At 37.7% G+C, this 55,172-nt stretch carries 41 protein-coding genes, 1 pseudogene and 1 CRISPR repeat array; of the genes and pseudogenes, 25 read left to right on the top strand and 17 right to left on the bottom strand.

From position 1 onward, the window contains the following. The first annotated feature begins 54 nt into the window (after positions 1 to 54). The 4 genes from rodA (at position 55) to purB (ending at position 3,976) form a co-directional block, all read left to right on the top strand. Entirely contained in the window at positions 55 to 1,368 is a 1,314-nt protein-coding gene (gene rodA, locus IQ226_RS12085; protein WP_193895680.1) for a rod shape-determining protein RodA, read from the top strand. 136 nt (positions 1,369 to 1,504) lie between these two features. Then, positions 1,505 to 1,699 (top strand): NAD(P)H dehydrogenase subunit NdhS, encoded by a 195-nt coding sequence (locus IQ226_RS12080; RefSeq protein WP_027402660.1) that lies wholly within the window; start codon positions 1,505 to 1,507, stop codon positions 1,697 to 1,699. A 257-nt stretch (positions 1,700 to 1,956) separates the two neighbouring features. Beyond that, a complete protein-coding gene (locus IQ226_RS12075) occupies positions 1,957 to 2,613 on the top strand; it encodes a hypothetical protein (protein WP_193895673.1) in 657 nt (218 codons plus the stop codon). Between the two features lie 67 nt (positions 2,614 to 2,680). After that, the gene (purB, locus tag IQ226_RS12070; protein WP_193895678.1) at positions 2,681 to 3,976 is read left to right on the top strand and encodes an adenylosuccinate lyase; all 1,296 of its coding nucleotides are present in this window, start codon (positions 2,681 to 2,683) and stop codon (positions 3,974 to 3,976) included. A 90-nt stretch (positions 3,977 to 4,066) separates the two neighbouring features. Here purB and hemH read toward each other — a convergent pair whose 3' ends face one another. Beyond that, positions 4,067 to 5,233, bottom strand: a complete 1,167-nt coding sequence (gene hemH, locus IQ226_RS12065; protein ID WP_193895671.1) for a ferrochelatase — start codon at positions 5,231 to 5,233, stop codon at positions 4,067 to 4,069. A gap of 93 nt (positions 5,234 to 5,326) precedes the next feature. Between hemH and IQ226_RS12060 the strand changes: the two genes are divergently transcribed. Continuing rightward, on the top strand, positions 5,327 to 5,959 hold the full coding sequence (locus IQ226_RS12060; protein WP_193895669.1) for a class I SAM-dependent methyltransferase: 633 nt from the start codon (positions 5,327 to 5,329) through the stop codon (positions 5,957 to 5,959). Between the two features lie 347 nt (positions 5,960 to 6,306). On the opposite strand, the gene plsY is transcribed toward IQ226_RS12060, so the two are convergent. From plsY to IQ226_RS12040, 4 genes are all read right to left on the bottom strand, one after another. Next, positions 6,307 to 6,987, bottom strand: coding sequence for a glycerol-3-phosphate 1-O-acyltransferase PlsY (gene plsY / locus IQ226_RS12055; RefSeq protein WP_193895667.1), 681 nt, complete (start codon positions 6,985 to 6,987; stop codon positions 6,307 to 6,309). A 170-nt stretch (positions 6,988 to 7,157) separates the two neighbouring features. Continuing rightward, positions 7,158 to 8,378 (bottom strand): DUF3086 domain-containing protein, encoded by a 1,221-nt coding sequence (locus tag IQ226_RS12050; protein ID WP_193895665.1) that lies wholly within the window; start codon positions 8,376 to 8,378, stop codon positions 7,158 to 7,160. A 68-nt stretch (positions 8,379 to 8,446) separates the two neighbouring features. Continuing rightward, the gene (locus IQ226_RS12045; protein ID WP_193895663.1) at positions 8,447 to 8,836 is read right to left on the bottom strand and encodes a DUF3119 family protein; all 390 of its coding nucleotides are present in this window, start codon (positions 8,834 to 8,836) and stop codon (positions 8,447 to 8,449) included. 73 nt (positions 8,837 to 8,909) lie between these two features. Further along, positions 8,910 to 9,695, bottom strand: a complete 786-nt coding sequence (locus IQ226_RS12040; RefSeq protein WP_193895661.1) for an MlaE family lipid ABC transporter permease subunit — start codon at positions 9,693 to 9,695, stop codon at positions 8,910 to 8,912. A 334-nt stretch (positions 9,696 to 10,029) separates the two neighbouring features. Here IQ226_RS12040 and IQ226_RS12035 point away from each other — a divergent pair, with 334 nt between their 5' ends. From IQ226_RS12035 to IQ226_RS12020, 4 genes are all read left to right on the top strand, one after another. Continuing rightward, a complete protein-coding gene (locus IQ226_RS12035) occupies positions 10,030 to 10,326 on the top strand; it encodes a hypothetical protein (RefSeq protein WP_193895659.1) in 297 nt (98 codons plus the stop codon). 477 nt (positions 10,327 to 10,803) lie between these two features. Then, positions 10,804 to 11,625 (top strand): signal peptide peptidase SppA, encoded by an 822-nt coding sequence (sppA, locus tag IQ226_RS12030; RefSeq protein ID WP_193895657.1) that lies wholly within the window; start codon positions 10,804 to 10,806, stop codon positions 11,623 to 11,625. A gap of 230 nt (positions 11,626 to 11,855) precedes the next feature. Further along, positions 11,856 to 12,269 (top strand): chorismate mutase, encoded by a 414-nt coding sequence (gene aroH, locus IQ226_RS12025; protein WP_193895654.1) that lies wholly within the window; start codon positions 11,856 to 11,858, stop codon positions 12,267 to 12,269. A 40-nt stretch (positions 12,270 to 12,309) separates the two neighbouring features. Continuing rightward, positions 12,310 to 12,597: a hypothetical protein gene (locus IQ226_RS12020; protein ID WP_027402670.1), complete on the top strand. Its 288-nt coding sequence runs from the start codon at positions 12,310 to 12,312 to the stop codon at positions 12,595 to 12,597. 153 nt (positions 12,598 to 12,750) lie between these two features. Here IQ226_RS12020 and IQ226_RS12015 read toward each other — a convergent pair whose 3' ends face one another. Then, positions 12,751 to 14,736 (bottom strand): AarF/ABC1/UbiB kinase family protein, encoded by a 1,986-nt coding sequence (locus IQ226_RS12015; protein ID WP_193895652.1) that lies wholly within the window; start codon positions 14,734 to 14,736, stop codon positions 12,751 to 12,753. An 836-nt stretch (positions 14,737 to 15,572) separates the two neighbouring features. On the opposite strand from IQ226_RS12015, the gene IQ226_RS12010 reads away from it, so the two are divergent. Then, a complete protein-coding gene (locus tag IQ226_RS12010; protein ID WP_193895676.1) occupies positions 15,573 to 16,529 on the top strand; it encodes an SDR family NAD(P)-dependent oxidoreductase in 957 nt (318 codons plus the stop codon). Positions 16,530 to 16,550: 21 nt separating this feature from the next. Here the strand turns inward: IQ226_RS12010 and IQ226_RS12005 are convergent, their stop codons facing one another. From IQ226_RS12005 to IQ226_RS11990, 4 genes are all read right to left on the bottom strand, one after another. Continuing rightward, positions 16,551 to 17,249 carry a DevA family ABC transporter ATP-binding protein gene (locus tag IQ226_RS12005; protein WP_193895651.1) on the bottom strand — a complete coding sequence of 233 codons (699 nt, stop codon included), beginning with the start codon at positions 17,247 to 17,249 and terminating at the stop codon, positions 16,551 to 16,553. A gap of 6 nt (positions 17,250 to 17,255) precedes the next feature. Next, positions 17,256 to 18,431 carry an ABC transporter permease DevC gene (devC, locus tag IQ226_RS12000; RefSeq protein WP_193895649.1) on the bottom strand — a complete coding sequence of 392 codons (1,176 nt, stop codon included), beginning with the start codon at positions 18,429 to 18,431 and terminating at the stop codon, positions 17,256 to 17,258. A 95-nt stretch (positions 18,432 to 18,526) separates the two neighbouring features. Further along, positions 18,527 to 19,729, bottom strand: a complete 1,203-nt coding sequence (locus IQ226_RS11995; RefSeq protein WP_193895647.1) for an ABC exporter membrane fusion protein — start codon at positions 19,727 to 19,729, stop codon at positions 18,527 to 18,529. 360 nt (positions 19,730 to 20,089) lie between these two features. Continuing rightward, positions 20,090 to 20,419 carry a hypothetical protein gene (locus IQ226_RS11990; protein ID WP_027402676.1) on the bottom strand — a complete coding sequence of 110 codons (330 nt, stop codon included), beginning with the start codon at positions 20,417 to 20,419 and terminating at the stop codon, positions 20,090 to 20,092. Between the two features lie 965 nt (positions 20,420 to 21,384). Between IQ226_RS11990 and IQ226_RS11985 the strand changes: the two genes are divergently transcribed. The 6 genes from IQ226_RS11985 (at position 21,385) to IQ226_RS11960 (ending at position 36,802) form a co-directional block, all read left to right on the top strand. Continuing rightward, positions 21,385 to 28,233 carry a type I polyketide synthase gene (locus IQ226_RS11985; protein ID WP_193895645.1) on the top strand — a complete coding sequence of 2,283 codons (6,849 nt, stop codon included), beginning with the start codon at positions 21,385 to 21,387 and terminating at the stop codon, positions 28,231 to 28,233. Between the two features lie 236 nt (positions 28,234 to 28,469). Next, positions 28,470 to 31,121: a PfaB family protein gene (locus IQ226_RS11980; RefSeq protein ID WP_193895643.1), complete on the top strand. Its 2,652-nt coding sequence runs from the start codon at positions 28,470 to 28,472 to the stop codon at positions 31,119 to 31,121. Positions 31,122 to 31,274: 153 nt separating this feature from the next. Next, entirely contained in the window at positions 31,275 to 32,918 is a 1,644-nt protein-coding gene (locus tag IQ226_RS11975; protein WP_193895641.1) for a PfaD family polyunsaturated fatty acid/polyketide biosynthesis protein, read from the top strand. Positions 32,919 to 33,167: 249 nt separating this feature from the next. Further along, a complete protein-coding gene (locus IQ226_RS11970; protein WP_193895639.1) occupies positions 33,168 to 34,496 on the top strand; it encodes a condensation domain-containing protein in 1,329 nt (442 codons plus the stop codon). Then, entirely contained in the window at positions 34,497 to 34,802 is a 306-nt protein-coding gene (locus IQ226_RS11965; RefSeq protein ID WP_027402681.1) for an acyl carrier protein, read from the top strand. 140 nt (positions 34,803 to 34,942) lie between these two features. Continuing rightward, positions 34,943 to 36,802 (top strand): hypothetical protein, encoded by a 1,860-nt coding sequence (locus IQ226_RS11960; protein ID WP_193895637.1) that lies wholly within the window; start codon positions 34,943 to 34,945, stop codon positions 36,800 to 36,802. A 58-nt stretch (positions 36,803 to 36,860) separates the two neighbouring features. Here the strand turns inward: IQ226_RS11960 and cas2 are convergent, their stop codons facing one another. From cas2 to csx18, 3 genes are read right to left on the bottom strand one after another with little or no spacing between them, the layout of a single operon-like run. Continuing rightward, a complete protein-coding gene (gene cas2, locus IQ226_RS11955; RefSeq protein ID WP_193895635.1) occupies positions 36,861 to 37,139 on the bottom strand; it encodes a CRISPR-associated endonuclease Cas2 in 279 nt (92 codons plus the stop codon). Continuing rightward, entirely contained in the window at positions 37,139 to 38,131 is a 993-nt protein-coding gene (gene cas1 / locus IQ226_RS11950) for a CRISPR-associated endonuclease Cas1 (RefSeq protein WP_039203186.1), read from the bottom strand. Before cas1 ends, cas2 begins: the two co-directional genes overlap by 1 nt. Positions 38,132 to 38,170: 39 nt before the next feature. Next, positions 38,171 to 38,425 (bottom strand): CRISPR-associated protein Csx18, encoded by a 255-nt coding sequence (csx18, locus tag IQ226_RS11945; protein WP_035082455.1) that lies wholly within the window; start codon positions 38,423 to 38,425, stop codon positions 38,171 to 38,173. 293 nt (positions 38,426 to 38,718) lie between these two features. Then, a CRISPR array of direct repeats spans positions 38,719 to 40,025; the repeat unit is 36 nt; unit sequence ATCGCTTCTTTTATAGGAAGTGGAATTAATGGAAAC. 150 nt (positions 40,026 to 40,175) lie between these two features. Between csx18 and IQ226_RS11940 the strand changes: the two genes are divergently transcribed. Together IQ226_RS11940 and yidD are read left to right on the top strand one after the other, a co-directional pair. Further along, the gene (locus tag IQ226_RS11940) at positions 40,176 to 40,550 is read left to right on the top strand and encodes a hypothetical protein (RefSeq protein WP_027402685.1); all 375 of its coding nucleotides are present in this window, start codon (positions 40,176 to 40,178) and stop codon (positions 40,548 to 40,550) included. Between the two features lie 45 nt (positions 40,551 to 40,595). Next, positions 40,596 to 41,105, top strand: coding sequence for a membrane protein insertion efficiency factor YidD (yidD, locus tag IQ226_RS11935; protein WP_193895634.1), 510 nt, complete (start codon positions 40,596 to 40,598; stop codon positions 41,103 to 41,105). A gap of 78 nt (positions 41,106 to 41,183) precedes the next feature. Here yidD and IQ226_RS11930 read toward each other — a convergent pair whose 3' ends face one another. Both IQ226_RS11930 and IQ226_RS11925 read right to left on the bottom strand, forming a co-directional pair. Continuing rightward, a complete protein-coding gene (locus IQ226_RS11930) occupies positions 41,184 to 41,756 on the bottom strand; it encodes a transposase (RefSeq protein WP_193895632.1) in 573 nt (190 codons plus the stop codon). 118 nt (positions 41,757 to 41,874) lie between these two features. Further along, positions 41,875 to 43,950 (bottom strand): WYL domain-containing protein, encoded by a 2,076-nt coding sequence (locus tag IQ226_RS11925; protein ID WP_193895630.1) that lies wholly within the window; start codon positions 43,948 to 43,950, stop codon positions 41,875 to 41,877. A 391-nt stretch (positions 43,951 to 44,341) separates the two neighbouring features. Between IQ226_RS11925 and IQ226_RS11920 the strand changes: the two are divergent. From IQ226_RS11920 to proC, 7 genes and pseudogenes are all read left to right on the top strand, one after another. After that, positions 44,342 to 44,899: pseudogene (locus IQ226_RS11920) on the top strand (type III-B CRISPR-associated protein Cas10/Cmr2); the annotation flags it as partial. 241 nt (positions 44,900 to 45,140) lie between these two features. Beyond that, a complete protein-coding gene (locus tag IQ226_RS11915; RefSeq protein WP_370567127.1) occupies positions 45,141 to 46,640 on the top strand; it encodes an RAMP superfamily CRISPR-associated protein in 1,500 nt (499 codons plus the stop codon). A 2-nt stretch (positions 46,641 to 46,642) separates the two neighbouring features. Continuing rightward, complete coding sequence (locus IQ226_RS11910) at positions 46,643 to 48,208, top strand: hypothetical protein (protein ID WP_228039388.1); 1,566 nt, start codon at positions 46,643 to 46,645, stop codon at positions 48,206 to 48,208. A gap of 479 nt (positions 48,209 to 48,687) precedes the next feature. Beyond that, positions 48,688 to 48,966 carry a transcriptional coactivator PipX gene (pipX, locus tag IQ226_RS11905; protein ID WP_193895624.1) on the top strand — a complete coding sequence of 93 codons (279 nt, stop codon included), beginning with the start codon at positions 48,688 to 48,690 and terminating at the stop codon, positions 48,964 to 48,966. Continuing rightward, on the top strand, positions 48,963 to 49,652 hold the full coding sequence (locus tag IQ226_RS11900; RefSeq protein ID WP_193895622.1) for a YggS family pyridoxal phosphate-dependent enzyme: 690 nt from the start codon (positions 48,963 to 48,965) through the stop codon (positions 49,650 to 49,652). Before pipX ends, IQ226_RS11900 begins: the two co-directional genes overlap by 4 nt. A 366-nt stretch (positions 49,653 to 50,018) precedes the next feature. Next, the gene (locus IQ226_RS11895) at positions 50,019 to 50,621 is read left to right on the top strand and encodes a cell division protein SepF (protein ID WP_193895620.1); all 603 of its coding nucleotides are present in this window, start codon (positions 50,019 to 50,021) and stop codon (positions 50,619 to 50,621) included. Between the two features lie 287 nt (positions 50,622 to 50,908). Further along, a complete protein-coding gene (proC, locus tag IQ226_RS11890; RefSeq protein ID WP_193895618.1) occupies positions 50,909 to 51,724 on the top strand; it encodes a pyrroline-5-carboxylate reductase in 816 nt (271 codons plus the stop codon). Positions 51,725 to 51,960: 236 nt separating this feature from the next. Here the strand turns inward: proC and IQ226_RS11885 are convergent, their stop codons facing one another. Both IQ226_RS11885 and hslO read right to left on the bottom strand, forming a co-directional pair. After that, on the bottom strand, positions 51,961 to 54,036 hold the full coding sequence (locus IQ226_RS11885) for a chromosome segregation ATPase (RefSeq protein WP_193895616.1): 2,076 nt from the start codon (positions 54,034 to 54,036) through the stop codon (positions 51,961 to 51,963). Between the two features lie 141 nt (positions 54,037 to 54,177). Beyond that, the gene (gene hslO / locus IQ226_RS11880) at positions 54,178 to 55,083 is read right to left on the bottom strand and encodes an Hsp33 family molecular chaperone HslO (protein WP_193895614.1); all 906 of its coding nucleotides are present in this window, start codon (positions 55,081 to 55,083) and stop codon (positions 54,178 to 54,180) included. Positions 55,084 to 55,172: the final 89 nt, after the last annotated feature.

The following is a 55,172-nucleotide window of genomic DNA, read 5'->3' as shown; positions in this document are numbered from 1 at the left end:
TCAGATGTGTATAACAGACAGCCCTACTCCCCTGCCCAACTTCCTCCTCACACAATGTTATTAAAACCTTCGTTCCCAAAAATGGGTTGGCAATCCTGGCTTAAACCCTGGCAACAAATGGATGGGCTACTATTTCTTCTCCCCGTTGCTGTTAGTATGTTCGGGGGGCTGATGATTCTGAGTACAGAATTAAAGCAACCTGTAACAGACTGGTGGTGGCACTGGCTGATAGCGGCGATTGGTTCAACTATTGCCTTATTTTTAGCTCGTTGCCGTTATGAAAACTTAATGCAGTGGCATTGGTTCACCTACGGGCTGACCAACTTTAGTTTAATAGCTGTGATGCTCGCTGGTACTAGTGCCAAAGGCGCACAGCGTTGGATTAGTATTGCTGGTTTTAATGTCCAACCCTCAGAATTTGCTAAAGTAGGCTTAATCATTACCTTGGCTGCATTGTTACATAGGCAGACTGCTTCTACGCTTGAGAGTGTTTTCCGTGTCTTGGCAATTACGGCTGTACCTTGGGCATTGGTATTTTTACAGCCAGACTTGGCAACATCACTGGTATTTGGGGCAATATTTTTAGGAATGCTGTACTGGGCAAACGCTAACCCCGGCTGGTTAATACTGATGATTTCTCCGGTCATAGCAGCAATCTTGTTTAGTATATCTTGGCCAATGTTAACACCCATAGTTTTATCTAAAGACATATCATTGAGCATATTGGGTTTAATATGGGCAGTAGCGATGGGGATAGTTGGTTGGGTTAGTCTGCCCTGGAAGCGGTTTAGTATTGGTGCTATTGGATCATTATGTCTTAATCTGCTTGGTGGCGAATTAGGCATTTTTGCCTGGAATCATATCTTAAAGGAGTATCAAAAAAACCGACTTAGTGTATTTATTAACCCTGAACATGATCCTCTTGGCGCTGGTTATCACCTGATTCAATCTCGCATTGCTATTGGCGCCGGTGAAGTTTGGGGTTGGGGTTTGTTTAAAGGTCCCATGACTCAACTCAATTTTGTTCCTGAACAACACACAGATTTTATTTTCTCCGCTGTTGCTGAAGAATTTGGTCTGGTGGGGTGCTTAATTTTACTATCAGTTTTTTGCTTGATTTGCTTTCGTTTACTCCACGTAGCTCGAACAGCCAAAGATAACTTTGGTTCACTTTTAGCTATTGGTGTTTTGTCTATGATTGTGTTTCAACTGATTGTGAACGTGGGGATGACAGTTGGTTTGGCACCGGTGGCGGGGATTCCCCTACCTTGGATGAGTTATGGACGTTCGGCGATGCTGACTAACTTTATTGCGATCGGTATAGTAGAATCTGTGGCTAATTATCGTCAACGCCAAAAGTATTATTAGGGAATAGGTGACAGGTGACAGGTGACAGTAAAAATAAGGCAAGAAGATAATAAATATTTCCCTGTTCCCTATTCCCTATTCCCTATTCCCTAATAAGCATTAAGCTATTAATAGGAAACTATTGAAGGTAAGTAAGATGATCCTGCCTGGAGCAACTGTTCGCGTCAAAAATCCCGCAGATACATATTATCGGTCTGAAGGACTTGTCCAACGAGTGAGTGATGGTAAAGTAGCTGTATTATTTGAAGGTGGTAATTGGGATAAAATAATTACTTTCCGCTTAACAGAATTAGAACCTGTTGAAACTACAGTTCCGAAAAAAGGGAAATAGTAATTTAGTCTTTAGTCATTAGTCAGTAGTTATTAGTTATTTACTAAGACTATTGACTAATGGCAATTTTAAAAAAATTCTGCAATTCCTATAAGTAATGCGACAGAATTAATTACACAATGATTTTGCTGTTCCCTGTTCCCTGTTCCCTGTTCCCTATTCCCTATTCCCTATTCCCTATTCCCTATTCCCTATTCCCTGTTCCCTGTTCCCTGTTCCCTGTTCCCTATTCCCTATTCCCTGTTCGTTAACTGCTTATGCGTCTACCTTTACCACAGTTTGCTATTGAAAATCGCCATCCTCATCACTTTGCAGAGATAATTGAAACGACAAGTACGGAATTTTTGGCTCAGTGTTTAGAACCAGAAGACTTGAGTTTTCCACCAATGCCAGCTTTTGGGAGTTGGGTTTGCGCTGTGGACGAAGAATCGGGTAATCAAGTTTATGCTGTAGTTTATCATGCCACAACTATGCCCATTGATTCTGTACATCGGGCGGTTGCACTAGGATTATCTTTAGAAGCTTTGCGTGAGGAACAACCCCAGATATTTTCTATGCTCAAAACTGAATTTCGAGCGGCGATTGTGGGATTTAAGGAAAAGTCTATAAATATAGGTAATAATGGCAGGGTATATCAATACTTACCACCCCGTCCACCACAAATCCACCAGGCTGTTAATCATTGTCAGGCAGAAGAAATTATTCAGTTTACGGAAGAACTAGATTTTTTACGAACATTACTTTTTATTAGTGGTGCGCCTGTAGATTCTTTAGCTGCCGCCGCTATTCGAGGAGTATACCAGTTACGAAAAACTGATAGAGAATGGTTGATTAAAGCTGGAAGACATCTGAGTATGTTACTCAAAGATGATTATGATCGGTTGCGGTTTATTTTGAGCCAAATTCACCCTTAACCATAGAGTATTACTATTTTGGAGATGTCTAATGTAAAATATGACAGTTGTATTAGATGCTGTGAATGTGATTGAGCGTTATACCTTGCCCGAAATGGGCGATTTGTGGAGTGAAACCTATAAGCTGAAAACCTGGCTAGATGTAGAGATCGCAGTTTGCGAAGCACAGGCAGAACTGGGTTATATTCCAGCAGCAGCAGTAGAGGAAATTAAGGCTAAGGCGAATTTTGACCCGAAACGGGTGCTGGAAATTGAGGCAGAAGTTCGTCATGATGTGATTGCTTTCTTGACAAATGTTAATGAATATGTAGGTGATGCAGGACGCTATATTCACTTGGGTTTAACTAGTTCTGATGTTTTGGATACTGCTTTATCGCTACAATTAGTTGCTAGTCTGGATCTGTTGTTAAAACGCCTAGAAGATGTCATTGATGCTATTCGTAAAAAAGCTACTGCCCATCGCCATACGGTAATGATTGGGCGATCGCATGGTATTCACGCTGAACCGATTACCTTTGGCTTTAAGTTAGCTGGTTGGTTAGCGGAAGTGTTGCGACACCAAGAACGGTTGCAAATTCTCAAAAAAACGATCGCTGTCGGTAAAATATCCGGTGCTGTGGGGACTTACGCCAACATTGAACCCCGTGTAGAAGCGATCGCTTGTGCAAAACTCGGACTTAAACCCGATATTGCCTCTACTCAGGTAATTTCCCGTGATATTCATGCAGACTTTGTGCAACAGTTAGCATTACTGGCTGCATCCATAGAACGTTTTGCTGTAGAAATTCGTAACCTGCAAAAAACAGACGTTTTAGAAGTTGAAGAATTTTTCGCCAAAGGGCAAAAAGGCTCTAGTGCTATGCCTCACAAGCGTAATCCCATCCGTTCGGAACGATTAACAGGGATGGCACGATTAGTAAGAAGTCATGCAGGGGCAGTATTAGAAAACGTCGCTTTGTGGCACGAACGGGACATTTCCCATAGTTCTGTAGAACGAGTAGTTTTACCAGATGCTTGCATTTTGACTCATTTCATGCTGCATGAAATCACCCAATTGGTAAATAACCTGTTGGTTTATCCCGAAAACATGGCACGAAATCTTAACTGTTATGGTGGAGTCGTCTTTAGTCAAAGGGTATTATTAACCTTAATAGATAAAGGACTAAATCGAGAAGCAGCCTATACTATAGTCCAAGAAAGCGCCCATACTGCCTGGAACAAACCAGAAGGCAACTTCCGTGATTTAATCAGCACAGATCCTCGCGTCACTCAAAACTTATCCCCAGCAGAAATAGAAGCCTGTTTTGATCCACAACATCATCTCAAGCATTTAGAACAGGTTTATCAACGATTGGGTATTTAGAACTGGAATTGGGGAATTGGTGATTGGGGGTTTTAAACGGAAATAATTATTACCCATGACCCATGACCCATTCATTACCAATCACCACAACTAATGTAAAAGTCCGATAACGTGCAGTAAGCCTTTACCAGTGATTAATTCAATAATCAACCCAATAAAACCTAGCATGGCTATCCGACCATTCCAAACTTCTGCGCTGGTAGTGATTCCCCATTCCCACCGTTCTTGGGGATACATTTTCACCCTTTTTTTCATTTGGGTAACTTGAGAGAGTTTGAGATTAGGTTGTTGCAGGACATCAACTATCAGGTCGCATAGAGCTTTGATAAAAACTGGATTGGTGTTGGGGGCAGGAACTCGTCCGAAGTTGTGTATTCCTGCTTGTTCAGCTATTTCTCGATATTCAATGTCAATTTCTTGCAGTGTTTCGATGTGTTCAGAAACAAAACTAATGGGGACAACTACCAAATCTTTCACACCTTTAGCGCCGAGTTCGTTCAGTGCATCTTCTGTGTAGGGTTGTAGCCATTCTACCGGACCAACACGACTTTGATAGGCGAGGGTGTGGGGATTGGGACGATTGAGAGTTTGCATAATTAAGGTTGTGCATTCCTCAATTTCTACTTGGTAGGGATCTCCTGCTTCCTCTACATAACTTTTAGGTACACCATGTGCGCTGAAGAATATATGCACGTGATCAGGATGTGGAAACTTATCAATTTCGCCAATTATGAGTTCTGCCATTGCTTGTAGATAACCTGGTTCTTTGTACCAAGAGGCAATGACGGTATATTCAAGACTTTGGAGTTTGGGGTTTTCTTTCCATAGTTGTTCTAATAACCGGAAACTAGAACCGCTGGTGCTGATGGAAAATTGGGGGTAAAGTGGGAGAATTACTAACTTATCAATGTTATCTTGGGTAAGTTGGGCGATCGCTTCCTCTGTATAAGGATGCCAATAACGCATTCCCACATAGATATTAGCTTCTTGTCCTAATTCACCTAACTTGGCCTTGATAGCTTCTCCTTGTTCCTCTGTAATCCTTCGTAAGGGAGAACCGCCGCCAATTTGCTTATAATTTTCTTGAGATGTTTTTTCTCGGCGTGTAGCAATAAACCAAGCCAAAGGTTTTTGCATCCAGCGAAACGGTAAACGGATAATTTCGGGATCTGAAAACAGATTATACAAAAAAGGTCCTACATCGTCTAGTTTATCAGGACCACCGAGATTAAGTAATAATACCCCTATACGACCCATAGCAGTTACTTTCCCCCAATCCTTACAGATTTTTCACTAATGTTAACAATATATCTTTATTAAATATAAAGCTTTATCGGCAGGAAAAATACAATGGCAACAATTTTTAGAGATTTAAGTTATAGATACCAATGGCTATATGATGGTATATCCCGGTTAGCGGCTGTGACTGTGGGTGGTGAACCTCGGTTTCGTCGACTGGCTTTACAACATTTAAACCTACAATCAGATACTCAGATTTTAGATTTATGCTGTGGTAGTGGTCAAGTAACCAGATTTTTAGTAAATTTTTCGGAAAATGTCACCGGCTTGGATGCTTCTCCATTATCTATCAAACGATGTCAGAAAAATGTGCCAAATGCTACTTATGTAAAAGCATTTGCTGAGGATATGCCGTTTGCAGATAATTTGTTTGATGTGGTACATACTAGCGCAGCCTTACACGAAATGCAGTCAGAACAACTCCGCAAAATCATTAAAGAGGTTTATCGGGTATTAAAACCGGGAGGAGTTTTCACTTTGGTGGATTTTCACCCCCCAACAAATCCGATATTTTGGCCGGGGTTGGCGGTATTTTTCTGGTTGTTTGAAACCCAGACGGCTTGGGAATTGTTGAAAACGGATTTACCTGGTTTGTTACGAGATTTTGGTTTTGATGTGGCTAAACCTAGTTTATATGCGGGTGGAAGTTTGCAGGTAATTCAGGCAAGAAAAATTGTTGAATAGGAGTCAGCAGTCAGCAGTCAGCAGTCAGCAGTCAGCAGTCAGACAGGGAATTAATTCCCTGTCTAAAAGCTAAAGTCGGTTTAAACCGACTATTGGGAAACCAGGAAAAGGTTCTAAGTAGGGCTTGCTGAATAAACCTAGAACTGAGATATATCAAGAGTTTGAAGGTAAAAAAGGTGAAAGAAGTGCAAGGAATAAGGGTTGAAATTAGCAAAAACCCATCACTTTACCAGATTTAATACTATTCTTCTCTTCTTCTAATTCTTCCTCCTGACTCGGTGACTCCTGACTCCTAGCCCTCTCAGACAACTTTTATGGCTTACGCCACGCTACGCTATCAGCAAACCCTAAGTAATTTGTTCTGTTTGTGTTTCTACTTTTTGGCCAATTTTTGGTTCTGTACCCGCAATTAATCGCTCAATATTGGTGCGGTGACGGATAATTACATATAAACCGCCAGTAATACCAAGAAGAATGTAGGCTAACGGTTGGTGGAAAATTACCATAAAAATGGAAACAGCCACAGCCCCAGAAATAGAACTTAAAGATACAATTCTAGAAATGGCAATGACTACTGCAAATACTCCTAATGTTGATAATCCCACCTGCCAATTTATAGCTAGTAAAATTCCCACACCACTAGCCACAGATTTACCACCAGTGAAGCCAAGAAATATTGATTTACTATGTCCTAAAAGGGCGGCTAAACCAACTAATGTAACTAAATAAGGTTGCCAAATTTCGGGATTTACAGTTGATGGAATTAAGTTTTGACTATAAGCAATGTTAAATAAGGCACAACCTAAATTTATGGCTAAAACTCCTTTTAAAGCATCAATTAATAACACAAATGCCCCTGGAACTTTACCCAAGGTTCTCAAAACATTAGTTGCACCTGTTGAACCAGAACCAACTTCCCGAATATCAATTCCTTTTAATAGCTTACCTGCTAGATATCCAGTTGGAAAAGAACCGCATAGGTAAGCTAATAAAACTACCACTCCACACAAACTTAACCAAAGAAACATAAATTTGTCAGTTGTTAGTTGTCAGTTGTTAGTTGTCAGTTGTTAGTTGTTAGTTGTCAGTTGTCAGTTGTTTTACCAATGACCAATGACCAATGACCAATGACCAATGACCAATTACCAATTACCAATTACCAATTACCAATTACCAATTACCAATTACCAATTACCAATTAAAAATCATCATCAAAATCTCTATCTTTCATGGTTTTTGGGTCAGGGGCAAAAGCTAACCAGAGAGGGAATTGTAGTAACGCTAAACTAATTTGTTCCTCAGAATCATCAATGATAATTAAAGGCATTTGGTTAGCTTTAACTAATCTCTCGGCTTTTTGGGCTAAAGCTGTCGGTGCTTCAAATAATACCACTCCTCTGTCTGGTCCAAAATCGGGACGACCGATACCTAAACAATCTTGTAAACCGCGTCGCCATTCGCCTAAACGTTCTGGAGTATTTGCTAAAATTAGGGTTCGCACGGGATAGCTTCGCTCGCCGGAGGCATCGCCATATAATTGATGTAATATAGAAATTGCCGATGAAGCAATGAGAATATTCTGTAATCGGCTACCCATTGTCCGCAAAGCACCCCGTCCACCAAGGGTAAATAACCAATTTGAGATTTTTTCTGCATGAATTGGTTCAAAGGTGCGGCGTAACTGCCAAGGTGGTCCATAATAATCTGGTTGGTTGCGGTATTGGTCAAGTAAGCGGCGGATTTTTTTAGTAGTGTCCTGAAACTGCTGTTGACCAAGTTGCGGCATTTCTGATAGCGATAGCGTGGCGTTAGCCATTTGTTCTTGCACAGCTTTATCTTCTTTCGGTGCTGGCTTTTCCCGTTCCCGCACAGGTTGTACAAGCTGCATTTGTTCTGCTGCTGATGCCAAATCCTGTAAACTGCCTGTGAGATAGTCTTTAAAACCTTGTACCCGAATTGCTATATCTTGAGATGTGCCGGCAAAGGTTGTCCGCATTTCATTACGAATTCGTTCCTGACGACGTTCGAGTTGTTCGACAGAAATTTGTAAGGCTTGTTTGCGTTGTTCTAACTGTGATAATGAGTCTTGAACAATTTGCGAGAGTGCGGTTTGAGTTACACCAATTTGCGTCCGCAGGTTGGCATAAGTAGTTTCCAATTCAGCAATTTCTGCGCTAAGTTCTGATGACTTTTGCTGTAGTTGGGCTAATCTTTGTTCTGCTTGTATATGTAGTGAATCTTCTGCTTCTAGTTCTGTTGTTGCTGTTGTTGTTGACGTTCCCAATTCACCAGATACTTGAGTTTCTAACTGTAAATCGGTAGATGGTTTTTCTGGTAGTTCATTTGTGGGGAGTTGCGCTTCTATTTGTTCTAACCACTCATTTATGGGTTCTGGAGTTGGAGATTCTTCTGGGTTCATAAACAACTATATAAATTTTCCATGATACAAAAAATATCTTTCTTGAAATATCCAATTGACTAGAATATCTAATCAATGCGTGGACAACGTTCTTCTAGGCAAGATTTTAAGGTTTTGGGGTCAAATAAAATTGGCAGAAAGTGGATGCTGTTCACTTCTTTAAAATAGAACAAAATGGGAACCGGATTCCAGAATATTCGCCAATTTTGCCATTCTTGGTAAGGAAAACGCCTAATTAATTTTTCGCCTCTATAAAGATCAAAGTCAGTAGCGGTAAATTGAAAGCGCAGTGTTACAGCTTGCAACATCAAAAACAAACCCAATAGCGTTAATATTCCCCCCAGCCAAGGTTGTACTAAGAGAACGGGAATGGCGACCAAGACTAAAACAATAGGAATATTGTAACTTGGCTTGAGTTCTACTGTTGATATGATGTTAGGTGTGAATGAACTATGCAAAATCTTTTTCTCCTGTTTCTATAATTCGTAATTTTTAATTACTCTATTTTGCCTCTTACCTTTTGCCTATAAATCACTTTCCTGGCGATAATCCACTACCGGGGCCTTGGAACATGACCCAAGATAAAAAGAAGTTGCTAATAAATATAATTAATAGGGCAGTGACAACAGCAGTTGTAGTTGATTGTCCCACGCCCTTAGCACCGCCTGTGGTAGTTAAGCCCCAGCTACAGCCGATAATGGCAATTAATACACCAAAGCAACAGGCTTTAATCATGGCGCTACCAATATCCCAAATGTCAAGAAAGTCGCGGGCTGAGTCTAGAAATACTGTATCGGATAGGTTGTAAATGCGGGTGGCTATAAGCAATCCTCCAGACATTCCTGTGATTAAGGATAGCAAAGTTAAGACAGGCAGCATGATGAAGCAAGCCAGAAGTCGGGGAATGACTAGATAATCAATAGGATCTGTTTTTAACATTAACAGAGCATCTATTTGTTCTGTAACTTTCATTGTGCCGATTTCTGCTGCGAAAGCTGAACCCACCCGTCCGGCTAAAACTACTGCTGTCAATACGGGGCTAAGTTCTCTGGTTAATGCTACTGCTAATACGCCCCCAACGAGGTTTCCTGCCCCGAAGTTGATGAATTCCCGTGCTACCTGAATTGTGAATACTGCACCCACGAATATGGCTGTTAATAGGGCAATGAAGAAGGAGTCTGGTCCTACTATTGCCAACTGTTCTAAGGTGTTACGACGGTGAATTTTACCTTGAAGGAGGTGAACTATGACTTGTCCACCTAAAAAGGTTGCAGCCAGCAAGCGCTGACTCCATGTTGCTATACTGGATTTGGCCATTGGTCACTGGTGGTGGGGGATAGAATTAACACTAGACAATATGCAAATTATTAACTTAGTTTACGGCTAGTCTCATAAAATTGAGCGAGTTTTTACAGTGTTTTTACTTCTAGTCAACTGGACACTGAGATGTAAGTCCTGATTTTTTCAGGGTTGTACAGGTTTTAAATCTCAAAAATACCCGACACACTTGGGGTAACTATTACCAGTGCAATTTAATGAAAACTTAAGATTCTTGACGAAATGAATGTTTGGGAGCGATCGCCAGTATTGTAGAAGTTGGCAGATAATTTTTCGATTATCTCTCAAGTTACCCACTATCCTGGTTTGATTCATGACTATATTTGGTAATTTTTTCCGATCTTTAGTGCTTACCACCATTTTTAGTTTTTTTGTCCCTGTCTTCCTCGTTGGTGGTTTGTTGTTGGTTTTATCACTTTTTGGCTATGTGCCTGGTCTACAAAGGATAATTTCCGATGTCTCTATGCAAATTCTGCATTTTCTCGCTACTTTCGGCAGCGGTAGTTCCCTCAACGGTCTATTGACAATTGGTTTAACTTGCGGCTTTGTTGGGGCGCTGTTTGATATCTATGTTCATTATCGTTATCAAATTCTTCATACTGATTCTTGAATGTTGCCAAAGCATTTAAGCCATGTTGGTGATTTTAAGGAATCCCACAACAAGTAATCTTAATAATTGCGATCCATAGCTGAGTATTTCTATTTTTACTAGAGGCTATTGGCTCTGTGCTGGAAATTTCTATTTGTTAAGGTCGTTATTTTCCCAAATTTTTGTGTAGTGCAGTGGTACAACACAGTAAGTTTGAGATGGGTATATTTGTGGTGAAAGCTAATATTTTTCAATATTTGGTTCCTATTCCTTAAAAATACCAAATAAAACTACATATAAAATCTAAAAATTTCCTTAAGATTTTTAATAATGATTGGGGTGATATAGCAAGAGTTACCGAGTCAGGGGTGAGAAGTAAAATTCCTCCCCTTGTCTTTGGGACTTTTCCCAATTGGATTATAGGCAAAACCCGTTAGCTTCACACTGGGCGTTCTATATTAAAGATATTCAAAAGATTAAAAAGTTATTTGATTGCCCATGATTTGGCCATTTAAGCCCAACTTTCGGAAACAAATTGCACGGATTGAAGTTAGCGGTGCGATCGCTGGTGCAACTCGTAGGCACGTTCTAGAAGCATTAAAAACCGTAGAGGAAGGTAAATTTCCCGCCTTACTGCTACGCATTGATAGTCCTGGGGGTACAGTGGGTGATTCTCAAGAAATCTACAGTGCCCTGAAGAGATTAGCCAAAAAAATCAAGATTGTTGCTAGTTTTGGGAATATTTCCGCTTCTGGAGGCGTTTATATTGGTATGGGGGCAGAACATATCATGGCGAATCCTGGCACGATTACAGGCAGTATTGGGGTGATTCTGCGAGGGAATAATCTAGAGGTGCTATTGGAAAAAATTGGTGTTTCCTTTCAGGTCATTAAGTCAGGACCGTACAAAGACATATTAGCTTTTGATCGGGAATTAACAGAACCGGAACAAACTATTCTGCAAGACTTGATTGATTGCAGCTATCAACAATTTGTGGAAACGGTTGCTGAGGCTCGTTCATTGACTGTAGAGAAGGTCAGAAGTTTCGCTGACGGCCGAATTTTTACCGGACAGCAAGCCTTAGAATTAGGTGTTGTAGACCGCTTAGGAACAGAAGAGGATGCAAGACGATGGACAGCGGAGTTAGTAGGACTTGATCCTGAGAAAACTCTTTGCTATACGCTAGAAGAACGGAAACCATTTTTGAGTCGTGTTCTACCAGGAGGTCGTCAAGCTAAATCGGTTATTGGTGGGGGAATTGATTGGCTAGAATTTGAAATGTCTACCAATGGTTTACCCATGTGGTTATATCGTCCATAGAAAGTCATAGGGAACAGGTGACAGGTGACAGGTGACAGGTGACAGGGAACAGGTAACAGGTGACAGGTGCTACGCCACGGGGACAGGTGACAGGTGACAGGTGACAGGTGACAGGTGACAGGTGACAGGTGACAGGTGACAGGTGACAGGTGATAGGTGACAGGTGACAGGTGACAGGGAACAGGTAACAGGGAAGAATTATTACAACTGACAAAAGGAGGATTTTGGTAGTGGAATGGCAAATGCGAGCAATTCGGGGTGCAACAACTGTTGCAGAAAATAGTGTCGAAGCAATTCGAGATTCAGTAACAGAATTATTAGATGAATTGGAGCAGAGAAATAAACTCCAACCGGAGGATATGATTAGTGTGACTTTTTCTGTGACCAAGGATTTGGATGCTATTTTTCCAGCAGCGATCGCCCGCAGTCGTCCTTTGTGGGATAGTGTAGCTATGTTAGATGTCCAACAAATGCACGTTGAAGGAAGTTTACCACGCTGTATTCGCTTTCTCATTCACGCTAATTTACCAACTTCTACGCCAATTCACCACGTTTATTTACGTCACGCTGCTAAATTGCGTCCCGATTGGAGTTTACCCCAAACGTTACAAGCTTCACAGCAGGTAGTGGAGACGAAAGTTTAAAATTAGCTGGTCAATAACATAAGTAAAAGTTAGCGCATTCATGAGCTATTACAGTGGTGACGCGGCTGCTCAACCTGCTACTATTGGTGGGAGTATTTTCACTCATCAGGGTACTGGTGTATGTGTAAAGTTAGATGCTTTTTTGGATATTCTTGCCAAAGGTGAAGAGCCGCTTGTCATTGTCACCAGTGAAGGTTATTTTACGAAAATATATAAGTATGTGACTGCGTATAAGGGTTTTGTGTTTTTCACAGAATCCTTGGATAAATTGGATTTTGGTAGCAATATTGAGGTGATTTACGCTCAGAGTTTAGGAACAAATATTTGATTGTGTGAACTATGATTTGTGTGATTAATTAATCATCGTCTAAACTATGATTTATGTGATTAATTTGATTTGTATGATTAATTTGATTTTTCTGATTAATTAATCATCTCAATCATCTAAATCAAAAAAATCACAGTTTAGACAGTTTGGACATTATTCAGATGCTAATAAGTCCCGAATGACGCGAGTTACAGCTTTCTGGGTGACGCGAGTGGCAATTTGTTGACTTAAAAGTTGGACTCCTGGATTAACAATGATTTGGGCTAATTGAGGAGCAAATTTTGTGGCATCAAAGCCTTTAGTGTCTCGTAAAATTCCCGCAATGCGTTTAATATATTCTAAGGTTTGTTGTTGTTCAACTGAGGCTGAAGGAATTTGATGAACTGCGGTAATTCCTACCTTTTCTCGAAGTACATAAGTGAAGTTGTGTAAGGCATTTTTACTGACAGCATCTATACTGTTGAAAAATTCATCAACTAATCTATCACGAATAAATGCACCTCGGTCAGAGGAAAGAAATTCTACTCCTTGATTAACGACCAAGTTCAGATCATATTCTTGGTTACTGCGGGCATTTTTTAACAGGTTTTCTAAACGATTCCAGCGAAATTTCCCATCTTTAAACAGTAATTCTTGTAATGATGTTCTTAACTCGTTTGCGGGATCTGTTAACAGCCTTTTAGCAACATAAGGATAGGCTTCACTGAGAACTTTGAAATCGGGATCTATATAAATTGCAATTCCTTCCAAAGTCACAAGCGAACGAATAATTAAGGCGTAATATGGGGGAACACGGAAAGGATATTCATACATTAAAGCCGATAAATCATCGGTGATGCTTTTAATATTCAAATCGGCGACACTTGCACCTTGGGCGTTAGCAAATACCTTGGCAAAAGCAGGAATAATGGGAGTTAGGTCTGTTTCGGGAGTGAGGAATTCTAACTTTACATAGTCTTTTGCTAAACTATCAAATTCTCGATTAACGACGTGGACAATTGCTTCAATTAAACCATAACGTTGGGCTGGTTTCACTTCGCTCATCATGCCAAAATCGAGATAAGCTAGTTTACCATCCATTGTTGCTAACAAGTTACCTGGGTGGGGGTCAGCGTGGAAAAATCCATGTTCTAATAATTGACGCAAAGAACATTGGACTCCAACTTCAATTAAATACCGGGCATTGATTCCTAAAGCGGCGATTTTTTCGGGTTGAGTTAATTTGATGCCGTTAATCCACTCCATCGTTAAAACGCGACGGTTGGTGTATTCCCAGTAAATTTTTGGTACATAAATATCCTTCATGTGACCATATAATTCAAAAAAGCGTTCTGCATTTTCGCCTTCATGAATATAGTCCATTTCTTCAAAAATGCGATCGCCTAATTCATCCAAAATTCCGACTAAATCACTACGTACCCGCTTGACATTCCGCTGTACCCAAGCAGCCAGTTTCCGTAAAATATACAAATCTATCGTAATTCGTTCCCGTAAATCTGGACGTTGGACTTTAATCGCTACTTCTTCCCCAGTTTTCAATCTGCCTTTATATACTTGTCCCAAGGAAGCCGCCGCAATCGGTTGTGACGACAATTCTGCATAAATTTCTGACGGTACTGCTCCCAATTCTTCTTGAATAAATTGGTAAGCTATTTCATTAGGAAAAGCTGGTAATTGATCTTGAAGTCTAGTTAATTCTTCCAAGTAAATTGGTGGGACTAAATCTGGTCTAGTGGACAAAGCTTGACCAATTTTAATGTAAGCTGGTCCTAACTTTGTTAATAACTCTCTGAGTTGAACAGCGCGACGACGTTCATTTTTAACCAAAATTCTCCATTGCTTATCCCACCATAACCCAAAGACAAAGGCCAGAATTGGTTTTAAAACTGTCAGAATCCGCCGGACAACTTGCAGGAATCGCCCACTATACTGTGCTGCTATTTCCACAGGATCATACAGCACTGACTCCGGTTCAGATCCCTTCCTCACTCTGTGCCTTGGCTGTTGAGAAGCCTGCGCCGATTTGATTACTACGGTCTGTGTACTTTGTTCTGCTACTACCTCAATCACGGACAATTCGCCTCCGCGACTGTCCTCCTGACTTGTTCGAGAACTAGGGGGAAGTGTCTTAACCATCATGAAGAAGCCACCAGTTAAATCAACGTTGTTAAATATTGTAACAATATCTTGTCTTTTCGGAATATGTTTAAAAATTAATGGGAGTCAGGAGTCACCGAGTCACCGAGTCAGGAGTCACCGAGTCACCGAGTCAGAATGAACTTTGTGCGAGTGGTGGATGAATAACCGGGTTTAAGAACCCCATCACATCTACGATTCGGTGAATTTTTCTTCAACAACAATACCTGGCGTTGCTGAATTGAGGTATGAAATTCCCAAATTGAATCTTTATAGGATTTACGCATTGACAAGATTCCCCAAATATGTGAGGTAAATTTTATCCCTTGTAGGGTGCGTCAGACACGATATTTTGACAAAAAAACAGATTCCCTCTATCTGACGCACCCTACTCAATAAGTTATTCCCAAAGCCGAAAACGACGCAATTTCGTTCATTCATATCATGGTAAATTAGTGAGCGTGCGTAAGTCCTACTTTAAAACTCAAACCTCAGTGCGTCTTTGCTACGGCAGTCGCTCATGGGGGAAACCCCCAAGACCGCGCTGCCTCGCCTTTGCGTGAGACTAAAATTCATACCCTTAATCAGCAACGCCCAATACCTTTGCCAAATTGCAAAAAGCGTTAGCGTTGCGAAGTATTGATTAACAAACACATCTTATTTGTATTTCAATAAAAATAAATATGTTTAAATAAATTTAAGGATGTTCATGCAGAAACCAAGTATCACTCTTTAATAATGCACAAGCATGATCTTCAAGAGAAACACCAGGTAAGATAATTGAAAATATTAACATAATAATTCTATACTAAAAATACAAATTTCCTGATAAAAAAATGATTAAACATCTGCAAGGAAAAATAGCATTAGTCACAGGTGCTACCAGAGGAATTGGCAAAGGAATTGCCATTGGATTAGGTGAAGCTGGTGCTACAGTCTATATTACAGGACGCACTCTTGAACCTAATAATGACGGTCTTGGTGGGAGTTTACAAGAAACTGAAACCGCCGTTAGCGAAGCTGGTGGGGTTTGTATTTCTGTGCAAGTTGATCATAGTGATGATGAGCAAATTCGCCAACTTTTTGCCCAGATTGAGAGAGAACAAAATGGTAAATTGGATATTCTAGTTAATAATGTTTATGCAGGAGTACAAGCTATCAGAGAAGGTTTTGGTAAAGCTTTTTGGGAGTTAGAACCGAGTTTTTGGGATGCTGCGAATCATGTCGGTTTACGAAGTCATTATGTGGCTAGTATTTATGCTGCTAGAATGATGACAAAGCGGAAGGAGGGAATTATTTTTACTATTTCTTCTTGGGGCGGAATGTCTTATATTTTTAGTGTTCCCTATGGTGTGGGAAAAAGTGCTTGTGATAGATTAGCCGCAGATATGGCCAAAGAATTGAAAAAATATCATGTGACTTCTTTAGCTATTTATCCGGGGATTGTCGGTACAGAACAGATTACCAGTTTTGCTCAAGAACAGAGTTCAGAAGATGGTAAATCTCTATCATTTGGTGATGGTTACAATTGGGAAACACCATTATTCACTGGGAGAGCGATCGCTAGTTTAGCATCCGATCCTAATATTATCAAATATACAGGTAAAATCCAAATTGTCGCTGAAATTGCCAAGAGATATGGATTGGTAGATGAAAATGGTAATCGTCCTGTATCTTTACGTTCTTTGAGGTTTATTTTATCAAGGGGAATACCTTTTTTGAGAAATTATGCTGGGTTAATTCCTGATTTAACAATACCTTGGTTAGTGATTTTATTTTTTAGTAAATTTGGTTAAATAAAACTCTGGGAGATCACCCTAAACCTCATGTTGAATTAAATGACCGTCCTCCATGTTGATAATTCTATCAGCAATATCTAAAATGCGGTTATCATGGGTAACAATTAAAATTGAGCAATCTTGTTCTTTGGCTAATTGCTGCATTAAATTAACCACATCTCGTCCTGATTTACTATCTAAAGCAGCCGTAGGTTCATCAGCCAATACTAACTTAGGATGACTCACTAAAGCGCGAGCGATCGCCACTCGTTGCTTCTGTCCTCCAGAAAGATCAGAGGGATAATAATTAATTCTATCTCCCAATTTCACAGCATTAAGCATAGCTTCAGACTGAATATAAGATTCCCATTGAGAAATATTAGATTGCAATTCTAAAGACATTTGTACATTTTGCATAGCAGTTAAGAAATCTAGTAAATTATGAGCTTGAAAAATATAACCAATTTGCCTACGTATTTGAACTAATTCTTCATTACTAGCATTTAGTAATTCTTGTCCATTAAATTTTAAACTTCCCTCTTGGACAGAACGCAAACCACCAATTAATGTTAATAAAGTAGTTTTTCCTGAACCAGAAGGTCCAGTCATAATCACAATTTCTCCAGATTTGATCGTCAAATTAATATCAAACAAAGTTTGAATCCGTAATTTACCATAACCAAAGTAATGATTAAGCTTGGTAATTTCCAAAATATTAGCAGCAGGTAAATATTGCATAATTGGTTAATTAAAAATTTCTGCTGGATCTACCTTACGTAATTTATTCGTAGAAAAGAAACCCGATGTTAAGCACATAACAATTACAGAGGTAAATACTAATAGACCCTTATTTATATCCATCACAATAGGTAATTTAGTTGCATCTTTGGCAATATCATATAGTCCTAGAGAGATAGCAAAACCGGGAATGTAACCCAAGACAGCTAAAATTACAGCTTGCTGAAAGACAACATTCAAAAGATATTTATTTCTAAATCCCATGGCCTTGAGTGTAGCAAATTGGACAAAATGGCTTGATATATTACTATAAAGAATTTGATAAACAACAATGACACCAACAACAAAACCCATCGTTACCATCAAATTAAACACAAATCCAATCGGTGTTCTTAATGTCCAATAGCTTTTTTCAAAATCAATAAATTCTTGGCGAGTCATCACTATGACATCATCAGGTAAATTAGCAGATAAGGTTGCTAAAATTGTTTGTGGGTTAACATGAGGTTGCAGATAAATTGAGCCTATATCTACTTGATTTGATCTATGTTCTGGAAAGATTCTAAAAAAAGTAGAAGAACTGACTATTAAATTACCATCCACACCAAAAGAAGGCCCAAGGGTAAATAAACCACTAACTTTAACCTTGTAACCAACTGTTCCTAAATAACTAAATATCTCCATACTGATAGGTTTATTTTTCTGAAAATATTCAGCAATTGGTCCAAATTCTGGACGTGCGGCTCGGTCAAAAAATACTTGATCAGGAATTTTGAGCAATTGAAAATCTTGATCTATTTCGGGTAATCGAAAGATGGACTTAACCGGATCAAATCCCAGGACATAAATAGGATATTTGCGACCATTGAGAGGATTTTTCAGTTTAGCAAATTGGACATATAAAGGTTCAACTGATGCAATCCCATTAAAACCTAATATCTGATATAAACGACTGCGAGGAAAGCTTTGAGTAGAAGTCAAAGATTTATATTGGGAGCTAACTAAAAACAAATCACCTCGCAGATGTTTATGTACTTGAGTCGCACTAGCATAAAGAGCATCTTGAAACCCAATTTGCATAAACATCAAAACAGAAATAAAAGCAATACCAGCTAATGCGACAAGAAAGCGTACTTTTTGCTTGACCAATTGTAGCCAAGCTAAAGGTATATTTAAAATCATGTTTTACCTCCTATTGCCTATATAACTATTCGATTTTTTAAATACACCTTATTAATCATCCCAATCAAATTAATCAGAAAAATCATAGTTTAGACTTATATTTGAATAAGTACCTGAACTTGTAAATTAGTTAAACTAGAAACTCGTTGATTATCTGCTAAATTATCAATGCGGATTTTCACATCAACTATTTTATTATCTGTATCTGCACCAGGATTAGTATTAAAGATATTTTGTCTACCAACTTGTAAACCAATATCTGTAACTGTCCCTTTTAATTTTCCTGTAAAAGCCTCACCCGTGATAGTTACTGATTGACCTAGACGAACTTTTTTAATATCAGTCTCGTAAACTTCTGCAACCACATACATTTGTTGAGTTTGTCCCAATTCTAATATTCCTTTATTGGCAATTATTTCTCCTGGCCAAGTATTAATTTTGAGGACTTGACCATTAATAGGTGAACGAATAGAACTTAAATCTAGCTCTGCTTGAGCTTGTTGAACAGATGCGATCGCACTTTTCACATTTGCTTGAGCTAGTTTCACATCTGTAGGACGAATTTCTGCAATACTATTCAGTCTAGCTTCAGACTCACTTAACTGTTTTTGCAAAGTTTCTACAGTCCTTTTTAAATTAGCATTAGCTTCATTAAGTTGTTCCTGCACAGTATCCCTGCGTAATTTTCTAGTATCTGCATCAGCAGCAGAAATAGCACCATCTTGATATAATTTCTGATATCGTTTATTTTCGGTTTCTGAATTTTTTAGTTCAGCTTCTAAACGAGCAATTGTGGCTTTTTGGGTAGAAATTGATCCCCGTAATTCAGCTTCTAAACGGGAAATTGTCGCTTTTTGCGCCGAAATATCGCCTCCTTTCGCCCCTGCTTCTACTTGCTGAAGATTGGCTTGACTGACTTCCAATTGTCTTTTTGCTTTTTCTAAAGCTGCAAGATTAGGAATATAACTATCAAGAATTGCTACTACTTGTCCTTGACGAATTTTGTCTCCTTTTTTCACCAAAAGTTGATTAACTCTTATCCCTGTTTGAGAATTGGGTGCGGAGAGACGAATTACTTCTCCTTGGGGTTCTAACCGTCCTAAAGCAGCAACAGCAGTAATTGTAGGTGCAGAAATAGGGACATTAGGAGATATTGTAGAAGTTGATTTAGAATTTTTCTGAAAATATGCAAGGCTATAGATAAATATTACACTAGTAGCTATAACTCCAGAACTTGCTAACATTATCGGCCACAAACTCACAGGTTTTATTAATGAGTGCTTTTCCTTGTGTACCATAATTCTGCCTTTTAAATTAGGAAATATGACAGTATTTCTGATTCTCAATAAGAATCAGAAAAGTCGCTACACTTGATAACATCTCTTGATCACCTTATATCTAATGCAATATCCAAAAAAATACTATTGTCCAAAAATTATTTACCCAGTTGATTAATTACCCATGACACAAAATATTTAAATGCTAAAATTTTGATAGGTAATGGGTAATTAGTTACTGATCGGAAAATTTTAGATTTTGGATTTTAGATTTTGGATTGGGAATTTTTGGTATAAGTTCCCCGTCCCTTCAGCGCGGAATTAATCAAAAATCGTTAATCCAAAATCTGTTGACCATTACCAATTACCAATATCAAAAATTTATTTATTTAGCACGACCTCTTTCTCTTTTTTCTTGCGCATAATTGCCAAGTATTCACTCCGTGTTCCGTCTACTCGATAATGATCACAAATTTGACAAAGTTTGAGAAGATCCAAGCGACTGAATATTTTTTGATGCTCAATAGCGTTGTCATTACGCCACCGCCAGAATGTTGTTCTATCAATTCGCCGATTGCTTTCAGGCCATCTTCTCCGTGATAGAAAATCTACTAATTCATCTTCATGAAATGAGTAACCTTTTGGTAATTTGAGGAGGTCTTCTCGTAACTCATTCAGCGGGATGAGTGGATCTAATTCAGATAGTCTCATGCCAGCAATTCCTTGTAGTTTTTTAATTCCAATATTGCAGAAGCCAAATAATCCAATAAAGTTTAATTGACTAATTTCACCCTCAAAGACCGTTGTAAATTCACAGTCTAAATTTCCCTGATTTAATAATTTAGGTTAAACTTATTTTTGGGGAATTTCAACCTATATGCAACTAATTGTTTCATAAAACCTTATTTATCGCACTATCTTGGATTTGTAAAAATTGCCAGCATCAAATTATCAACTCCTTAAATACATGAAGAATTACTAATTTTTCATTATCTCAAACTTTGGACGTAAGTTGATGAAAAAATATTTTTTTAATTCCTTAGATATATTTGATAGTGATTAATTTTACAAATACAAAAAAATCTTTCTGTAGATAGATGCAAAGATTCACTATTTGGCATTAGAAACTAATCAAAAATAATTATTAAGAAGACTTGCAGCCGATTGCAGATTAATGAGGTACAGAATCTAAATTCAAAACCAGACAATAAACCAGTTTTACTCCTAACTTTTAACTCCTGAATTTTGCTGCATGATGCTTATTTAGTCCAACATAAAAGTTTTAATAAATTCAAGCCAAAGATATGCAATCTATATGCAACTTTGGTCAAAATGGCTAAAACTTAGATAATAATTTATGTATTGGATAAGCAAACATATTTTACAGACAACTCTATCAATTTTACATTTGCAAGACTTTTATGAAGTTGCACATAAATTGCTTATGAGTTGCAATAGAGTTGTCACCAAACTAAGATTAATTTAGGCGAAAAATTAATTTATAGACTACAGGATTAATCAGAGGATTCCATATTAAACCGCCACAGCATTCATCAATACTGTTAAGGATGAAAGACCAATATTTACCTATACCAAATTCATCCGTGTTTATCTGCGGTTAATTATTCTTGGAAATTTAACTCCATATTGCCTGCTCAAAAGAGCAAAATATGATCATGGCTACCTCCAAATTTGAAGTTGCTTTCGCACAGTTAAAAGATGAAATTAGTAACTGTGAAAAGTCTGTACTCAAGATGATAACGGTGAAGAAAAATATGCCTGATACTACCAATATGAAAAATGAAATTAATCCTAAATTGCGAACAAATGATGTAGCAATTATTGGTATGGCTTCTATTTTTCCCCAGGCGAAGAGTTTACAAGAATACTGGGAAAATATTATTCAGAAAGTGGATTGTATTACTGATGTTCCTGCGTCCCGTTGGAATATAGATGATTATTATGATCCTGATCCCAAAGCACCAGATAAAACCTATTGTAAGCGAGGTGGTTTTTTACCAGATATTGATTTTAATCCTCTGGAATTTGGCTTACCTCCCAATATTTTGGAGGTGACAGATATTTCTCAATTACTCGGTTTAGTAGTAGCAAAAGAGGCTTTAGAAGATGCTGGTTATGGTGCATCTCGACAATTTAATCATGAACGAACAGGAGTAATATTAGGAGTAGCAATTGGTAGACAATTGGCTGTTCCTTTAGGTGCAAGATTGCAAGATCCACTTTGGAAAAAAGTTCTCAAAAATAGTGGTTTATCAGAGGAAGATAGCCAGAAAATTATTGAAAAACTCAAAAGTGGATATGTGCAATGGGAAGAAAATGCCTTCCCCGGAATGTTAGCAAATGTGATTTCTGGACGTATCGCTAACCGTCTGGATTTGGGGGGAATGAACTGTGTAGTTGATGCAGCTTGCGCGAGTTCCTTGGGTGCATTAAGGATGGCTGTTAGCGAATTAGTAGAACATCGCGCCGACATGATGATCACTGGCGGTGTAGATACTGATAACTCAATTTTCGCCTATATGTGTTTCAGTAAAACTCCTGCTGTTTCTCCAGGGGAAAAGGTGAGACCCTTTGATGCTGATGCAGATGGAATGCTATTAGGTGAAGGCGTGGGAATGTTGGTACTGAAACGCCTAGAAGATGCCCAACGAGATGGCGATCGCATCTATGCAGTCATCAAGGGCGTTGGCAGTTCCAGTGATGGCAAGTATAAAAGTATCTATGCACCTCGCGCCGAAGGTCAAATAAACGCTTTAAATCGAGCATATATAGATGCAGGAATTTCTCCTGCCAGTATAGGTTTAATTGAAGCACATGGCACAGGAACGATGGTAGGAGATCCTACAGAATTTACATCTATTACCAGCGTTTTTGGCGAAAATAACCCGAAAAAACAGCATATCGCTTTAGGAACTGTTAAATCTCAAATTGGACATACTAAAGCGGCTGCTGGTGCTGCCAGTCTCATTAAAGCGGCTTTAGCATTACATCACAAAGTCTTGCCACCGACGATTAATATCAGTACCCCCCATCCTAAACTGAATATTGAAAACTCGCCATTTTATTTAAATACGGAAACTAGACCTTGGGTAAGTCATCCTACCCAACCCAGAAGGGCAGGAGTCAGTGCCTTTGGATTTGGTGGTACAAATTATCACGTTGTGTTAGAAGAATACGAACATGAACATCATCACCCTTACCGTTTACACCATACTCCACAATCCTTACTGCTATTTGCCCCCACCCTTTCAGAGTTGTTATCTCGTTGTCAACAAATCCAACAACAATTACAGGAGGAGAGTAAAGAAAAATACTATCAACAATTAATTACTGATGCTCAAACCGCTAAAATTCCCGTTAATTATGCCAGAGTGGGCTTTGTCGCCGATGATTTAGGGCAAGCTGGGGAATTACTGCAAATTGTCATCGAAGGGCTGAAAAACAAGCCTGAAGCCGAATTCTGGGAACATCCCCAAGGGATTTACTACCGCCAAAAGGGGATAGACGCAACAGCTAAAGTAGTGGCTTTGTTTTCTGGACAAGGTTCACAATATTTAGAAATGGGGCGGGAATTAGTCATGAATTTTCCCTGCTTGCGCCAAACCTACACACACATGGATAGCCTATTGTGTGAAGACGGGTTACAGCCCTTATCAAGTGTAGTATTTCCTCAGCCAGTGTTTGATGAAACAAAAAAGCAAATTCAGTTAGCAACATTGCAAAAAACTGAATATGCACAACCGGCAATTGGTGTATTTAGTGCAGGCTTATATAAAATCTTGCAACAAGCTGGATTTAAACCCGATTTTGTTGCCGGTCATAGTTTTGGTGAACTAACAGCTTTATGGGTTGCAGGAGTGTTAAATGAAGAGGATTATTTGTTCCTAGCAAAAGCTAGAGGACAAGCTATGGCTGCACCTGCAAATCCCAATTTTGATCCCGGAGGAATGTTAGCTGTCAAAGGAGATATTCATCAAATCACGGAAGTAATTAAAAAGTTTCCCCAGGTAGCAGTTGCTAATAAAAATTCTCAGCACCAAGTAGTATTAGCCGGCAAGAAACAGGAAATTAGTCAAGTCCAAGATATTCTCAAAAATCAAGGTATTACCACTTTTTTATTAGGAGTTTCCGCAGCATTTCATACACCATTAGTATCTCATGCTCAAAAACCTTTTGCCCAAGCCGTTGAGAAAGTAAATTTCAACGAAGCCCAAATTCCTGTTTATACTAATGTTACAGGTAGCCGTTATCCTCAAGAACCCCACGCCATTCAAAAAATTCTCAAAGAACAACTGTTAAATCAGGTGTTATTTCAGCAGGAAATTGAAAATATTTATGCTGCTGGCGGTTATTATTTTGTAGAGTTTGGTCCCAAAAATGTCCTTACCAATTTGGTGAAAGAAATTCTAAGTGATAAGCCACACATAGCTATAGCCGTAAATCCAAGTCATACCAAAAATAGCGACAAAACTCTTCGACAAGCCATAGTTCAATTGCGGGTAGCTGGATTATATTTACAAAATTTAGATCCCTATCAAGTCGCAACTAAAATTCCCGAAGTTCCCACTAAAAAAGTTTTAAATGTACGCTTAAATAGTACCAACATTACCGAAAGAAGTCAAAAAGCATTCGCAAAAGCCTTAGAAAATGGTCATCATGTAGGAGTAGTATCTCCCCAACCAACAATTAATGAGAATCATCAATTAAAGGGTAACAACAAACCGCCAACTTCATTTCACATAAATCAGCAGCCACAGGGTAACAACGACCACCCAACTTCACTCAATGGTAAATTAGAACAAGTCGAAATCCAACCTGATAATCAGGGAAAAGTTATTCACAACTTAGAAAAAATTATCACAGAATTTAGCCAGCAACAACGAGATATTATCCACGTTCATGAACAATCTTTACACAATCAGACAGAATACACAAAGACATTTTCTCAATTAATGCAGCAACAGTATTTATTATTGGGAAATAGTCAAACTATAGAACATCAATCCCAAACTCAACAACTAGCAATTTCCAACTCTGAACAGAACATGATGCGGTTTCATGATCATCAAGGTGATACCCTCCGCATTCATGAACAATATCTCAAATATCAACATGAATATACCCAAAATTACTTTCAACTTCTGCAAAAACATTTGCATTTACTGACCTCAGAAAATAAAGTCATCAACTTTGTAAATCATCCTCAAATTCAACAAGACTTAGAAAATGATCAAAAACCAGACTTATCTCAACCTCTTTCTCTCTGCGCCTCTGCGCCTCTGCGTGAAGAAAAAACCTTTGTAAATCATCCTCAAATTCAACAAGACTTAGAAAATGATCAAAAACCAGACTTATCTCAACCTCTTCCTCTCTGCGCCTCTGCGCCTCTGCGTGAAGAAAAAACCATCCCAAATATAGCTACCCTTAGTCAAACTCTACTAAACGTTGTCAGTGATAAAACAGGCTACCCAGTAGAAATGTTAGAACTGTCAATGGATATGGAAGCAGATTTGGGAATTGATTCTATCAAACGGGTAGAAATTTTAGGAGGTTTATTAGAACTATATCCCGATTTACCTAAACCCAACCCCGAAGAATTAGGACAATTAAGAACTTTGGAACAAATTGCTGAATATATGCAAACTTTAGTTCCAGATATCTTAAATCAACAAGTAGAAATATCAACAGCAATTATTAGCAAAGAGGTATTAGTAGAAGTTCCCCAACCAGAATTAATTTCAGCCACACCTGTAGTTGAAAAACAGCAACAAGAAGTAGAAATTTCCCCAGATTTAAGTGATATTCTGCTAACAGTTGTCAGTGACAAAACAGGTTATCCTGTGGAAATGCTAGAACTGTCAATGGATATGGAAGCAGATTTAGGAATTGATTCTATCAAACGAGTAGAAATTTTAGGAGGTTTATTAGAACTATATCCCGACTTACCTAAACCCAACCCCGAAGAAATTGGAGAATTGAGAACTTTAGGCGAAATTGCTACTTATATGCAGCAACAAGCCCAGAGAATTCCTAATTTATTAACTGAGGAAATAGTAGAAGATATCACAATCGCATCTGTACCCAATATTCGCCGCAGTATTGCTAAATTACAGCAGCTTCCCACACCAGATAGTTTAGAATTTTCTCTTTCTGAAAATCACATTGCATTAATCACTGATGATGGTTCTTCCACTACAGAGAAATTAGCAGAAAGTTTGATAGCGAAAGGTTGGAAAACTGTAGTTTTAAGTTTCCCCGGTGTCGAGTCAAATGTTCATGCGGGTATGAATAGAGTAGTTTTAAGGGATTGGAATGAAGACAGTTTACAGCAACAGTTAAAACAGATTGCTGATAATTATGGGACTGTAGCTGCATTTATTCACCTTCACCCAGCAACATCATTAGACATAGATAAATCTATTCTGCGTCATGTCTTCTTAATCGCTAAATATCTCAAAGAACCACTCAACGCAGCCGCAAAATTTGGACGCAGTTGTTTTATTAGCGTTGCGCGTTTAGATGGTGAATTTGGCTTAGGAGAAAGCCATAATTTTAGTGCAATTTCTGGAGGATTATTCGGACTTAGCAAGAGTATTAATCAAGAATGGGAAAATGTATTTTGTCGTTCTCTTGACTTAAATCCAGACTTAGATCCAGAAACATCTGTAAAAAATATCCTTGCAGAAATTTATGATGCAAACTTGTTAATTCAAGAAGTAGGATATAGCAACAAAGGTAGAGTTACTTTAATTGCAGATTTTAGCCCATTACCAACTACCAATTCTTCAAGAGAAGTTACTAAAGATCAAGTATTTCTCGTGAGTGGTGGTGCAAAAGGAATCACAGCCCAATGTGTCATAAAAATCGCCAAACAATATCAATGTAAATTTATTCTTTTAGGGCGTTCCAGCACAGAAGTTGAACCAGTTTGGGCAGAAAATTGTGAAAATGAAGCAGAATTAAAACAGCGAATTTTAGAAAATTTTCAAGCCCAGGGGGAAAAACCAACACCGATAATGGTACAGAAAAAGTATCAAATTATTTCCTCACAGCGAGAAATTCAAAATACTCTGAAAGCTATTGCAAAAGCTGGAGGGGAAGCAGAATATCTGAGTGTAGATATTACTGACACAGTATTACTAGAATCAAAACTTGCAGATGTAATTGAACGTTTTGGGGCGATAACAGGTATAATTCATGGTGCAGGAAACTTAGCTGATAAGCGCATTGAAAAAAAATCAATTCAAGATTTTGAAAATGTTTATGCAGCTAAAGTTAAAGGTTTAGAAAATCTCCTGCGGTGTGTACCAGCAAGTCAATTGCAATATTTAGTTTTGTTTTCTTCCGTAGTGGGGTTTTATGGAAATGCGGGACAATCAGATTATGCCATAGCTAATGAAATCCTCAATAAATCAGCCCATCTAATTAAGTATAATTACCCCAACTGTCATGTTATGGCTATTAACTGGGGACCTTGGGAAAGTGGTATGGTATCATCAGAATTAAAGAAAGCTTTTGCAGCCAGAGGAATTGAAGTTATTCCCGTAGAAACAGGAACACAAATATTAGTTGATGAACTAACAACGGCTAATCAAGGCACAGTTCAATTAGTGATTGGTAGTCCATTAATTTATGTTCCTGCAACTTTATCAAATGATTTAAAGACCTATCGGATTAAACGCCGATTAACATTAACAGAAAACCCATTTTTACAGGATCATGTTATCGCCGGTCGTCCCGTAGTTCCTGCTACCTGTGGGTTATTATGGATGACTAATGCTTGTGAACAACTCTATCCTGGATTTACAGCCTTTAGTTCTCCCAATTTCAAAGTTTTAAAAGGCATAGTCTTTGATGAAACCTTCGCAAGTGAATATATTTTAGAAATTCAAGAACTTGCGAAACATGAAAATTGGGAAATAGAATTTGCTGCTAAAATTAGCAGTCAGACACCAGACGGAAAAATCCGCTATCATTTCAGCACAAATCTAATTCTCAAAAGAGAAATTCCCACACCTCCAAGTTATGTAAACTTGAACTTTAATCAGGATGAAAACTTTCTCGAAACCAATCAAGAATTATATCAAGTCAATGCTTCTAGCCTATTTCATGGATTCACATTCCAAGGCGTAAAATCAATTTTAAATACCAGTCCTAGTCAGATAACCATTGAATGCTGTTTACCAGAACCAACTACACAGCAACAGGGACAATTTCCGGTGCAAACATTCAATCCTTATATAGCAGATGTCCAGATTCATTCTCTCTGGATTTGGACACAACACTTTCATCAAGTTGGATGTTTACCATCAGAAATAAAGCATTTTGAACAGTTTGCAAAAGTCCCTTTTGGTGAAACATTTTATGTTACTTGTGAAGTCCAATCAAAAACAGAATCATCAGTAGTTACAGATGTGATTACCTATAACCGTCAAGGACAAATTTATAATCGCATGATTGGCGCTAAAGGAACAATTCTACCTCGACAAATAGCCAAAGATTAGATTTTTTCACGCAGAGACGCAGAGGCGCAGAGAGAATTTAAGGCATTGCTGAAGTATAAAATTAAGGCGTTGCTGATTAAGGGTATGAATTTTAGTCTCACGCAAAGGTAAGATCTTTAAAGGTTCAATTTGGAAATTTCATACCTCGATTCAGCAACGCCAAAATTAAAACTCTAAAACTTTGCGTCTTTGCGCGAAACATAATTAGGTTCAATTTTAAAACCCGGAGAATAATAATGAAATCAATTGTCCAAAATCAAAAGTTAGCAATTGTCGGTATGGATTGTTTCGTTAGTAATTCACCAACATTAAATAAATTTGAACGTCTGATTTATGAAAGCAAGCAAAATTCAGTTACATCTGAAGATTATCAGCAAACTCCATTAAGTCAAGAATTAATCAATTCGGCTCTAGAAGATGCTAAAATTCAACCAGAAACAAAAATAGCTTTAATTATCATTTCTCCCTCAGAAAATTCCGCCAAATTAGCTAATTATATTTCTGCTGAACTAGCATTTTTTGCCGAAGAAAATTCGCTTTTATCAGCTTTGGATGTCAGTCAAAAATTATTAACTACCCAGCAAGTTGAAGCTGTTTTAATTGTCGGCATAGACAAGAGTTACCCGATAGAAATTAATGAAGGTGTATATACTTTTAGTTATGACGAAAAAGCTGAAAATGTAATTAAAACAGCAGGTGCAGCCGCAGTAGTGTTACAACTGCATGAAACAGCCCAGCAACAAAATCATTGCATCTATGCAATCATGGATGGTTTCAGTGTGGTCAAACATTCTCCCAATCACCCGCAAACCATCACTCAAGCTTGTCAGAAGGCGTTTCAAATAGCAGATGTTCAAGCCGCAGATATTGGTTATTTAGAAGTGGTTGCTAGAGGGATTGCCAACGCAGATATAACAGAAATTCAAGGTTTAATATCAGCCTATCAGACAGGGGGAGAAAATCTGAGTTGTGGTCTGGGTAGCGTTAAAGCAAATATTGGTAACACACAAGCCTCATCTGGCATATTTAGCCTCATCAAAACCGCACTTTGTCTATATCATCGTTATATTCCCGGTGTCCCCCAATGGTCTAATCCTCAACAGCCAGAAATTTGGCGTGGAAGTCCCTTTTATGTAGCGGTAGAATCAAAACCTTGGTTTTTAGAACCTGGTGCGACTAAAAGAATAGCTGCGGTAAATATGATGGAAGAAGATAATATTTATGGACATTTAATTTTGTCAGAAGAAATCAACCAAATAGAACGCAGTAGTCAATATTTAGCAGAAATGCCTTATTATTTATTTCCTATTGCGGCTGATGATCGTTCTTCTTTATTAACACAAATTATCGCACTTCAACAAAGTATCACAGATGGTTATTCCATCTCTCAACTTGCTAATGATTATTTTCAAAAATATCAGCAATATAAACAATCAACTTACGCTTTAGCAATTCTCTCACGACATCAAGAAGAATTAAAAAGAGAAGTTGAAAGGGCAATTCAGGGAGTGAAAATTGCTTTTGCTACTGGTAAAGACTGGCAAACTCCTCTTGGTAGTTATTTTACGGTTAATCCCCAAGGAAAAAAAGGTCATGTCGCCTTTGTTTATCCTGGTTCTTTTACTTCCTATATCGGACTAGGAAGAAATATCTTTCGTCTTTTTCCTAAATTACATAATGATGTTGTCATCAAAAGTGTTTATAACCGAGTCGCCAATATTGAAAAAATTCTCTATCCTCGTAGCATCAATAAATTATTAAAAAGACAACTGGAAAGCATAGAACAAACATTAATAGATGATCCAGTTTCCATGCTGGAATCAGAAGTTGGTATTGCTGGATTAATGACAGCAATTCTGAAAAACTATTTCCAAATTCAATCTCCTTATGCTTTTGGCTATAGTCTTGGTGAAACTAGTATGATGTTAGCCCAAGGTGTCTGGACTAGCTTTAAAAGTACGAGCGATTATTTGAACTCATCTCCTTTATTTAAAACTCGGCTATCGGGTCCTAAAGATGCAGTTCGTCAACATTGGGGATTACCCTTAATTCACGAAGGTAAAAGCGAAGAATTTTGGAGTAACTACATTTTGATATGTTCCTCTCCTCTAGTACAAGAAGTTCTAAAAAATGAAAGTCGGGTTTATGTTGTTTTAATTAATACCCCTGAAGAGGTCATTATTGCTGGAGAAACTAAAGCTTGTGAAAGAGTTATTCAAACCTTAAAATGTGACGCTTTTCCCACATCAATTAATCATGTGATTCATTGTGAACCAATGCACTCTGAATATGATGAATTGGTAAAGGTCAATACCTTACCTATTCAAACCAATTCAAAAACAATTTTCTATTCTGCGGCAGAATACGCACCCATGAAAATTGATAGTCATTTAATAGGCAAAAATATTGCTAAAGCCCTTTGTAATCAACTTGATTTTCCTCGCTTAGTTAATCGTGCCTACAATGATAATATCAGAATCTTTATTGAAGTTGGTGTTGGTAGTAACTGTAGTCGTTGGATTAGCGAAATTCTCAAGGACAAAGAACATCTAGCTGTATCTCTAAATAGAAGAGGTGTAGATGATCATACCTCCATTATCAAAGCCTTAGCTAAACTATTTAGTCATCGAGTTGAGTTGGATTTATCGCCTTTATATTCTTGGCCTAATATCAAATTTGCAGAAGATACTTCTTTATTTAATTATGAACACAAAATGAAATCTATCCCTAATTATCAAAGTTTAAATAATAATAATGCCCGTATGGCTAAAGCACACAGCTTTTTATTACAGTCTCGGCAAAGATCACTGCAACAACTTAGTCTCTTTCTCCAGCAGCAATTAGACTTGTACAAAAAAATGGTGATACAAGCCAGAAAAGAAAAGTAAAAATTATTATCTCAATAATACTTGAAACTGCATAGAATCATCAAGACAATTAATTTATCCGTGTTTATATGCGGTCAAATATTCTGGATATCTTATTCTATGCAGCTTCATTTTCATCAAAAACAATTCAATAGAATATTCACTGCAAAAATCATGTTAAAACAACATCAACAACTCAAATTTTTTCCTTCCATGAATAACAATTATCAAGGATGGCAAGGCGATTTTGATACTGTGTATTTTGATAGAGAAAATATTAGAAATACACTGATGAATTTAAATTCTCCTTGTTATATTCTGAATAAAGAAGGACAAATTGGTATTAGCAATGAAGGCAGTTTATCATATAGTGCTAATGGTAAAACTCAAAAGCTAGAAATGCTTTTAACTGTTCCTCCAATCAGATTTGATCAATTAGGTGATCCAGGTTTTCTAGAGTTTTACAACGTCAAATATGCCTATATGACTGGAGCAATGGCTCAAGGTATTGCATCCGAAGAAATGGTAATTACCTTGGGAAAAGCCAACATTCTAAGCTCCTTTGGTGCAGGAGGTTTATCTCCTACCCGGATAGAAGCAGCAATTCACAAAATTCAACAAGCTTTGCATAACAAATCCTATGCTTTTAACTTACTTCATAGTCCTAGTGAACCTGCTATCGAAAAGCGTTTAATTGATTTGTATTTACAGCATCAAGTCAGAATAATTGAAGCCTCTGCATTTTTAGATTTAAGTGATAATATCGTCTACTATCGGGCCGCTGGACTGAGTTTAAATTCAGCCAATGAAATCGAAATCAAAAACAAAATTATTGCTAAAGTTTCTCGTCGGGAAGTTGCTACTAAATTCCTCCAACCTGCACCTACAAAAATTTTGACCCAATTAGCTGAACAAGGGTTAATTACTGAATTGCAAGCTAATCTTGCCGCAAAAATTCCTATGGCTGATGATATTACCGTAGAAGCAGATTCAGGAGGACATACAGATAATCGTCCACTGGTTTGTTTATTACCTTCTGTTTTAGAATTAAGGGACGAAATTCAAGGCAAATATGATTATGAAAAACCCGTAAGAATTGGTGTAGCTGGGGGAATTTCTACACCGCAATCAGCATTAGCGGCTTTAATGATGGGTGCGGCTTATATTGTCACTGGTTCTATTAATCAATCTTGCGTTGAAGCTGGGACTTCAGAATATACAAAGAAGTTGCTATCTGAAGCAGAAATGACTGACGTAATGATGGCACCGGCAGCAGATATGTTTGAAATGGGAGTCAAATTACAAGTTCTTAAACGAGGAACTCTTTTCCCCCTTCGCGCTCAAAAATTATGGGAATTATACAGAAACTATAATTCATTTGCAGAAATTCCCCCAGATGAAATGGAAAAGTTAGAAAAACAAATTCTGCGAAAAACAGTTGCAGAAATTTGGCAAGAAACATCTACTTATTTATCTCAACGTAACCCGGAAAAATTAAGTAAAGCAGCTAATAATCCTCAACTAAAAATGGCGTTAATATTTCGCTGGTATTTAGGACTATCTTCCCGCTGGTCAAATACTGGAGAAAAAGGTCGAGAAATTGATTATCAAATTTGGTGTGGACCAGCAATGGGAAGTTTTAATAATTGGGTACGTGGTTCTTATTTGGCAGATATTAATAATCGCCGAGTAGTTGATGTAGCAGATCAAATTATGACAGGTGCAGCGTATTTATATCGGATTCAAAATTTGAAAATTCAAGGCTTACAAATGCCAGAAGAGTACAGCCAATATCATCCACAAAGTAGGTTGGGTTGAGGGACAGTGAAACCCAACATTATTAATAATTTTGGCTCTACCGTTCCCTTTATCTAAAACAACATTTATTGTAGGTTGGGTAGAACGAAGCGAAACCCAACATTAGCGGTAGAACCATAATTTTGTTAGGTTATGGCTATGGCTCCTACGTCGCCACGCAAGCTATTGCCACACTATGGCTAACGCCACGCTCCGCGAACATGAACGTACCTCAACCCAACCTACATTTTACCAGAGATTGTGATAAATATGGCTATAAATAGAAAGTTAGGACAGCTAGAAGAAACAATGGAAATCCTGAATCAACGAGCTAAAACATGGAACTTAGTTACCATTAGCCGCATTCAGGGAAATCTTCAAGAAACAGTTCTCAGACAGTCTTTAGATATTATTCAATATCGTCATCCTGCGCTTAATTCTCATATTATTAACTCTCGAAATTCTTACCATTATCAGTCTAAAGGTACAGGAAAACTTCCTTTGCAAGTTGTTAATATTAGAGAAGGTCGGGAATGGGAAGCAGTCGTTAATGCAGAAATGAATCAGGTAATTGATAGTAGTAAATACCTGCTGCGAGTCGTACTTGTTAAGACATTAAATCAGCAGAATATTAATTATCTGATTACAACCATACATCATGCTATTACCGATGGTTTATCAAGCATCCAACTTCACTCAGAAATTTTAACCTACTGTCAAAATATTACCGCAGGTAAATCTCTTCCCATAGTTACTACTTTAGAACCACTTCCACCCATTGAAAAACTATTACCTGCATGGACAAATAGTTTCAAAAGCAAACTAGGTAGAGTTGCTTTATTATTAAATATCGCATTTCAAAAATATTGGAATCAACCAAAAGCATTAAGAGTAGAAAAATATGTTCCTATTTCTCAACGTCGTTGCGAAATCATTCATAGACAACTTAGTGAAGAATCAACACGGCAGTTTATTCAGCAATGCAGACAAGAAAATACTACAGTACAAAGTGCTTTATGTGCGGCACTAATGTTAACGGTCTCCAAACAACTGACTAAAAACCATGAAGATAATATTCCAGTTAGTTGTTTATCATATCTTGATTTAAGAAGACGGTTACAACCAGAAATTAGTACAGAAAATATGACGGTTTTAGCAGCGTCTTTGATGAAATTTTATAGAATTACCAATAATACATCTTTTTGGGAATTAGGGCGAAAAGTCAAGCATAATCTCAATAAAAAAATTCACCAAGGAGAAATTTTTCAAATGATATATCTGGCTAAACATTTGATAAATTTTTCTTTACTATTCCCTAATCAAGTATCTCCTACAGTCTCAGTTTCTAATGTTGGTAAAGTCAATATTCCCCATACTTATGGAGAATTAGAACTAGAGGAAATCAGTTTTGTTGGTTCTCATGCTTTATATGCAGGAATGTTTATTGTTCACGCTGCTACTTTTCAGGAAAAAATGACTCTAAATTTTGTGTTTTCTCAACCTTCACTTAGTCAGCAAACTATGGAAAGACTTGTTGATAATTGCATTGATTCTATCATGAAAGTCTCATCTCATTACTTAATACCGGTAGGTACATAAATGAATAATAATATCTCTAATTCTCTCTCAGAAAACCAAGATAACGCTACTAAAATACAAGCTTGGTTAGTTTCGGAAATTTCCTCTTTACTGGGAGTTAATCCAGAAGAAATAAATATTCGTGAACCTTTAGATAGTTACGGTTTAGACTCAGCACAAACCATAGTTATCGCTAGTAAGGCCGAAAAGTTTTTGGGATTCAAGTTATCACTTATCCACCTTTGGTATTATCCCACCATTGAAGAACTTTCTCTCAGATTATCTGAAGAATTAGAAAATTCTCAGTCAGAAATTATCCAGATATAACCTCTACAAATTCTGTTTAATTACTGACAAACCAGTTTTTCCTCCTTGATTATTGGGACACTTCGCTAGATTAGGGTAGCCTAATTGAGCCAGGTGTCCTCTTTTCTAAATTCCTATTTTTCAACACGGGAGATTTTGTGATGAACGCAGCGGAAATTTTAGCAAAACTCACTCAAAAAGGTGTATTATTTTGGTCAGAAAATAGTAAACTGAATATTCGTTCTCCCAAGGGTGTAATTACTCCAGAAATACAAGTAGAAATAGCTAAATATAAAGAGGATATTTTAGCATTAATCCAGGAAATGAATGTTACTAATGACTATGTTCATGAACCTTTAATGCAAGGTATTAGTTTACAAACTATTGGTAAATTAATTGGTGGTTTTTCTGGAGAGTCACCTACAGGATATCAACCTCCAGTTATTAATCCTCAGTTCATGGCTGAGAACTTAAAAGTGACTTTTAGACCTTTACCGGATTATTATCATAATCAAGTTATTGTCAGATTTCGCCAACAATTAATATTTTATCTCCAAAAGCATGGGGTGAAGGTAATTCCTTGGAAAGAAGCAACAACGGAATTGAAACATACCATTAAAATTCCCGTTATTAACTGGCATAAATCTTTGAAAATGCAGAGTATCAGAGCAGATATTGATGCTGTAATAGATGTAGAAAGACCAAATTCATGGTTAAGAAGATTAGGAATATTCGTCGCGGAAACTTGGTATAAGTTATCTTATACATGGCTAAAAGAAAAACAAAAAATGTCCGTTGTACAAATTGCTAAGTTAAGTAGTTGGGCTGAAGATCATGCTGCCAAATATGTTGAAGATCCAACAAATACACAAGTAATAATTTTGACTGACATAGATGATGAATTTGTTAATCCACTTACACCCTATCCAGAAAAAATTCGCATTGGCATAAATACATTGGTGAAAACTTTTTCAGAAATTGTGATTGGTGTATCTCATGAAAAATTTTCAATTCTGAATATGAATCTTTCTGATTCTAATTTTGCCCCCCATGAAGTGGAGAACTTTGCTTTAAAATCACTGATTCCTAAAGTATTTGTGCCGATTACTCCATTATTAATTAGTCGTTTTGAAATAGGAGAATATAATCATCACTTATCAAGCTATGCTGGAAAATTAATTAAATTAGGGCAAGATTTAGCATCTACAGGGTTATTTCCGGCTGGGTTTAAATTAGATGAAGTTGTTAAAAGAAAATCCCATAGAGATATTGTGAATGTCATTGTGAATGGTAGAACAGGAGTATCTTATGGTTTTGTGGCTTATGCTGAACCTCCTCATTATGTAGGTAAGCCAGAAATCACTATTGATGAATGGGATAATTTATTACCTGTAGCGGGATTTAGTAGTTATGAACTTCGCCAAAATGAACAAGGTAGACGTTATATTAAAATAAATATCAACGCCGAAAATAGATTTAAGCAAATACCTGATATTTGGTTAGTGAGTTCTCGTTCTGGTGCGAATAAAACAGATTTAAATATTGATGTTGATATTCTACGGATTGGTTTACAAGATAAATTACATCTGCAATTACCATTAGGAAGTAATGCACAAAAAGCAGATATTAAACCATCCTATGATATCTATGTGATGTTAGCTATTAGTTTAGCTGCGGCTTTATATACACCAGAATTAATTGCTAATGGTGCGCCAATTGTTCACTTTCATGGTTATCCTGATATTGATTGGTTTCAAGAAAAGGAATATTGTGTGGGGATGAATAATCCTTCTGTACCTTGTGGAACTTATGAATCAGGGGTTTTCAACTTTTTAGGAATTGCTGATTTAGGTGATCAAATAATCAGTGATGTCAATTTAATTAGCTTAGTAGAACCAGATCATGGGACAAATTTTATTGCTAGTGATTTGGAGTATTTAGTAAATAGGTTAAAAGCTGGGTGTGTGACTGGACAAATTGAATTAGGTGGGAAAAATTTCCCTTCTCTGAAAAATCGCTAACAAGATCCCCGTAACAAGATCCCCGACTTCTTTAAGAAGTCGGGGATCTGATTCTGATTTAGATGATAGTAGAACTGGGAAGTTCTGTAACTGGTGGTTCTCCCCAAGTTTCAATTTGGTTGAATGTGTGTTTACTTAATGGATAAAACCTGATACTATCTTCGGAAGATTTTACTTGCTTGCGGAGTCTTTTTTGCAATTCACTATATTTGCTTTGACTAAGAATACATTCAAAGACTGAATATTGAACTCTTTGACCATATCCTTCTAATAAATCAGAGACTTTTTTACGTCTTTGATCACAAGTAATGTCATATACTATTACATACAATAACATTACCGGATTTGATAGGGTTTATATAGTTTACTTGGTTGATAAACAAAATCTTTGAAAGCCTTGATTTGCTGTGTCATTAAATCCCAACGTGGTTGTTTCTCTCCTTCAGAATTTTGGACTTCTTCTTCTAGGCGTTGTAAGAAATATTTGATATATTTAGGTCTGCCCGAATTATTTAAGTAGCAGCCGCTATCATGATATTCAAAATCATTGTCAATGTTCATGATTTTGGTATTGACTAACCACAGTACCAAAGAATCAATAATTGGGGCGCGAAACTCTTCAATTAAATCAGAAGTTAATGCTGCATGGCGTTCTGTTCCTTGATGTAAACAAGCATAATAGGGGTCTAATCCTTGGAGTTCAATTAGTGTTAGTAGATGATTCCATAAAATTTGATAACCAAAACTAAGCATGGCATTTACTGGGTTTCCTGGAGGACGACGACTACGGGCTAAAAAGACAAAATCAGGATTATTTAAACATTCCCCAAAAGCGTTAAAATATTGTGCAGCACCGGCACCTTCTAAACCCATTAAACGCTCGATAGTTTCTGCTTCCCCGGCTTTTTGCGCTAATACTTCTAGACTTTTAATGGTAATTTCAGCGGTTTGGGAGGGATTACGGCGTTGCTGACGTTGTAAAAAGGTGCGACTATTTTTTAATTTGGCTTGAATAATTGTTCTAGCTGCTATCAATTTATCAATTGCTGTTAACTCTTGTTGATAACGAGATAGGCGACGATAACCACGCTCAATTGGCATTAATCTTCCATAACAGTATCCCATCCGAGATAAATAGGCAATGGGTATATCTCGCCAAAGACAGGTACGAATGGCTTGGGTGGTAATTTGTGATTTACCAAAGATTAATATTTGTTCTAGTAGTGGTAGTTGAACTTCACCATGTACTATTTCTCCTTGTTTAACTATTAAGGTTTCAGCTTTGAGGCTAATATAACAACCTTGGCGAGAAACATAAAGGGTTCGCATATATATAAACTAAAGATTATGTTATTCTGAGATTTATGATTAATCTTTGGTGATTTGTGACTGTTGGGACATGATTTCTGCTATCATGGTTTTGATTTGGGATGGTTGCAAGAAACGCACAACACTATCTCCGGCTGTGGCATTGGCAAAGGTGGCAATGGTAACTAAGATAGTATTGATAATTACTGCTGCTAGTCCTAAAGGTGCTATTAGCAAAATAATCAGTGTAATTGTCCCATTGAGAAATGCAACCGCTAAGTTCCGCACTAAGGCAGCACGATTAGAAATATACATGGTTTAGTTGGGATTCGGTATTAATTGTACTTTTTTAAGTTAAATCACACAGAAAATTTATACAAGTGATTTCATGCGAATGACGAATTTATTTATTGGTGATGATTTATTGGCGGCGGGGTCAGGTCAATGGCGGAAATGCTGATGTTTCCGTTTACCCGGCCGATGTCTTTCTGTATAAGGGTTTCAGGGGTTTTGATTGCCTGTTTATTTTCTAAAAGCAGCCCTCAATTGATACCCCGTCGCAAATGGCATCTGGACATTAGGCTCTGTATGGGTTTATAATTACGGGTATCGCTTCTTTTATAGGAAGTGGAATTAATGGAAACTAGTTAAGTTAATATCAACAATAAATTCACCTGTACCTTCAATCGCTTCTTTTATAGGAAGTGGAATTAATGGAAACTATTCATGGCAAGAGTTTTGATGCAATTGTTAAAGATCGCTTCTTTTATAGGAAGTGGAATTAATGGAAACAGCAATATGTCGAAGAGCTTACCCATACTGGGAACTAATGAAAATCGCTTCTTTTATAGGAAGTGGAATTAATGGAAACAAAGTTACGGGCTTAGTCCACAAGGATTAGCGACACATCGCTTCTTTTATAGGAAGTGGAATTAATGGAAACTTAACTGTCAACTTATTATAGTTAGTCATGATTCTATCGCTTCTTTTATAGGAAGTGGAATTAATGGAAACTCATCTGGCAAGGCATAACTTAATGCCTCTATTTCCCCATTCTTTAATCGCTTCTTTTATAGGAAGTGGAATTAATGGAAACATTTGTGAGTGCTGTGGTTCTGGAGCTTGAATAACCGGAATCGCTTCTTTTATAGGAAGTGGAATTAATGGAAACAAAGGATTAATCATCTTGCAAGTACATTTTCATAGAATCGCTTCTTTTATAGGAAGTGGAATTAATGGAAACATCTATATCAGCGAGATAGGGAATTTAATTATTTTTCTCTTATCGCTTCTTTTATAGGAAGTGGAATTAATGGAAACTTTATACCTTGCGTAGTTGCTAAAAATAACCCTTCTAAACATCGCTTCTTTTATAGGAAGTGGAATTAATGGAAACTACCTTATGAACAAGCTCAGGAATTAAATAAAACTAGATCGCTTCTTTTATAGGAAGTGGAATTAATGGAAACCAGTTTCAATCCCAATTGCTTTAGAATTTTTCTGAGATCGCTTCTTTTATAGGAAGTGGAATTAATGGAAACAAAGTAGAAGCTTCAGCATGGATGGATAACCAAATAAATCGCTTCTTTTATAGGAAGTGGAATTAATGGAAACTTCAGCTGTAAAAGAGCTTGGTGGTGACACCACAATGTATCGCTTCTTTTATAGGAAGTGGAATTAATGGAAACGGAAGAGGAACGAAAACGGTTCGCATTCAGAGACATGAATCGCTTCTTTTATAAGAAGTGGAATTAATGGAAACCCCTAGATGCATAGGCGGGTATACAGTAGGCGATGCCGTTGCTTATCGCTTCTTTTATAAGAAGTGGAATTAATCGAAACTATTTCTATTGTTGGTTCAGCTTGCATTTGTGCAATAATCGCTTCTTTTATAGAAAGTCAAGATATGAGATCCCCGACTTCTTAAAGAAGTCGGGGATCTTTGGGTTTAGGATATTTTAAATTTCCTCATTCGCATAAGAAGTATTGAATAATCACAAAATTGAGATTATGTTGTTACACGAGATGTCAACAATATAACCAGATTGGTGAGGGAAATTCTACAATGTCAGAACAAAATAAAGATCAAGATCAAGAAATTTTACGTCAATATCTTGATTCAATTAAGGAAGAAGAAGAACGTAAAAAAGTACAAAATTTAGCACGCCTTTCTAGATTAAATATAGGGATTGCTGTTTTCCTTTCTCTGCTCATTCCCATTGGTGGATATTGTTATACCCGACGGTGGAAAGCATTTCTATGGCTTATGTGTGGTGGGGCTTTAATAGGGGTAGTAGTTGCTGGAAATTCTCGTAATAGTGAAGAAGCTATGGCACGAGCTTTTGGTATAGGATCAGTTGCGGGGACAATTATTGCTCCTATTGATAATGCTTTGGCTATTTCTCGTGCGAAAAAGCAGGTTGAAGAATTAAGTAAATAATGTAGTTTTTAATTGTCAATTTTTGGAAATTTCAGGAAGTCAACTATGCAGATTTTTAGTAAATTTATCCGCAGTTCTCTAGTTACTGCTATTAATTTATATCAACGATATCTTTCACCTTATAAGGGGTATTGTTGCGCTCATCGGGTTTTACATAATGGTGAATCTTGTTCAGAATATGTGAAGGGTGTTTTTTTAGAACAGGATTTAAAAAAAGCTATTAATCTCTCTCAACAACGCTTTACCGATTGTGGAATAGCTGCGGAAACATTAACTGGACAAAAACAACAAGCAAATCTACAACGGAGAAGTTCCCATTTATTGAACCGCAGGGGATTTATTTACTTAATTATTCCGGCTTTTTTTACTTTTGGTGTAGCAACACCAGCGTTAGCAAGTAAAGGAAAAGCTTTTGGTAAATGTGTGTCAACAGCAACAAAAGCATCTATTAGACAAGATCAAAAAGATGGTAAATGTGGTAATGAGCCAGAGATTTATTATGGTTTATGTTGTTTGGGTATAATTGGTTTAGGTGTCGCAAATGAAGGCAAATAGAATATTAAAATTAATCATTTAATTAGATCCCAGATCCCAGATCCCCGACTTCTTAAAGAAGTCGGGGATCTTTTCTTTTCAATCATCGAGTAGTAGTTTTTTGAAGTCAGTAGAATTAGGTAAATTATGATCTAGCAAAAATTGTTGATAAATTGATTCTGACTCGATTTGCGTTTTGATATATTCTATTTTGGGAAGTGTTCCTGGTCGTAATCCTGCATATTCCAAATAACTAGAAAATTCCCATTCTCCAGGATGGTTTACTATTCCGCCTTTTACTGGATTGAGGTGAATATAGCGAGAAAGATTGACAAGATATTCAGTTTCTTGGATGTGAATACTTTGAAACCGTCCCTGAAATAATACCCCCGAACGGTTAAACCGTTTATTAATTGCCTTTGTGTAAGCAAGAGAGAGAGATTTCATGGCATCAGATAGGGTTTCATCTCTCAGATATACCAATAAATGATAATGATTAGGCATTAAACAGTAAGCAACAATATCTACTGCATTTTTAATAAGATGTTCCTTTAGTAACCGGAGAAAATAAATATAATTCTCACGTTCAAAGAAAATATCTTGACGATTGTTACCACGATTATAAATATGATAAAAGTTACCACTTTGCCAGGGAGTTTTTCTTTGGGGCATAAATAAAAATATGGGATATTCAAATTTAATAAAATTTTACCAGATATCCGAGTTCCCAGATCCCTGAGTTCCCAGATCCCCGACTTCTTTAAGAAGTCGGGGATCTAATGTCGGGGATCTAATATCTATAAACATTCACAATGTCTTCACCGATTTGTTTTAATTTATTAACTAATGATTTGGGTTTTATTACCTTCACTCCTCCTTTAAAACCAAGAATCCAGCGCAAAAGTTCCACATCATCTAAAGACCACTGAGGTAATATGACTTGAAACCGATGAGGAAAGGTTTTATTTTCTGCTTTATCAAGACAAAAAATAGATTTAGGCAAAGTTAATCTCTTACCTGTGATTGGTAGAGACATTTTCATCTGTTGTGGAGGAAATCGTTTAGTTCCTTCGGCGACAAATCTAAAAAGTTCATCATTAAACCACAGTTCAATGGTGACACATACTTGAGAACGTTCTTTTTTATTAATACTCAGAAATTGCTGTTGGTCTTGGGGGTTGTAACCTAAAAAAATTCCTACACTGGCTTGAGATAGTTTTTGTAACTTTTTTAAGGAACTTTCTTGTTCTTGTCGAGAACGCACTTTTGTTTGAGGTTTACCAATAAATAATCTATCTAGTCTTTCAAAACGAAATAAGCCGTGATATTCACCGGATACACATTCATAACCCAAATACCAAGCTGTGTTAGAAAAAACAATTTGTAATGGAAAAGCCAAAAAGAACCCTTCTTCATCTAGGGTAAATTTACCACCACCAGGAAAACGATTTAATTCTAACAGTTGTCCTTGAGCGATCGCTTCCTCCACTGGTTGTAAATTTCTGGCTAGAGATTCTGCTGGTAAATACTCTGGGTCAATCATACTGCGATTAGCGATCGCCCGTACTGGATAAATATCACTGACCCCTAAGCGACTTTGTGCCATGCGAGTAGCAAAGGTTTCATAAATTTCCAGTGCTATCGGGTCATTGAGACTTTGTGCTTGAGACTGGAGAACTTGAAACACCTGAGTTAATTCTAGTGCTGATAAAATTGCCGTTCCCGCAAAATAACCGTCTCGCATAGAAAAATTATGTAATATTTTATATGGTTTAAGGACTTTTTCAATATCTTTACGGACAGAATCTAAAGTATTGCCCTCAATAATCTCATATTCTTGCAGTGCGGACAGTAAAGTTTTTAAACTTCCTTGTCCAGAATTGGATAAAAACGGATGATGTAAGATGAACCTAATAGTTTGCAATAATCTCTGAAACGCTGGTAAATCTGAGTAGGGATGAGTTACCACAGCAACGGAAGCGGTCAGAGAAACAGCGCCAGGGGAGATAGGGAGATGGGAAGGTGAAGAGATAGAATTAACACCAATGAGGGAATTTTGCTGCAACCATAGTAAATTAGAGGCGATCGCACTTTGATCTCCATAGATATTGCCATACAATCGGCTGATACAAGCGGTGATTTCTGCCAAGGAACTTGTAAACTCAGGGACTTTACCCAAAATGCTGGCTAATAAACTGGGGTGATTTGCTTGTAGATTACCAATTCCCGGATAGTTAATGATCAAGGAAATTAGATACATCAATCGCTCAAAATCCAGCAATTTACTGTAAGCATGAAAAGTAATTTGACTATTACGGTTGTTGCGGTTAATGAGACTACGAGAAAGCTGTTGAATTTGGGTAGAGATTTGGTGAAAGTTGAACTTTGGGGACGTGACATCAACTTCCTTAACTGCTGCAAACCCTTCAGCGGCCATTGGTGGAAAATCTTGCAGCCATTGGTGCATACTCTCAATTACCACATCTGGAACTTGACGGGTGCGTTGTTGATTCCATCCTTTACAAGTTAGCAAAGGGGTTTTTAAGTACCACCCCATCCATAAAACCGGGGAAGCGATGGCTAATTTTAACTTTTCTAATAAATCCAGTCGCCACGCACGCTTGACATTAGTGGCATCATAGACTACAGCATTATTTTGAGCCAATGCTGCTGTGATTTGAGAAATTACTGCTGCTTCTATATCTATCCAATCACCCTGAATAGTGGTATCCCCATAGAGTTCTTGACGAATAACATCAGTAGAAACAATGCAATAATTCCCCAACTTAGCTAATTCAGTGGCGAAAGTGGACTTACCGCTACCAGGGACACCAATTAGGATGTGACAGATAGGAGGAGTAGACATTTTCTTCGATCCTCAATAAAACTTATTTTATATTGTCTGCATTTAACAAACCTCAAAGTCTAGCGTTTTCAAGCGAATCACGAATTTATTACCATATTGTCCTAGTAAATTTCGTCATTCGCATGAATAGAGGGTTACATCCAGTTTTTTGCTGCTAAGATAAAAACACAACGTAAATCTGCTCACCTTTACATAGTCACAAATATAGACAATTTTCTTAATATATTGTTGACTTTGTAAATAAATCAGCATTCCTGACTCTTTAATTTAGCGATTAACACGAAATCTACAGTGAGATAGCAAGTAATTGTTACAAAGTATTTTCATGGTTAAAAAGTTAAATAAAAAGCGTGTATGCTTAAAATCAAGCGTATAAAGGAGATACAGCTACATGAATAAATACACGGCTGTTACTTTTGCCCCAGTTCAAGGGTTTATCGAGAAATCGCGTAAACTTAGAGACTTATATGGTGCATCTCTGATTCTCTCTTATTTGAGTCAGCAGCTAGTTTTGTCTGTTGAGAACAACGGATTAACAGTAATTTCTCCAGCAATACCTAATTTACAAAAAGGGATGCCTAACCGCATTCTGATTAAAGGAGAAATGAGCAAAAAAGATGCAGAAAAAATATTACTTTCTGCATGGAAAGAGATGTTAAAAGTTTGTCGAACTTGGATAGAGGAAAAATTACCTCCACCTGAATTTGAATATCACTGGGAACGTGAGTGGACGCTTTGGGGTGGTCATACTTGGGAAATATTTCACGGAACTGGTTGCTGTATTGAAGCAGCAATGGAGGATCTAGAAACTAATAAATTATCCCGTGGTTGGAGTGCTGTTAATTGGATTGGTGAGAGTTCTAGCTTAACAGGTACAGATGGTATTGCTTTTCCTGGTTTGGGTTCTGAATATCGTAATCCTAAAACTTTAGATTATGGTGATGAAGAGTAACCGTTCACAGGGGGTGAGAATTTATTAAAAAACCTGAAAGCTTTGTCTGTTGGGTTTTTCAGGCAAATTGACATATTAACGAATGGTTCTTAAATTGGCTGGAAAACGATTTGCAAACCGATATAGAGATTTTGCGAATTTCAAATGACCTAAAAAAATCAAATCTATAACGTTTTTCATGCTGTTTTCGTGGAATCTCATATAGAGCGTTTTTTGTACCCCCCGTGAACGGTTACCAATAAACTGGCGTTTAGTAACTAACAGTGGACAGGATGAAGGTTTTATTAGACCTGTTATTGGTGCTAAAGGATTTCCTTTTTATCCTGGTTCTAGTATGAAAGGAGCATTTTTGAGAGCTTGTCCAGATGAATTAAAAGCTGATTATTGTGGGACGGAAATCAAAGAAAATGGTCAAACCAAAACTAAACCAGGTATTTTACGTTTTCATGGTGCATATCCTGTAGATATGTCTTGGGGAAATCAAAAACTCCTAGTTGATATTGTTCATTCTCAACAACCACGTCAAGTTGAAGAAGATTGTACTACTACAGCTAATCCTCAAATATCTCTTTATGAAACTACCTTATTATTTGGTATTTCCAGCACAAAAAATTTAGGACGATCAGAATGGGAAAAGATTTGGGAGATTTGGGAAAAAGCATTAGGAATAGGAATTGGTTCTAGAGTTAGTGCAGGGTATGGAAGATTTAGTAAGCATGAAAATGATGGAACAATTCAAGAAATTGTCAGTAGAGATAAATTGATATTTTCTGTTTATCTTTCTGGACAAGGATTAACTTCTCAATTATTAAATAATACTACCCCCGAATTTCGCCCCAATATGTTTAAAGCAGTATTACGGGGACATACTTTGAGAATATTGGGAGGTATTACAGATGCAAAAACTGCAAAAACAGAAACTCAAAAACTATGGGGAGGAATTGACAACGGTACTTTTGTAGGAAAACTAGGTATTAGTTTCACTGCGGAAGAAATTGATTTAGGTCAGCATACATATAAACCTAAACCTCATAAAACCCATTCCATGTCTACTTATGACTTGAGAGAAGGAAGATTAGATATTTTTTATTTGGGTAACTCTGACAAAGAGAAAGTCAAACTTAAAAAATTTGTCACTCAACTTATTCAATTTAGCGTTTTATTAGGAGGTTTTGGTAAATCTTGGCGTAGGGTTGATCATCGTAAATTCTGGAATCAATATTTTAAGGATAATGATAAACCCATGATTGGTTGTCATTGGGAATTTTTGAAAGAATCAGAAGATTTATATTTGACTTGTGGAAAATCTGATATTGGTCATATATCTAAATTTCTCCATGATATTCAACAGAATTTCGCTAGTTTACTGAACTTAAATAACGATAATTATACTCCTTGGGGAGAAACATGGCATATTAATAACGTTCAAGTATGGGCAAAAATCAGTAAAACAAGTGAAGCTGTTGAGTGGTTTCACGGTAACTATACAACTGGTAAAAGAATTTACAAAACAGATTTAACAGGAAGAATTGGTAACAAAGATAATCCTAGCAAAGTAGGAAGGATTTGGCATAGAATGTATCCCCGATATGTTATCAAAGATGGCAAGTTAGAAAGACTCCCTCAATATGTAGAGTTATTAACTATCTTTCCTGATGATTCTGACAGTACAAGACAATTTTTAGAATTTTTAAAAGACGATACACAATTTATAAAAATATTTCCTAGAGGTAATTAATCATGGGTATGAAAGTTTGGATTGTCACCATTGGTAATAGCGATGTACAACTCAAGTCTGGTTATAAAAAATCGCTATGGAATAACCATCATGCAAAATTTGAAAAGGAATATAAGCATACATTTGAACCTGTCAGGGAAACTCCTAAAGATCCTGCTACTGTTCCTGCAAGAGTAATGGGTATTGTTTACGGTACAAATTTAGATACTCAAATTTTTCAAGAGTTACACTTTCCTCTCCTTGATAGATTTACTGAATATTTACAGGGTACAAATTGTCCCGATAAAATCATTGTAATTTTGACTGATCAAGAAAATGTTTTTGGCAAGGGAGACAAAAATAAGAAAGAATGTCCTTACTGGCAAGATACCCGTACACTTAAACCTATCTTAGAAAAGTATTTTGAGCAGGATAACAAATATCCTCAACTTAAAACAGGTGAGCATATTCATTATTTACCATTAGAAGCAGAACCTGAAAAAGAAGGTCTTGATGATTGGAATGAATGTCTAAGATTAGTTGATCAACTATTTCAAACAGAACAAATAACATATATTGACAAAGATGCAAATATTTTTGTAAGTCATCAAGCAGGTACTCCGGCTATTTCTTCCGCAGTTCAGTTTACCAGTTTAGCCAAGTTTGAGAAACAAGTACAATTTTTAGTAAGCAATGAATATAAAGATAGGCAAGCTATACCTATTCCTAGTTCAAAGTATTTAAGAGGTATTCAAATTCAAAAGGCTAAACAATTAATAGTAGATGGTTTTCCTGGTGCTGCATTAAAACTTTTAGAGGACACAACGGAAATTGATACTAATGTCAAGTTAAAATTAAACCGCTTAGTTGGTGTTTTAAATATTGAAAATACTTTAGCAAAAGGAAATGAGTTTGATGTTCAACCTGCGATATATCGTGTTATTGATGCTTTGGAGATTGTAGAAATTTTCTTTGAAAAGCAAAATTACATTCAAGGTATAACTTTATTAGCTGCTGCTCATGAAACTTTTATGAAAGCAGCACTAGTTAAAAAGATACATAAAGATAATAATATTAAATGGAGTGAACCAGGACTAGGATTTGTTGGAAATTTAGACAGGAAAGCTAAAATTGAAATACTACGGAAATTAAAGTTTCCTGTAGATGATGCTCGTTTTAATAATAACTTAAACAAGGAAGATATAAATAGTATAAATAGTATAAATAGGGTAATTGGTAGTAATGAAGGAATGTTTGAATGGCTATGTAAATTATATGATCCTTTATTCAAGTCTACATCTTGGAAATTATTACAGTATATATGTAAATATCGTCGTAGTTATGGAACTGATAGACGTAATCAATTAATGCACAATTTAGTAGGTGCTAAACCAAAAGAAGTAATTAAATATTTGCTAGGTGATCAACAAGATACCTCACCGTATACTGATGATAATGCAGGTGTAGTCAATGCTTATAAAGAACAAGTCAAAAAGCCATTTTTAGAGCAAATTAAGAAATTAGGATTACCTTATAAAGAAAGTGATTTACGGAAACAATTAGAAGAAATAGCTAGTAAACTACGTTGAATCAACAACAAGATCCCCGACTTCTTTAAGAAGTCGGGGATCTGACTCTAAACCGTATGTTTTTCTTGAATGATAATGATGTCATCTATTGTACTTGACTAAAAATTACCGCAAAAGTCATACAGTACAAGACTTTTACCCATGAAATAAATACTATATGCCGGCTAGATAAATGTCCATCTTTGCGCCGTTGGGGGAGAATTGTGGCAGGATGGAAAGAAGCCTGTGCAACATCACAGACTTGTAAGGGTGTTGTTTTGCAGAAGAACCCGTCAAGAAGATTGTTAGTTTCGCACTGTCAACGAAAAATTTGGCGGAAGGGATATACTATCCTCTGAATGTTAGTAAATTGCAGAACAAGCTATAGCGGTTGTCAGTTGCATGAAAACATCCAGTTATCATCACACTGATTTGCCTTCATGACTTTTAATGCCTGTTCCCCGTCCTCGGCTACATATACTCCCCACCTTGAATAGGAAATGAATCCAGAAAACTCAGAAACTTACATAAATCATCCAACTTGGGGTTTACTCTATAGGATCTGTATGGTTGATGAGAACCAGGATCTGTTTACCACACTCTACGCCCAACGCTTATTTTTTCTGGTAACAACTGAGCTTAAAGTCCTGAAATTTCAGCCAATTGGCCGGACTGAGGCTAGAATGATGCTGGAAAATCGCTTACGGACTTTGCGCCGCAGTGGTAATTCTCAGGAGTACGAGCAGCTTCAAGGTGTATTTCAGCACACATTCCAATGAGTAGTTTAATTAGCGATCGCTCCGCTCACATTAGGCAACGCCTTACCCACATACGAGCCTCACTCCCATCTACAGTGAGGTTGATTGCTGTTACAAAAAGAGTATCTCCTGAATTAATGCGGGAAGCATACACCGCAGGAGTTCGTGATTTTGCCGAAAGTCGCATCCAAGAAGCTGCCAGTAAACAAGCCGAATTGCAAGATCTAGGGGATATTACCTGGCACTTAATTGGACATCTCCAAACCAATAAGGCGAGAAAAGCCTTAGAACTATTTTCATGGATTCACTCCGTTGATAACTTGCCACTGGCACAACGCTTAAATACCCTAGCGGCAGAACTGGGAGTGAATCCAAAGGTATGCTTACAAGTCAAAATTCTCCCCGACGCAAATAAATCTGGTTGGATAGTTCCAGAATTATTGGCTGACTTGGCAGCGCTTAACCAATGTCAAAATCTACAAATTCAAGGTTTGATGACAATTCCGCCGCAAGGTTTGACGGATGCAGAAATTTTAACAGTATTTAATACCACGTATGAATTAGCACAAACCATCCAATCACAAAATTGGCCAAATATTACCATGCAACAATTATCAATGGGTATGTCTGGTGATTACCAGTTGGCAGTGCAAGCAGGAGCAACGATGGTACGATTAGGTACAATTTTGTTTGGTCAACGAGCTTAGATGTGGCTGTAGTCATACTTCTAAACAGCATGATTAACAATCGTTTGCGAATTTATAGTAAAGTATTGATAATTGTCAAAAAATATAATACTCTCATAAGTAATTCTTAATTGCAAAGGTGGTTATACCCCCCTTTATTTTTAATAATCGTTAGGCTACAATTCTAACTCAATGTTACAGATTCGTTAATGTGCAGGCGTTAACATCAGTATCTGTTGATAATTGGGAATTTGTACTAAAGGGTAAAATCAGTAGTACAATTGCTACGTCAAACATCTACTATAGTTACGACTACTGCCTAGAAGGAACTTTAATGTAACTTATAGCCAGGAAAATTAGGGGAATTTTAATCCGGGAGCGTACAACATGAGTAATATATTTTCCAAACTCAGGGATTTTGTAGGGTTGAATGAGCAGGTAGAATACGAATACTACGAAGAAGAAGCTGATACAGCCAATAATTATCAAAACATTTATCAGCAAGAAAATCCTCAACCAGCACCACAGGAACCCACCCCTGCAAATCGGCGGTGGCGGGAAAATCCATCTACCAGCACAGAAGAAGTATCTGCAACAGTATCCAAACCTATGAGTAACGTTATTGGTATGCCAGGCGCAATTAATGGAATCTCTGAAGTTCTAGTTCTCGAACCTCGTACATTTGAAGAAATGCCCCAGGCAATTCAAGCCCTCCGGGAGCGCAAATCAGTAGTATTAAACTTGACCATTATGGACCCTGACCAAGCTCAACGTGCAGTTGACTTTGTTGCTGGTGGTACTTATGCCTTAGACGGACATCAAGAAAGAATTGGTGAAAGTATCTTCTTGTTTACCCCCAGTTGCGTGCAAGTTAGCACTCAAGGCGGTTTGATACATGAAGTACCTATCAGCCAAGCCCGTCCCGCCCGTCCCGCAGCTACAGCAGCAACTTCTACTTGGGGAAATGAACCCACTCGGATGGCACAATAGGGTTAAATTAGTCATTAGTTTATAGTTTTAAGTCCCTAATTAATTAAGAAGGATGATTAACTATTAATAATTGACCGGGAATTTGAGATTTGAGATTTGAGATTTTAGATGAAAAAATTTGGTACAATTCACCGTCCTCTACTGACGGAAAAATGGTAAGTCCCAAATTTTCCAGCTTCTACACTTGAGGGTAGAGTTAATCCAAAATCCAAAATACTCGCTGCGCTGCGTACGCTTCGCTAACATAAATCCAAAATCACGTGACCACTAACTAGTGACTAATGAAAATGAATATAAAATTTGGCTTAATTGGCGGTGGGGTAATGGGAGAAGCTCTATTATCCCGCCTTATTGCAAGTGGTATTTATCAAGGCTCAGAAGTTATTGTCAGTGAACCCCAAGCTGAACGCCGCAGCTATTTGGAACAGAAATATGGGGTAGTTGTGACAACGGATAATAGCCTAGTGTTGGGGGCAGCGAAAACAGCGGTGATCTTGGCAATCAAACCCCAAATATTTACGGCTGTAGCCCAAGAATTAGCAGATATCCTACCAATAGAACATTCACCCTTGATTATTTCTATACTGGCGGGGGTGACATTAAAACAATTAGAAGCGGCTTTTCTTCAAGTTCCCATAATTCGCGCTATGCCCAATACTCCCGCTACAGTGGGTGCAGGAATAACAGCAATTTCTTTAGGTGCTTATACTCATCCTCATCACCAACAAACAGCACAGCAGATTTTTACCGCTGTGGGGGAAGTAGTGGAAGTCCCGGAAAGCCTGATGGATGCGGTGACAGGATTATCCGGTAGTGGCCCTGCTTATGTGGCCTTGATGATTGAAGCCTTAGCTGATGGGGGTGTGGCTGTGGGTTTACCAAGGGCGATCGCTAAACAACTAGCTGTACAAACAGTCTTAGGAACAGCCACACTGGTACAAGAAACCAAAATTCACCCCGCTGAACTCAAAGATCAAGTTACCAGTCCCGGTGGTACAACTATTGCCGGTGTCAGCACCTTAGAAAAAGCTGGTTTTCGTTCCGCTGTCATTGAAGCTGTTAAAGCCTCGAAAGAACGCGCTCGGGAATTGGGGAAGGGGTAATAGGTGATAGGTAATAGGTAATAGGTGACAGGTGCTACGCCACGGGGACAGGTGACAGGTGACAGGTGACAGGTAATAGGGAACAGGTGACAGGTAATAGGTAATAGGTAATAGGTAATAGGAAAGCAATACAGAAATTTCTGTCAATTAAAAAAATGTGCAGTTCCTTTTATTCAGGTACTTATCACTTTTACGATTAGACACTATTCTTACCCCCTCCTGCCCCCTGCCCCCTGCTAATTAGGACTTGCTAAAGGCTCATTTTCTTGACCTGCTGGCGTTTCCTCCGGTGTGGATTCTACAGAAGGATTGGGTGCTGATTTGGGAATCATAAACTGTCGCCAAGTTCTAATTTGTTCTTGAGCATCAATATAAGCACTACTACCACGGGGAATTAAATTAGCTGTATCAATGGCTTTGGCAACATCAACCTCACTTTGAGAACGTGCTATTTGCAACAATTGTTGACTCCATTGGTCAATAGCAATATTCACATCTAAACGCAAAGTGTTACGACTAGATACCCGGTTCGCCAACTGAATAGCTTGAACTAAAGCTTCTGGTGTACCAGTAACTGCAACTTGCTTGGCTTTTTGCCAACTTTCTTTGGCGCGAATTTGGTCTTGCCAAGTATCTATAGAGGATTGAGCTTCACCAGATAAAGCGCGTCCTGAAGAGGCGATTTTTTGAGCTTCACTAATAGCCGTTGTCAAATTACCACTGTCGGCTAATGCCCTGGCTTGATCTAAGTATGGTTGATCTTGAATGCGCTCAATTTTGGCTGTCCATAGCCTAATCTTTTTGTTGGCTTCTGGATATAATGCTCGTCCAGAGCGAATTTGATTAAGTTCAGCGATCGCTGTTTGTAATGAGCTAACATCCTCGTTGATAGCTATTTGCTCCGCTCGATCTAGATATGGTCTATCTTCAATCGTCTCCACCTGACTACGCCAACGGCCAATTTCTTGACGGGCTTCTCTAGCCCGGGGATTATTCCCAGGAATTAATTGTACTTCCGAAATCGCTGCTGTTAAATCATTAACAGTGCCTTGACTAGCGAGATTCCGAGCTTTTTCTAACCGAGAAACATCTTGAATTTCTAATTGCCAACGGGCAATTAATTGTTGTGCTTCATTATAAATATCCCTAGAAGCATCTATTTGTTGAGCTTGAGAAATAGCCGTTTCTAACCCAGCCGTAGTCCCAATAAAAGCACTTCTTTGGGCTTCACCCAAAACCATAAAATCATCAACTTCAGCTTGCAATTCAGGAATAGAGGGAATTTGTCGGGCAATTTCCAATGCTTGATCAGCATTTCGCTCCTTCATTTTAGCCTGTGCTAATTTGAGCATTTTTCTAGCAAACCCAGATATTAACTCTTGGGCTTTTTGATACAGATAACTATCTGGTTTAATCGTCTCAGCTAATTTAATAGCTTTAAGTAAACTATCTAAATTGCGATTATTTGCTAAATTTTCTGCTTTGTAAAGTTTATCCCCATCTTCTCGTGCCGTAACAATAATGTTATTTAATTGATCATATTTAGTGCTTGCCCAATATTTATTATTGACCCGTAGCAATCTAGCCGTGAGCATAAAAGCTGATTGCCAATGTCGTTGGCGCAATTCTTTTTCCGCTTCTTGGTAAATTCCTTCCGCCTTTGACCAAATCCTTTGCCACTTTTGAATTTGCTCTTCTACTAGTTCACTAACCTTCACGTCAGTAGGAATTTTTCGGGCTGTAGCGATCGCTTCCTCCAAATTCCCCGCTTGGAAACTCTCATCCGCCAACCTGAGAACATCCCGTGACCATTCCTCTAAAAGACGATTAATTTCGCCCCGCAAAGGATGATTTTCTGGTAATTGTTTAACCAGAGTAATTGCTTGGAGCAAATCATTAATAGTTTGCTTAGAAGCCGCCAACTGAGCGCAGTGTAGCCTTACTGACGCACTAGCTAAAGGCCAAAAAATTTGTGGACAATTAGGAGCAGTAGGTAACTTAAACAGCATGGATAAAGCTAGAAAACCCATGCTTCCAGGAATTAAAGTTAATCCCGCTGCCCAAACTACCCAATTTTTAGTCCAGGGCGGCATTTTCTCAATTAGAATATTGAGATTAAAAGTAGATTCTGAATTATCATTTATAGCCAAAATATCGCCATCTTGCTTTTTTCTTTGCTTCATAGACTGAGAATGAGAACCAATAGCAGCGGTATCAGCAGTTTGATGATTTTGTATGTAGTTAGGCTGAACCCCAATTGGTTCTCCTGCTTGGTCTGAAGACCAATTATCTGGAATATCCCGCTCTGTCATTGCTCACACCACACTAATTGAATAGCGATATGAAAGTAGATAGATCAATATAGATAATTTTATGTTTGCTATCCTCACTTTCCTATCTAAAAAACCCATCCCTAACATTACTGTTTTTTGGGTTGAGTATGACTGGTGACATTAACCAGAAATTAAAGATTCTCTTTGTATATCTCCAATTAACTGAGTTAAATCATCACTACTTGCTTGATAGATATTACCGCAAAAGTCACAAGTAGCTTCTGCACCATCATCTTTCACAATCATGTCCTGTAGTTCCGCTTCTCCCAATATTTTCAGCGCCCCTAGCACCCGATCAAAAGAGCAGCCACAATGAAAGCGTAACATCTGACTTTCAGGAAATATGTTCAATCCCATATCTCCTAACAAATCGTTAAAAATTTCTGTCAGTGTTTTACCTGCTTGCAGTAAGGGCGTAAACCCAGATAAAGCGCCAACCCGTGATTCCAATGTCGCCACTAGCTCCTCATCCCTAGCAGCTTTGGGTAACACCTGGATCAAAATTCCTCCCGCTGCCGTTACGCCCTGTTCTCCCACAAATACACCCAAAACTAAAGCCGAAGGAGTTTGTTCGGAACTTGCCAAGTAGTGAGCAACATCATCACCTATTTCCCCCGAAACCAGTTCTACTGTACTAGAGTAAGGATAACCATGACCGAGATCGCGGACTACATATAGAAAGCCTGCACCTACTGCCCCCCCAACATCTAGTTTACCCTTATGATTAGGTGGCAACTCCACAGATGGATTACCGACATAACCCCTAACAGTGCCATCTAAACCCGCATCTGCCAATACACCACCTAATGGACCATCGCCCTTAACGCGAACATTCACCCTAGAACCTGACCGTTTCATACTGGCAGCCATCAATAAACCAGCAGCCATAGTTCTTCCCAATGCTGCTGTTGCCACATAAGATAGTTTATGGCGTTGTCGAGCTTCTTCTGTTAACCGGGTACTAATCACACCTACAGCTTTAATCCCACCATCCGCCGCAGTCGCACGAATTAATTGATCTGCCATGAAAAACCTGACAATTTGTTACAAGATGACTTTTTTATTTTAAGTGGTTTCGAGTCAGGAGGTAAGAGGCAGGGGGCAGGGGGCAGGGG

Source organism: Dolichospermum sp. LEGE 00240, assembly GCF_015207875.1.
Taxonomy (GTDB): domain Bacteria; phylum Cyanobacteriota; class Cyanobacteriia; order Cyanobacteriales; family Nostocaceae; genus Dolichospermum; species Dolichospermum gracile.
The sequence above is the reverse complement of the archived record's forward strand: the minus strand, read 5'-3'. Positions and strand labels throughout refer to the sequence as shown.

Coding starts and splice junctions, on each gene's coding strand:
- IQ226_RS12050 (WP_193895665.1), bottom strand. CDS start 8,378: ATGAACCCAGAAGAATCTCCAACTCCAGAACCCATAAATGAGTGGTTA.
- IQ226_RS11960 (WP_193895637.1), top strand. CDS start 34,943: ATGAACGCAGCGGAAATTTTAGCAAAACTCACTCAAAAAGGTGTATTA.
- IQ226_RS12060 (WP_193895669.1), top strand. CDS start 5,327: ATGGCAACAATTTTTAGAGATTTAAGTTATAGATACCAATGGCTATAT.
- IQ226_RS12005 (WP_193895651.1), bottom strand. CDS start 17,249: ATGCAATATTTACCTGCTGCTAATATTTTGGAAATTACCAAGCTTAAT.
- IQ226_RS11930 (WP_193895632.1), bottom strand. CDS start 41,756: ATGCCCCAAAGAAAAACTCCCTGGCAAAGTGGTAACTTTTATCATATT.
- devC (WP_193895649.1), bottom strand. CDS start 18,431: ATGATTTTAAATATACCTTTAGCTTGGCTACAATTGGTCAAGCAAAAA.
- cas2 (WP_193895635.1), bottom strand. CDS start 37,139: ATGTTATTGTATGTAATAGTATATGACATTACTTGTGATCAAAGACGT.
- IQ226_RS11970 (WP_193895639.1), top strand. CDS start 33,168: ATGGCTATAAATAGAAAGTTAGGACAGCTAGAAGAAACAATGGAAATC.
- pipX (WP_193895624.1), top strand. CDS start 48,688: ATGAATCCAGAAAACTCAGAAACTTACATAAATCATCCAACTTGGGGT.
- csx18 (WP_035082455.1), bottom strand. CDS start 38,425: ATGTATATTTCTAATCGTGCTGCCTTAGTGCGGAACTTAGCGGTTGCA.
- IQ226_RS11990 (WP_027402676.1), bottom strand. CDS start 20,419: ATGAGACTATCTGAATTAGATCCACTCATCCCGCTGAATGAGTTACGA.
- hemH (WP_193895671.1), bottom strand. CDS start 5,233: ATGGGTCGTATAGGGGTATTATTACTTAATCTCGGTGGTCCTGATAAA.
- IQ226_RS12075 (WP_193895673.1), top strand. CDS start 1,957: ATGCGTCTACCTTTACCACAGTTTGCTATTGAAAATCGCCATCCTCAT.
- rodA (WP_193895680.1), top strand. CDS start 55: ATGTTATTAAAACCTTCGTTCCCAAAAATGGGTTGGCAATCCTGGCTT.
- IQ226_RS12035 (WP_193895659.1), top strand. CDS start 10,030: ATGACTATATTTGGTAATTTTTTCCGATCTTTAGTGCTTACCACCATT.
- IQ226_RS11925 (WP_193895630.1), bottom strand. CDS start 43,950: ATGTCTACTCCTCCTATCTGTCACATCCTAATTGGTGTCCCTGGTAGC.
- cas1 (WP_039203186.1), bottom strand. CDS start 38,131: ATGCGAACCCTTTATGTTTCTCGCCAAGGTTGTTATATTAGCCTCAAA.
- hslO (WP_193895614.1), bottom strand. CDS start 55,083: ATGGCAGATCAATTAATTCGTGCGACTGCGGCGGATGGTGGGATTAAA.
- IQ226_RS11995 (WP_193895647.1), bottom strand. CDS start 19,729: ATGGTACACAAGGAAAAGCACTCATTAATAAAACCTGTGAGTTTGTGG.
- IQ226_RS12020 (WP_027402670.1), top strand. CDS start 12,310: ATGAGCTATTACAGTGGTGACGCGGCTGCTCAACCTGCTACTATTGGT.
- IQ226_RS11885 (WP_193895616.1), bottom strand. CDS start 54,036: ATGACAGAGCGGGATATTCCAGATAATTGGTCTTCAGACCAAGCAGGA.
- IQ226_RS11985 (WP_193895645.1), top strand. CDS start 21,385: ATGGCTACCTCCAAATTTGAAGTTGCTTTCGCACAGTTAAAAGATGAA.
- yidD (WP_193895634.1), top strand. CDS start 40,596: ATGCAGATTTTTAGTAAATTTATCCGCAGTTCTCTAGTTACTGCTATT.
- IQ226_RS11965 (WP_027402681.1), top strand. CDS start 34,497: ATGAATAATAATATCTCTAATTCTCTCTCAGAAAACCAAGATAACGCT.
- IQ226_RS11910 (WP_228039388.1), top strand. CDS start 46,643: ATGGGTATGAAAGTTTGGATTGTCACCATTGGTAATAGCGATGTACAA.
- IQ226_RS11980 (WP_193895643.1), top strand. CDS start 28,470: ATGAAATCAATTGTCCAAAATCAAAAGTTAGCAATTGTCGGTATGGAT.
- IQ226_RS12080 (WP_027402660.1), top strand. CDS start 1,505: ATGATCCTGCCTGGAGCAACTGTTCGCGTCAAAAATCCCGCAGATACA.
- sppA (WP_193895657.1), top strand. CDS start 10,804: ATGATTTGGCCATTTAAGCCCAACTTTCGGAAACAAATTGCACGGATT.
- IQ226_RS11900 (WP_193895622.1), top strand. CDS start 48,963: ATGAGTAGTTTAATTAGCGATCGCTCCGCTCACATTAGGCAACGCCTT.
- IQ226_RS12015 (WP_193895652.1), bottom strand. CDS start 14,736: ATGATGGTTAAGACACTTCCCCCTAGTTCTCGAACAAGTCAGGAGGAC.
- IQ226_RS11975 (WP_193895641.1), top strand. CDS start 31,275: ATGTTAAAACAACATCAACAACTCAAATTTTTTCCTTCCATGAATAAC.
- IQ226_RS11940 (WP_027402685.1), top strand. CDS start 40,176: ATGTCAGAACAAAATAAAGATCAAGATCAAGAAATTTTACGTCAATAT.
- plsY (WP_193895667.1), bottom strand. CDS start 6,987: ATGTTTCTTTGGTTAAGTTTGTGTGGAGTGGTAGTTTTATTAGCTTAC.
- IQ226_RS12040 (WP_193895661.1), bottom strand. CDS start 9,695: ATGGCCAAATCCAGTATAGCAACATGGAGTCAGCGCTTGCTGGCTGCA.
- proC (WP_193895618.1), top strand. CDS start 50,909: ATGAATATAAAATTTGGCTTAATTGGCGGTGGGGTAATGGGAGAAGCT.
- IQ226_RS11895 (WP_193895620.1), top strand. CDS start 50,019: ATGAGTAATATATTTTCCAAACTCAGGGATTTTGTAGGGTTGAATGAG.